Origin of the sequence: Streptomyces sp. NPDC042638 (assembly GCF_040647235.1) — a bacterium.
In the GTDB taxonomy this organism is placed as follows: domain Bacteria; phylum Actinomycetota; class Actinomycetes; order Streptomycetales; family Streptomycetaceae; genus Streptomyces; species Streptomyces rameus.
The window spans coordinates 1-54,533 of record NZ_JBEZBT010000008.1 but is presented as its reverse complement, the minus strand read 5'-3'; the positions used below and the strand labels follow the sequence as shown (position 1 = coordinate 54,533).

The 54,533-nt window shown below is 71.6% G+C and carries 59 protein-coding genes and 1 rRNA gene (1 of these 60 running past the window's edge); 34 read left to right on the top strand and 26 right to left on the bottom strand.

Annotated features, from left to right (window positions below; translation table 11 throughout):
* The 4 genes from AB0B40_RS09575 to AB0B40_RS09560 form a co-directional block, all read right to left on the bottom strand.
* Positions 1-26 carry the start of an AAA family ATPase gene (locus tag AB0B40_RS09575; RefSeq protein ID WP_345058735.1) on the bottom strand. The gene continues 2,005 nt to the left of window position 1, outside the view, so 26 of the gene's 2,031 nt are visible here — the first part of the coding sequence; the start codon lies at positions 24-26; the stop codon falls past the left edge of the window.
* 67 nt (positions 27-93) lie between these two features.
* Positions 94-708: a TetR family transcriptional regulator gene (locus tag AB0B40_RS09570; protein WP_345058737.1), complete on the bottom strand. Its 615-nt coding sequence runs from the start codon at positions 706-708 to the stop codon at positions 94-96.
* A 48-nt stretch (positions 709-756) separates the two neighbouring features.
* Positions 757-1,647, bottom strand: coding sequence for a winged helix-turn-helix domain-containing protein (locus AB0B40_RS09565; protein ID WP_345058739.1), 891 nt, complete (start codon positions 1,645-1,647; stop codon positions 757-759).
* A gap of 377 nt (positions 1,648-2,024) precedes the next feature.
* On the bottom strand, positions 2,025-2,627 hold the full coding sequence (locus AB0B40_RS09560) for an aerial mycelium formation protein (protein ID WP_345058741.1): 603 nt from the start codon (positions 2,625-2,627) through the stop codon (positions 2,025-2,027).
* A gap of 161 nt (positions 2,628-2,788) precedes the next feature.
* Here AB0B40_RS09560 and dtd point away from each other — a divergent pair, with 161 nt between their 5' ends.
* A complete protein-coding gene (gene dtd, locus AB0B40_RS09555; RefSeq protein ID WP_345058743.1) occupies positions 2,789-3,214 on the top strand; it encodes a D-aminoacyl-tRNA deacylase in 426 nt (141 codons plus the stop codon).
* An 11-nt stretch (positions 3,215-3,225) separates the two neighbouring features.
* On the opposite strand, the gene AB0B40_RS09550 is transcribed toward dtd, so the two are convergent.
* The 3 genes from AB0B40_RS09550 to AB0B40_RS09540 are packed head-to-tail and all read right to left on the bottom strand — an operon-like array spanning position 3,226 to position 5,230.
* Positions 3,226-4,191 carry a folate-binding protein gene (locus tag AB0B40_RS09550; RefSeq protein ID WP_345058746.1) on the bottom strand — a complete coding sequence of 322 codons (966 nt, stop codon included), beginning with the start codon at positions 4,189-4,191 and terminating at the stop codon, positions 3,226-3,228.
* 9 nt (positions 4,192-4,200) lie between these two features.
* The gene (locus AB0B40_RS09545) at positions 4,201-4,638 is read right to left on the bottom strand and encodes a transcriptional repressor (RefSeq protein ID WP_345058748.1); all 438 of its coding nucleotides are present in this window, start codon (positions 4,636-4,638) and stop codon (positions 4,201-4,203) included.
* 16 nt (positions 4,639-4,654) lie between these two features.
* Positions 4,655-5,230, bottom strand: a complete 576-nt coding sequence (locus AB0B40_RS09540) for an FABP family protein (protein ID WP_345058750.1) — start codon at positions 5,228-5,230, stop codon at positions 4,655-4,657.
* A gap of 321 nt (positions 5,231-5,551) precedes the next feature.
* Between AB0B40_RS09540 and AB0B40_RS09535 the strand changes: the two genes are divergently transcribed.
* On the top strand, positions 5,552-5,914 hold the full coding sequence (locus tag AB0B40_RS09535; RefSeq protein ID WP_345058752.1) for a DsrE family protein: 363 nt from the start codon (positions 5,552-5,554) through the stop codon (positions 5,912-5,914).
* 60 nt (positions 5,915-5,974) lie between these two features.
* Here AB0B40_RS09535 and AB0B40_RS09530 read toward each other — a convergent pair whose 3' ends face one another.
* A complete protein-coding gene (locus AB0B40_RS09530; RefSeq protein ID WP_345058754.1) occupies positions 5,975-6,238 on the bottom strand; it encodes a DUF3099 domain-containing protein in 264 nt (87 codons plus the stop codon).
* Between the two features lie 130 nt (positions 6,239-6,368).
* Here AB0B40_RS09530 and AB0B40_RS09525 point away from each other — a divergent pair, with 130 nt between their 5' ends.
* The 3 genes from AB0B40_RS09525 (at position 6,369) to AB0B40_RS09515 (ending at position 8,737) form a co-directional block, all read left to right on the top strand.
* Positions 6,369-7,112 (top strand): DUF2993 domain-containing protein, encoded by a 744-nt coding sequence (locus AB0B40_RS09525; RefSeq protein WP_362263634.1) that lies wholly within the window; start codon positions 6,369-6,371, stop codon positions 7,110-7,112.
* Positions 7,113-7,549: 437 nt separating this feature from the next.
* Complete coding sequence (locus AB0B40_RS09520) at positions 7,550-8,395, top strand: sulfurtransferase (RefSeq protein WP_345058758.1); 846 nt, start codon at positions 7,550-7,552, stop codon at positions 8,393-8,395.
* 54 nt (positions 8,396-8,449) lie between these two features.
* Entirely contained in the window at positions 8,450-8,737 is a 288-nt protein-coding gene (locus AB0B40_RS09515) for a DUF1416 domain-containing protein (RefSeq protein WP_004986406.1), read from the top strand.
* Positions 8,738-8,832: 95 nt separating this feature from the next.
* Here the strand turns inward: AB0B40_RS09515 and AB0B40_RS09510 are convergent, their stop codons facing one another.
* Together AB0B40_RS09510 and AB0B40_RS09505 are read right to left on the bottom strand one after the other, a co-directional pair.
* A complete protein-coding gene (locus AB0B40_RS09510) occupies positions 8,833-9,135 on the bottom strand; it encodes a hypothetical protein (RefSeq protein ID WP_362263633.1) in 303 nt (100 codons plus the stop codon).
* On the bottom strand, positions 9,132-9,533 hold the full coding sequence (locus AB0B40_RS09505) for a hypothetical protein (protein ID WP_345058763.1): 402 nt from the start codon (positions 9,531-9,533) through the stop codon (positions 9,132-9,134). Before AB0B40_RS09505 ends, AB0B40_RS09510 begins: the two co-directional genes overlap by 4 nt.
* A 171-nt stretch (positions 9,534-9,704) precedes the next feature.
* Between AB0B40_RS09505 and AB0B40_RS09500 the strand changes: the two genes are divergently transcribed.
* The gene (locus AB0B40_RS09500) at positions 9,705-10,547 is read left to right on the top strand and encodes a helix-turn-helix transcriptional regulator (RefSeq protein WP_362263632.1); all 843 of its coding nucleotides are present in this window, start codon (positions 9,705-9,707) and stop codon (positions 10,545-10,547) included.
* Positions 10,529-10,729 carry a DUF397 domain-containing protein gene (locus tag AB0B40_RS09495; RefSeq protein ID WP_345058765.1) on the top strand — a complete coding sequence of 67 codons (201 nt, stop codon included), beginning with the start codon at positions 10,529-10,531 and terminating at the stop codon, positions 10,727-10,729. The genes AB0B40_RS09500 and AB0B40_RS09495 overlap by 19 nt, the downstream gene beginning before the upstream one ends.
* On the opposite strand, the gene AB0B40_RS09490 is transcribed toward AB0B40_RS09495, so the two are convergent.
* The 3 genes from AB0B40_RS09490 to AB0B40_RS09480 are packed head-to-tail and all read right to left on the bottom strand — an operon-like array spanning position 10,730 to position 13,087.
* Positions 10,730-11,920 carry a hypothetical protein gene (locus AB0B40_RS09490; protein WP_362263631.1) on the bottom strand — a complete coding sequence of 397 codons (1,191 nt, stop codon included), beginning with the start codon at positions 11,918-11,920 and terminating at the stop codon, positions 10,730-10,732.
* A 3-nt stretch (positions 11,921-11,923) separates the two neighbouring features.
* A complete protein-coding gene (locus tag AB0B40_RS09485) occupies positions 11,924-12,178 on the bottom strand; it encodes a MoaD/ThiS family protein (protein WP_345059041.1) in 255 nt (84 codons plus the stop codon).
* 48 nt (positions 12,179-12,226) lie between these two features.
* Positions 12,227-13,087: an alpha/beta fold hydrolase gene (locus AB0B40_RS09480; RefSeq protein ID WP_362263630.1), complete on the bottom strand. Its 861-nt coding sequence runs from the start codon at positions 13,085-13,087 to the stop codon at positions 12,227-12,229.
* Between the two features lie 180 nt (positions 13,088-13,267).
* Between AB0B40_RS09480 and AB0B40_RS09475 the strand changes: the two genes are divergently transcribed.
* From AB0B40_RS09475 to AB0B40_RS09440, 8 genes are all read left to right on the top strand, one after another.
* The gene (locus AB0B40_RS09475) at positions 13,268-14,056 is read left to right on the top strand and encodes a response regulator transcription factor (protein WP_345059045.1); all 789 of its coding nucleotides are present in this window, start codon (positions 13,268-13,270) and stop codon (positions 14,054-14,056) included.
* 97 nt (positions 14,057-14,153) lie between these two features.
* Positions 14,154-15,179, top strand: a complete 1,026-nt coding sequence (locus AB0B40_RS09470; protein ID WP_362263629.1) for a LacI family DNA-binding transcriptional regulator — start codon at positions 14,154-14,156, stop codon at positions 15,177-15,179.
* Positions 15,180-15,272: 93 nt separating this feature from the next.
* Positions 15,273-16,271, top strand: coding sequence for a trypsin-like peptidase domain-containing protein (locus AB0B40_RS09465; protein WP_345059049.1), 999 nt, complete (start codon positions 15,273-15,275; stop codon positions 16,269-16,271).
* A gap of 47 nt (positions 16,272-16,318) precedes the next feature.
* Entirely contained in the window at positions 16,319-16,537 is a 219-nt protein-coding gene (locus tag AB0B40_RS09460) for a hypothetical protein (RefSeq protein WP_362263628.1), read from the top strand.
* 89 nt (positions 16,538-16,626) lie between these two features.
* Positions 16,627-17,361, top strand: coding sequence for a response regulator transcription factor (locus AB0B40_RS09455; protein WP_345059053.1), 735 nt, complete (start codon positions 16,627-16,629; stop codon positions 17,359-17,361).
* Positions 17,358-18,809 carry a HAMP domain-containing sensor histidine kinase gene (locus AB0B40_RS09450; protein ID WP_345059055.1) on the top strand — a complete coding sequence of 484 codons (1,452 nt, stop codon included), beginning with the start codon at positions 17,358-17,360 and terminating at the stop codon, positions 18,807-18,809. Before AB0B40_RS09455 ends, AB0B40_RS09450 begins: the two co-directional genes overlap by 4 nt.
* 160 nt (positions 18,810-18,969) lie before the next feature.
* The gene (locus tag AB0B40_RS09445) at positions 18,970-20,265 is read left to right on the top strand and encodes an ATP-binding protein (RefSeq protein WP_362263627.1); all 1,296 of its coding nucleotides are present in this window, start codon (positions 18,970-18,972) and stop codon (positions 20,263-20,265) included.
* Positions 20,262-21,386 carry a tetratricopeptide repeat protein gene (locus AB0B40_RS09440; RefSeq protein WP_345059059.1) on the top strand — a complete coding sequence of 375 codons (1,125 nt, stop codon included), beginning with the start codon at positions 20,262-20,264 and terminating at the stop codon, positions 21,384-21,386. Before AB0B40_RS09445 ends, AB0B40_RS09440 begins: the two co-directional genes overlap by 4 nt.
* 145 nt (positions 21,387-21,531) lie before the next feature.
* Here AB0B40_RS09440 and AB0B40_RS09435 read toward each other — a convergent pair whose 3' ends face one another.
* Positions 21,532-23,322, bottom strand: coding sequence for a bifunctional metallophosphatase/5'-nucleotidase (locus AB0B40_RS09435; protein ID WP_345059061.1), 1,791 nt, complete (start codon positions 23,320-23,322; stop codon positions 21,532-21,534).
* Positions 23,323-23,483: 161 nt separating this feature from the next.
* Between AB0B40_RS09435 and mshD the strand changes: the two genes are divergently transcribed.
* The 8 genes from mshD (at position 23,484) to AB0B40_RS09395 (ending at position 31,613) form a co-directional block, all read left to right on the top strand.
* Complete coding sequence (gene mshD, locus AB0B40_RS09430; RefSeq protein WP_345059063.1) at positions 23,484-24,410, top strand: mycothiol synthase; 927 nt, start codon at positions 23,484-23,486, stop codon at positions 24,408-24,410.
* A 92-nt stretch (positions 24,411-24,502) separates the two neighbouring features.
* Complete coding sequence (locus tag AB0B40_RS09425) at positions 24,503-24,889, top strand: GntR family transcriptional regulator (protein WP_345059065.1); 387 nt, start codon at positions 24,503-24,505, stop codon at positions 24,887-24,889.
* Complete coding sequence (locus AB0B40_RS09420) at positions 24,886-25,767, top strand: ABC transporter ATP-binding protein (RefSeq protein WP_362263626.1); 882 nt, start codon at positions 24,886-24,888, stop codon at positions 25,765-25,767. Before AB0B40_RS09425 ends, AB0B40_RS09420 begins: the two co-directional genes overlap by 4 nt.
* Positions 25,764-26,768, top strand: coding sequence for an ABC transporter permease (locus tag AB0B40_RS09415; protein WP_362263625.1), 1,005 nt, complete (start codon positions 25,764-25,766; stop codon positions 26,766-26,768). The genes AB0B40_RS09420 and AB0B40_RS09415 overlap by 4 nt, the downstream gene beginning before the upstream one ends.
* Entirely contained in the window at positions 26,765-27,517 is a 753-nt protein-coding gene (locus AB0B40_RS09410; RefSeq protein ID WP_362263624.1) for a hypothetical protein, read from the top strand. The genes AB0B40_RS09415 and AB0B40_RS09410 overlap by 4 nt, the downstream gene beginning before the upstream one ends.
* A 161-nt stretch (positions 27,518-27,678) precedes the next feature.
* A complete protein-coding gene (locus AB0B40_RS09405; RefSeq protein ID WP_362263623.1) occupies positions 27,679-30,042 on the top strand; it encodes an RNA degradosome polyphosphate kinase in 2,364 nt (787 codons plus the stop codon).
* On the top strand, positions 30,023-31,159 hold the full coding sequence (locus AB0B40_RS09400; RefSeq protein WP_345059075.1) for a CHAD domain-containing protein: 1,137 nt from the start codon (positions 30,023-30,025) through the stop codon (positions 31,157-31,159). Before AB0B40_RS09405 ends, AB0B40_RS09400 begins: the two co-directional genes overlap by 20 nt.
* 28 nt (positions 31,160-31,187) lie before the next feature.
* The gene (locus AB0B40_RS09395) at positions 31,188-31,613 is read left to right on the top strand and encodes an NUDIX hydrolase (protein WP_362263622.1); all 426 of its coding nucleotides are present in this window, start codon (positions 31,188-31,190) and stop codon (positions 31,611-31,613) included.
* Positions 31,614-31,672: 59 nt separating this feature from the next.
* Here the strand turns inward: AB0B40_RS09395 and AB0B40_RS09390 are convergent, their stop codons facing one another.
* Positions 31,673-31,858 carry a hypothetical protein gene (locus tag AB0B40_RS09390; RefSeq protein WP_345059079.1) on the bottom strand — a complete coding sequence of 62 codons (186 nt, stop codon included), beginning with the start codon at positions 31,856-31,858 and terminating at the stop codon, positions 31,673-31,675.
* Between the two features lie 141 nt (positions 31,859-31,999).
* On the opposite strand from AB0B40_RS09390, the gene AB0B40_RS09385 reads away from it, so the two are divergent.
* Both AB0B40_RS09385 and AB0B40_RS09380 read left to right on the top strand, forming a co-directional pair.
* Positions 32,000-32,884, top strand: a complete 885-nt coding sequence (locus tag AB0B40_RS09385; RefSeq protein ID WP_345059081.1) for a hypothetical protein — start codon at positions 32,000-32,002, stop codon at positions 32,882-32,884.
* Between the two features lie 115 nt (positions 32,885-32,999).
* The gene (locus AB0B40_RS09380; protein WP_345059083.1) at positions 33,000-33,161 is read left to right on the top strand and encodes a hypothetical protein; all 162 of its coding nucleotides are present in this window, start codon (positions 33,000-33,002) and stop codon (positions 33,159-33,161) included.
* A gap of 12 nt (positions 33,162-33,173) precedes the next feature.
* On the opposite strand, the gene AB0B40_RS09375 is transcribed toward AB0B40_RS09380, so the two are convergent.
* Entirely contained in the window at positions 33,174-33,479 is a 306-nt protein-coding gene (locus AB0B40_RS09375) for a metal-sensitive transcriptional regulator (RefSeq protein ID WP_345059085.1), read from the bottom strand.
* A gap of 215 nt (positions 33,480-33,694) precedes the next feature.
* Here AB0B40_RS09375 and AB0B40_RS09370 point away from each other — a divergent pair, with 215 nt between their 5' ends.
* Both AB0B40_RS09370 and AB0B40_RS09365 read left to right on the top strand, forming a co-directional pair.
* Complete coding sequence (locus AB0B40_RS09370; RefSeq protein WP_116150267.1) at positions 33,695-34,315, top strand: DUF47 family protein; 621 nt, start codon at positions 33,695-33,697, stop codon at positions 34,313-34,315.
* A 7-nt stretch (positions 34,316-34,322) separates the two neighbouring features.
* A complete protein-coding gene (locus tag AB0B40_RS09365) occupies positions 34,323-35,321 on the top strand; it encodes an inorganic phosphate transporter (RefSeq protein ID WP_345059091.1) in 999 nt (332 codons plus the stop codon).
* A 1,188-nt stretch (positions 35,322-36,509) separates the two neighbouring features.
* Here the strand turns inward: AB0B40_RS09365 and pstB are convergent.
* From pstB to pstS, 4 genes are all read right to left on the bottom strand, one after another.
* On the bottom strand, positions 36,510-37,286 hold the full coding sequence (gene pstB / locus AB0B40_RS09360) for a phosphate ABC transporter ATP-binding protein PstB (RefSeq protein ID WP_345059093.1): 777 nt from the start codon (positions 37,284-37,286) through the stop codon (positions 36,510-36,512).
* 72 nt (positions 37,287-37,358) lie between these two features.
* On the bottom strand, positions 37,359-38,420 hold the full coding sequence (gene pstA / locus AB0B40_RS09355) for a phosphate ABC transporter permease PstA (protein WP_345059095.1): 1,062 nt from the start codon (positions 38,418-38,420) through the stop codon (positions 37,359-37,361).
* The gene (pstC, locus tag AB0B40_RS09350) at positions 38,417-39,424 is read right to left on the bottom strand and encodes a phosphate ABC transporter permease subunit PstC (protein ID WP_345059097.1); all 1,008 of its coding nucleotides are present in this window, start codon (positions 39,422-39,424) and stop codon (positions 38,417-38,419) included. The genes pstA and pstC overlap by 4 nt, the downstream gene beginning before the upstream one ends.
* Positions 39,425-39,537: 113 nt before the next feature.
* Positions 39,538-40,665, bottom strand: coding sequence for a phosphate ABC transporter substrate-binding protein PstS (gene pstS, locus AB0B40_RS09345; RefSeq protein ID WP_345059099.1), 1,128 nt, complete (start codon positions 40,663-40,665; stop codon positions 39,538-39,540).
* Positions 40,666-40,988: 323 nt separating this feature from the next.
* Here pstS and AB0B40_RS09340 point away from each other — a divergent pair, with 323 nt between their 5' ends.
* Complete coding sequence (locus tag AB0B40_RS09340) at positions 40,989-42,560, top strand: FAD-binding oxidoreductase (RefSeq protein WP_345059101.1); 1,572 nt, start codon at positions 40,989-40,991, stop codon at positions 42,558-42,560.
* A gap of 31 nt (positions 42,561-42,591) precedes the next feature.
* Here AB0B40_RS09340 and AB0B40_RS09335 read toward each other — a convergent pair whose 3' ends face one another.
* The 4 genes from AB0B40_RS09335 to AB0B40_RS09320 form a co-directional block, all read right to left on the bottom strand.
* Positions 42,592-43,110, bottom strand: a complete 519-nt coding sequence (locus AB0B40_RS09335; protein WP_345059103.1) for a hypothetical protein — start codon at positions 43,108-43,110, stop codon at positions 42,592-42,594.
* 16 nt (positions 43,111-43,126) lie between these two features.
* Positions 43,127-43,831 carry a phosphatase PAP2 family protein gene (locus AB0B40_RS09330; RefSeq protein ID WP_362263621.1) on the bottom strand — a complete coding sequence of 235 codons (705 nt, stop codon included), beginning with the start codon at positions 43,829-43,831 and terminating at the stop codon, positions 43,127-43,129.
* 230 nt (positions 43,832-44,061) lie between these two features.
* Positions 44,062-45,063: a bifunctional lytic transglycosylase/C40 family peptidase gene (locus AB0B40_RS09325; protein WP_345059108.1), complete on the bottom strand. Its 1,002-nt coding sequence runs from the start codon at positions 45,061-45,063 to the stop codon at positions 44,062-44,064.
* Positions 45,064-45,204: 141 nt separating this feature from the next.
* Positions 45,205-45,969, bottom strand: coding sequence for a trypsin-like peptidase domain-containing protein (locus AB0B40_RS09320; protein ID WP_345059110.1), 765 nt, complete (start codon positions 45,967-45,969; stop codon positions 45,205-45,207).
* A gap of 401 nt (positions 45,970-46,370) precedes the next feature.
* On the opposite strand from AB0B40_RS09320, the gene AB0B40_RS09315 reads away from it, so the two are divergent.
* The 6 genes from AB0B40_RS09315 to AB0B40_RS09290 all read left to right on the top strand — a co-directional run bounded on the left by AB0B40_RS09315 (position 46,371) and on the right by AB0B40_RS09290 (position 53,636).
* Positions 46,371-46,679: a hypothetical protein gene (locus tag AB0B40_RS09315; protein WP_014673544.1), complete on the top strand. Its 309-nt coding sequence runs from the start codon at positions 46,371-46,373 to the stop codon at positions 46,677-46,679.
* 171 nt (positions 46,680-46,850) lie between these two features.
* On the top strand, positions 46,851-47,678 hold the full coding sequence (locus tag AB0B40_RS09310; RefSeq protein ID WP_362263620.1) for a hypothetical protein: 828 nt from the start codon (positions 46,851-46,853) through the stop codon (positions 47,676-47,678).
* A complete protein-coding gene (locus AB0B40_RS09305; protein ID WP_362263619.1) occupies positions 47,668-49,017 on the top strand; it encodes a hypothetical protein in 1,350 nt (449 codons plus the stop codon). Before AB0B40_RS09310 ends, AB0B40_RS09305 begins: the two co-directional genes overlap by 11 nt.
* Entirely contained in the window at positions 49,014-50,570 is a 1,557-nt protein-coding gene (locus AB0B40_RS09300; RefSeq protein WP_345059116.1) for an SCO6880 family protein, read from the top strand. Before AB0B40_RS09305 ends, AB0B40_RS09300 begins: the two co-directional genes overlap by 4 nt.
* Before the next feature lie 14 nt (positions 50,571-50,584).
* Positions 50,585-51,997 carry an ATP-binding protein gene (locus AB0B40_RS09295; RefSeq protein WP_345059118.1) on the top strand — a complete coding sequence of 471 codons (1,413 nt, stop codon included), beginning with the start codon at positions 50,585-50,587 and terminating at the stop codon, positions 51,995-51,997.
* A 10-nt stretch (positions 51,998-52,007) separates the two neighbouring features.
* Positions 52,008-53,636: a type VI secretion protein gene (locus AB0B40_RS09290; protein WP_362263618.1), complete on the top strand. Its 1,629-nt coding sequence runs from the start codon at positions 52,008-52,010 to the stop codon at positions 53,634-53,636.
* Here the strand turns inward: AB0B40_RS09290 and AB0B40_RS09285 are convergent.
* Complete coding sequence (locus AB0B40_RS09285) at positions 53,633-54,199, bottom strand: GNAT family N-acetyltransferase (protein WP_345059123.1); 567 nt, start codon at positions 54,197-54,199, stop codon at positions 53,633-53,635. The two genes, AB0B40_RS09290 and AB0B40_RS09285, sit on opposite strands and share 4 nt — an antisense overlap.
* Before the next feature lie 73 nt (positions 54,200-54,272).
* A 5S ribosomal RNA gene (gene rrf / locus AB0B40_RS09280) occupies positions 54,273-54,389 on the bottom strand.
* Between the last annotated feature and the right edge of the window lie 144 nt (positions 54,390-54,533).

Below are 54,533 nucleotides of genomic sequence, written 5' to 3'. Positions count from 1 at the left end.
GGGAGGGCGGGGTCGGGTGACGTCATGACGCCAGCGTACCGCCATAACGTTACCGAGTTACATTTTTAACCAAGTCTCATGAGCGCGGCTGCCTCATCGCCGCGGCCTCAGCTCGGGCAGCCCCTCGGCCAGCCGACGGAACGCCCGCTCCGCCGCCCGGACAGCGTCCGGAGCCACCTCCTCCACCGGCTCCCCGGCCGCGATCCGCCGCCAGTTCTCCTGGGCGAGGATGCGCTGGACGGCGATGATCTGCCCGGCGGCCAGCCGCCCGTCCAGCCCGCCGCCGAGCACCTCCGCGAGCGCCGCCTCCGACCGCTCCAGATGGGCGTACGCCCGCGCCACCAGGGACGGAGTGCCGTACAGCAGGGCGTGGAAGGCGAGCACGGCGGGGTGGCCGTTCAGCCCGGTGACCGGATCGCGCCGCTCCAGCCCCGCGAGGAAGTTCCGGCGCAGCGCGTCCACCGGGTCGGCCGCCCCGGCGGCCACCCGCGCGGCCTCCGTCTCGTGATCGGCGATCCGGTGCAGGACCAGGTCCTCCTTGGCCGGGAAGTACCGGAACAGGGTCGGCTTGGAGATCCCGGCCGCGGCGGCGACCTCCGCCACGGACACCGCGTCGAAACCCCGCTCCAGGAACAGCCGCACGGCGATGTCCGACACGTCCTGGTACATCTGCCGCTTCTTGCGCTCACGCAGGCCCATCTCACCCATGAGGGGAGCCTACGCAGCCGGGCGCCGGGCCGGTCCGCCCGCCGGACGTCACCGGGAGAGCGTCAGGTCCGTGGTGATGGTCTCCCAGAGCGCGTCGAACCACTTCTGCGACTCCTCCACGAACGCCGCGTCCCGCTGCCCGGTCCGCCGGTCGAAGGAGAAGAGGAGGGATTCGGAACCGAGCGCGTCGTAGATCTCCAGCGTTCCGCTCTCGGTGGGCTCCTCACGGCGCGTGATCATGTAGTACGCGTGCAGCGCCTCCGCGCCGTTGAGCAGGTAAAGCTTCACCGGCGGGGTGAACGGCAAGGCCCTGAAGGTGACGTGGACGTCGATGTCGTGGGTGCGGCGCAGGGCCTGGAGGTTGTGCCGGAGCACCTGGCCCTGGGCGTTGCGCATCACCAGCCAGCGCTGGTGGACGGCGTCGTCGTCATGGCCGGCGTCGACCGAGACCGGGAAGGCGAGGTGGATGTCCCGGGACGGCAGCAGGATCCGGACGTCGATCCGCTCGGGGCGGACGCGTCCCTCGTGGATCAGGCGCAGCGGCTCGCCGAGAGCGGGAATGAGGCTCTGCGCGGTCAGGCAGACGGCGTCGATCCGGACGTGGGGCACGGAGAACGCCTCGGTCAGCCGGGGGGCGAGGGCCACCATGGTCGGCCGCGGTTCCCCGTGCGCGGGAGCCGGCCCGGCGACCCGGGGCGGGCTGCCCTTGCTGACGTCGCTGAGCAGGCCGTCCTCGTGCAGCGTCCGCAACGCCTGCCGTACGACGCCCCGCTCCACGCCGAACTCGCCGGCCAGCCTGGCCTGCGTGGGCATGCGCTCACCCGGCCGCAGCACCCCGGACCTGATCCGGCTGCGCAGTTCGTCGGCTATCTCGCGGTGCGACGCGCGGGGCCGCTGTGACCTCGTCCGTCCACTGGCGGAGACGTGCTCCGGGTCCACGAGCGCACCCTACAACTTCCCGCCAGGTTCCTACAGTTGTGCGTCAGATGGTTACCGGACACTTCCAAGTCGACGCCAAGTTGCATAAGTTGGTGACCAAGTTCTCCCATATGGTCGAAGTCGGCGACGGTTGGCCGGGGCCCCCTCCGGAGGGGAGCCGGGTGCCCGGCACGGCACAGCCACAACTGAAGACGGGCACCATCGCACAGCCACAACTGAACAGCTCACTACGGATACACCGTCAGGGTCGCCGGAGGGGAGACTGCGGCGAAGGCCCGGGCAGCACAGCCGCCCGGACGAGCGCACCGGGGCGTCGGCCTCTTCGGAGGCGGCGCCCTCCGCGCGCCGCGCCGCGCCCGCTCCCTGGGCCGGCCGCGTCATGTCAGCAGGTCGTCCACCTGCGCCTCGCCGACCCGGTAGCGCCGCGCGATCTCCCCGCTGCAGCCGTCGGCCGTGCGCTGCAGCCGCTGCCGGCGCCGCGAGACCTCCTGCTCGTAGCGCACCAGTCTCCCCATGGCCGCGGTCAGTTCGGGATCGGTCCGCGCCGTCAGGTCGGACAGCTCGACCTCACCCAGCATCTCGGCGGCCAGCAGCCGGTACTCCTCGTTGTGCGGGGTGCCGAGCGTGACATGGCGGGCCGAGGAGCGCTGTCTGGCCGGGGCGTCCTGGAGGATCTCCGGGAGCCGGTCGACCACGGAGCCGTCCGTCGGCGCCGGCAGGGACGTCCGGCCGCGCCGGCCCAGCTCCGCGCGCAGGATGTCGATCCGGCCCTGCAACAGGCGCCGCACATAGCTGAGATCCGCCTCGTCACGCTGGGCGTCGCGGAGCAGGGCACGCAGCTCGGGCAGGCTCAGCCGGGGCAGGTCGTGCTCGAGCGGCTCGACGGGCAGCGCCGGGCCCGCGGTGCCGTCCGCGCGCGGCGCGGGCGGCCGGCGCGTCCCCTGCTTCCCCAGCCGCCCGCTGGTACTCGGTGTGCTCATCTAGTGGTGACCGTCCCCTCGACCGGCGCGTGTGGAAGCATGGTGCCACCCCAACCGACCGCAATGTGACCGAGTCCCCCCGAACGGCCCTAGATGGTGGGTAACGGATCCAAATTGGGCCCCCTGCGGACGAGCGCGGAACACCGGGCATGATGGTCCGCATGCGTGCGGTGGTGCAGAGGGTGGACGGCGCGAGCGTCGTCGTGGACGGCGAGACGGTGGGCGCGATCGAGGGCGAGGGACTGTGCGTCCTCGTCGGCGTGACCCATGAGGACACCAAGGAGAAGGCGGCCCAGCTGGCCCGCAAGCTGTGGACGATCCGCATGCTCGGCGACGAGAGGTCGTGCAGCGACACCGCCGCACCGCTGCTGGTGATCAGCCAGTTCACCCTCTACGGCGACGCCCGCAAGGGCCGCCGCCCGACCTGGAACGCGGCGGCCCCCGCAGACGTCGCCGAGCCGCTGGTCGACGAGGTGGTGGCCCGGCTGCGCGAGCTGGGCGCGACCGTGGCGACGGGCCGGTTCGGCGCACAGATGAGGGTGTCCCTGACGAACGACGGCCCGTTCACCGTACTGCTGGAGATCTAGGCACTGCGGGGCTAGGGCTCTACGACGACTTCCTGGGCGGCGGCCGTGTCCCCGGCGATCAGCCGCGCGTCGAGCGGCACGTTCCGCTTGACCAGCGCCAGCGCCACCGGGCCCAGCTCGTGGTGCCGTACCGAGGTCGTCACGAAGCCGATCCTGCGGCCCTCCGGGCCCTCGTCGGCGAGCCGGATCTCGGTGCCCGCCACCGGCAGGTGGACGTCGCTGCCGTCCAGGTGCAGGAAGACCAGCCGGCGCGGCGGCTTGCCCAGGTTCTGGACGCGGGCGACCGTCTCCTGACCCCGGTAGCAGCCCTTCTGCAGGTGCACGGCCGTGCCGATCCAGCCCAGCTCGTGCGGGATGGTGCGGTGGTCGGTCTCGAAGCCGAGGCGGGGGCGGTGGTGCTCCACCCGCAGCGCCTCGTACGCGAGGAGTCCGGCCGCGGGACCGTGGGCCGCGGCGAAGGACTCCAGGCCGGCGCGCGGCAGGAACAGGTCACGGCCGTACGCCGTCTCGCGTACGACGGCGTCCCCGGGCACCTCGGCGATGGACCCGGCGGGCAGGTGGACGACCGCGTACTCGGCGGTCCGGTCGGCCACCTCCACCCGGTAGAAGAACTTCATCGACTCCAGGTAGGCGATCAGCGCGTCCTGGGTGCCGGGTTCCACATGCGCCCAGGCGGTCGTACCGTCGTCGACGAGGTACAGCGCGTGCTCGATGTGCCCGTGCGCGGAGAGGATCAGGGCCTCGGTGGCCTCTCCGGCGGGCAGGTCGCTGACGTGCTGGGTGAGCAGCAGATGCAGCCAGCTCAGCCGGTCCTCGCCGGTGACGGTGACGACACCGCGGTGCGAGAGGTCGACGAAACCGGTCCCGTCGGCGAGTGCGCGCTGCTCACGGAACAAGTCGCCGTAATGGGCGGCGACACCTTCGTCCACGCCCTCGGCTGGGACGGCACCGGGCAGGGACAGCAGGGGGCTCTTCATACGGCAAGCCTACGACGTGGTACTTGAACCCTTCAGGGAACAGTCCTGGCACCGGCCGAAGATCGCGAAGTGCTTCATGTCGGTGTCGAACCCGAACTGCGTGCGCAGCTTGGCCGTGAACTCGGCGGCCACGTCCACGTCCGCCTCGATGACGTTCTCGCACTCCCGGCACACCAGGTGCAGGTGGTGGTGGCGGTCGGCGAGGTGGTAGGTGGGCGCACCGTGCCCGAGGTGGGCGTGGCTGACCAGGCCCAGTTCCTCCAGCAGCTCCAGCGTCCGGTAGACGGTGGAGATGTTGACCCCCGACGCCGTCTTCCTCACTTCCACGAGGATGTCGTCGGGGGTCGCGTGTTCAAGGGTGTCGACGGCTTCGAGGACAAGCTGTCGCTGCGGCGTCAGCCGGTAGCCGCGCTGCCTGAGGTCGCTCTTCCAGTCGGTGCTCACCACACCGACGAGTCTAGGACTACTTGAAGAAGGCGATGCCGTCGTCCGGCATGTCGTCCGGCAGGGCCTTGGCCCAGCGCTCGACGTCCTCCGGGGTGACGACCTTCTTCAGCTGGGCCGACATGTAGGGGCGCAGCGGGACCTCGGGGGTCTGCTTCTCACCGACCCACATCAGGTCGCTCTTCACGTACCCGTACAGCCGCTTGCCGCCGCTGTAGGGCTGCGAGGCGGCGGTGCGGGCGACGGCGTCCGTCGCCAGGTCGATCTGGGGCTTCTTGTCGGCCATCTCGCCGTACCAGATCTCGATGACACCGTCGTCGCGGGTCATCGTGACCTCGACCTTGCGGTCGGCGTCGATCCGCCAGAAGCCGGACTCCGACTCCAGGGGGCGGACCTTGTCGCCGTCCTTGTCCAGCACCCAGGTGTGGGAGTGGTACTCCAGGAAGTCCCGGCCGTCGTGGGCGAAGGTGACCTCCTGTCCGAAGTTGCACTTCTCCGAGCCGGGGAAGTCGTGCACGCCCGCGCCGGCCCATGTGCCGAGCAGAAAGGCGAGGGGGACGAGGTCCTTGTGCAGGTCGGACGGGATCTCGATCATGAGCGGAAGCTTTCCTGGATGGGGGTCAGCGCTGGCCCTGGTACAGCTTCTTCACGGTCAGGAACGCGAAGGCGAGCACGCCGACGCAGACCAGGACCAGCAGGGTTTCGAAGAAGATCTCCACGGGTGCTCCTTGAGCGAGGGTGGTCATACGACAGAGCCGCAGCCCAGCTTACGCGGCTGGATCCCGGCCCTCCTGACGAGGGCGGCCCAGCCGGGCGGCTCGCTCCGGAGGGCGGCGGTCCGCGGGAACGGCACGGCACCCGCGCCGCCCTTCCGTGCATGCGCATGGAGTTGTGGCGAGCGGATTACGCTTCGGTCATGGCGAAGAAGCTCGTGATCAAGGTGACGGCCGGGGCGGACGCCCCCGAGCGCTGCTCGCAGGCGTTCACGGTGGCGGCGGTGGCGGTGGCCAGCGGGGTGGAGGTCTCCCTGTGGCTGACCGGGGAGTCGTCCTGGTTCGCACTGCCGGGGCGGGCCGCGGAGTTCGAGCTGCCGCACGCCGCTCCGCTGCCGGACCTGATCGGCTCGATCCTCGCCGCCGGGCGGATCACGCTGTGCACGCAGTGCGCCGCCCGCCGGGAGATCACGGAGAAGGACGTCATCGAGGGCGTACGGATCGCGGGCGCCCAGGTCTTCGTGCAGGAGGCCCTGGCGGACGGGGCGCAGGCGCTCGTCTACTGATACCGCTGACGAGGAAGCAGCGGGCGGGCGGCGGCCCGGCGGCCACCCCTCGGCGGCGGTCTACCGGGGAGGACGCTTCTTGCCGTCCAGCTCGTCCCACCAGTCGTCCGACTGCGGGTCACCGGAGGGGTCGTCCCACCAGCGGTCCTCCGGGCCCCGCCGGTTGGCGACCATCGCGGCGACCGGCGGGATGAGCATGGCCACGACGCACAGGCCCACGGCGGCCGGGACGGACCAGATGCGCACGACCGCCCAGGCCAGGACGAAGAGGCCGATACAGGTCCCCATCATGGCGAAGTAGATGTGCCGGCGCCGGGCGTACATGGTTCCAGGGTAGGTCCGGCGCCACCTGTCACAACTGATCCACAAATTCCCCGCCGCCGGGCGCCACGGGGTTACCGTGGCGTATCCGTTCCGGATGCCGAATCCGCCACCGACCCGGGGGAACCACCACATGCGAGGCCTGCGAATACTGCTGATCGTCGTCGTGATCCTGGGCGCGCTGTTCGTCGTCGTGGACCGGGTCGCGGTGCACTTCGCGGAGGGCAAGGCCGCGGACAAGCTGAAGGCGAACGAGCACCTGGCCTCCTCCCCGGACGTGAGCATCAAGGGCTTCCCCTTCCTCACCCAGGTCGCGGGCGGCTCCCTGGACGACGTCGAGGTCGGCATCAAGTCCTACGACGCGGCCACCGGCAAGGCCGGCCAGACCGTCCGGGTCGACGACCTGAAGGCCGACATGAAGGACGTCGAGTTCTCGAGCGACTACAGCTCCGCCACCGCGGCCACCGCGACCGGCACCGCGACGGTCTCCTACGCCGAGCTGCTGAAGACCGCGAAGCCCGAGCCGACCGAGGTCATCCCCGGCGTGACGGCCAAGGTCGTCGCCCTGTCCGACGGCGGCAACGGCAAGATCAAGGTGGCCGCCAAGGTGACCGGCACGCTCGGCCCCCTGCCGATCGACCAGACGGTGTCCGTGCTCAGCTCGGTGAGCGTGGTGAACGACAAGGTCGAGGTCCACGCGGACTCGCTGCCCCGCCTGGGCGCCGCCGCGATCGCCGAGGACCGCATGCGCGCGATCACCGACTTCCAGCAGGCCATCGACCAGCTGCCCGGCGGCATCAAGCTGGACAAGGTGCAGGCCGCGCCGGACGGTGTGGAGATCAGCGTGAAGGGTTCGGGCGTCAGGCTGGCGGGGTAGGGACCGGGAACGCGCACGGGAGCCGGTTGTCCGGCTGGCGAGACGGCCCCGTCCGCACCGTAGATGCGACGGAGGCATCCGAGCGCCCGGAGGTCCGCGAGGACCTCCGGGCGCTTTCTTCATCCCAGCATACGGACGATCGGATCTCGCCATATGACACGGCGGTGGCACGCCCGCCCGGACATCCCTACGATCGGGCCCATGCGGTATTCGACGAGCGTCCTCCAGCCGCGGGGACAGGCGGTTCTCACGAAGCGGCGGGCAGTTGACCTGTGCCGCGTCGCCGCCATGCTCTGTCGCCCCTTCTGAGCGGAAGCCCCGCGCTCCCGCGCCTCACCCCGCCCTGCCCTCAGGGCACCCGTGCGCCGCTCGCGCATCGAGCGCGCACTCTTTCGCCACTCGCACGCCCCGCCGTAACTGCCCCGGAGGAGAAGAGCATGAGCCGCACCGACGTCCTGGTCGACGCCGACTGGCTGGAGCAGCACCTGGACGACCCGGCCATCGCCATCGTCGAGGTGGACGAGGACACGTCCGCCTACGAGAAGAACCACATCAAGAACGCGATCCGCATCGACTGGACCAAGGACCTCCAGGACCCGGTCCGCCGTGACTTCATCGACCAGGAGGGCTTCGAGAAGCTCCTGTCGAAGAAGGGCATCGCCAACGACACCCTGGTGGTCCTCTACGGCGGCAACAACAACTGGTTCGCGTCCTACGCCTACTGGTACTTCAAGCTGTACGGCCACGAGAACGTCAAGCTCCTCGACGGCGGCCGCAAGAAGTGGGAACTGGACGCCCGCGAGCTGGTCGACGGCACCGAGGTGCCCGAGCGTGCCGCGACCGACTACAAGGCCAAGCCGCAGGACGCCTCCATCCGCGCCTTCCGCGACGACGTCGTGGCCGCGATCGGCTCCCAGAACCTGGTGGACGTCCGCTCGCCCGACGAGTTCTCCGGCAAGCTGCTCGCCCCGGCCCACCTCCCGCAGGAGCAGTCGCAGCGTCCGGGCCACGTCCCGTCCGCCCGCAACATCCCGTGGTCGAAGAACGCCAACGACGACGGCACCTTCAAGTCGGACGAGGAGCTGAAGGCCCTCTACGAGGAGGAGAACGTCGACCTCGCCAAGGACACGATCGCCTACTGCCGCATCGGTGAGCGCTCGGCCCTGACCTGGTTCGTGCTGCACGAGCTGCTCGGCGTGGACAACGTCAAGAACTACGACGGCTCCTGGACCGAGTACGGCTCCCTCGTCGGCGTACCGATCGAGCTCGGCGCCAACAAGTAAGTCCCGTAACCCATCCCGACCGACCTCCCGGTCAGACCCCTCTGGAGAAACAGCATGTGCGGAGCGAAGGCCGGCGGCCCGGACGCCTCGACGATCAAGCCCGGTGAGACCACGATCCAGGGTCAGGTGACCCGCGACGGCGAGCCGGTGACGGGCTACGTCCGTCTCCTGGACTCGACCGGCGAGTTCACGGCGGAGGTCCCCACCTCCGCGACCGGCCAGTTCCGTTTCTACGCGGCCGAAGGCACGTGGACCGTCCGCGCCCTGGTGCCGGGCGGGACCGCGGACCGCACGGTGGTCGCCCAGCAGGGCGGGCTCGCCGAGGTCGCGATCGCGGTCTGAGCGGGCCGAAGAGGGCTCGGTGACGAGCCGAAGGGCCGTATCCCCTGGGTTGGACGCCAGTGGGGATGCGGCCCTTCGGCTGTCCGCCGGGCCCGTCAGCAGCGCCCCCGGGCGCCCGCGAGCACGACCGCCGCGAGCAGCGCGCCGACACACAGGGCGATGAGCATCCCGCTCATCGCCGCCCCGTCCCGCCGGCGCCCGGAGCGGCGCACGGGACGCGGACCGCGCCGGGGCGCGGGCCGGGCGACCGCCGTCCCACGCGCCTCACGCCCGCCGTACGCGCCGGGGTGGAACGGCGGAAGCGCGTAGGCGGGCCACTGGTCCGTCCGGCCTCCCGGCCGCGTGTGCTCCCGCTGCGCCCGCCGGCACGCCTCGTACGGCAGGCCCCCGGCCGTCACGCGAGGTGCTCCTTGCGCTGGTGCTGGCGCAGCAGCACGTTCGCGTCACTCTCGGCGCTGCGGTCGTGCGCCTCCCGGGCGGCCTCCCGCCGCTCCGCCAGCTCCAGACAGGAGGCGCAGCCGGGGACCGGACGCGGCGGCCTGCTCGCGTCGTCCAGGGGCGCGGGCAGCGACGGCAGTGTCCGGGCCCGGTGGTTGACGGCCCGGACGGTCGCACCGATCCGCTCCCGGTCCGTGGCCGGCCGCACCGCCCCCGGATCGGCCTGCCACTCCACTCCCCCGCCGACGGGCCGCAGCAGCACGTAGGGACCGGCCCGGTCCCGGTACTCGCCGACCTTGTCGGTGACCGGGTCGTAGAGGAGGCGTCCGGGCTCGTAGGGCTCCGACGTCGTTGCCATCACTGGCCAGCTCCTTTCCATGAAGACCTGAACGCAGCGCGCACGTGGAGCTACGCTGCGTGTTCAGTACCCACGAGCATAGCGCATCAAAATGGCGTTTGGGCTGGTGAGGGGCCCAAATTCAACGCGGGGCTCATCAAATTCCACAAATTCCACAGCAGGGAGGGTGCGGTGCCGCAGAGGAGGGCGATCACGGGGAGGAGCCATGAACCCAGGCTGCGGTTCGCGGAGGAACTCCGGTCACTGAGGGCCGCGAAGGGCGGAAGTCTGCGGGAACTCGCCGATCAACTGGGCTGGGACGCCTCGACCTTCGGGAAGATGGAAAGCGGTCGGAGTCTGGGCAGCCCGGAGATCGTGGAGGCGCTGGACCAGCACTACGGCACACCCGGACTGCTGCTGGCACTGTGGGAGCTGGCGGTCGGGGACCCGACGCAGTTCAAGGAGCAGTATCGGCGATACATGATCCTTGAAGCCGAGGCGATCAGCCTGTGGCACTACGCGGTGAGCGCGCCACCGGGTCTTCTCCAGACCGCTGGGTACGCGCGCGAAGCCCTCGGGGCAGGCTGGCTCAAGGGCCCGGAACTGGACCAGCAGGTCGAAGCCCGCCTGGGACGAAGGCAATTGCTGGAGGGCGACGACCCGCCGCCCTTTCGCGTCATCCTCTCCGAGGCAGTCTTGCGCACGACACTGCACGACCGAGGGGCATGGCAGGAGCAACTGGACTACTTGGCGGAAGCCGCCGAACGCCCGAACATCACGCTTCAGGTGCTGCCGTTCTGCACCGGTCTCCACGGGTTGATGAACACTGCCGTGAAGTTCCTGCGACTGCTGAACGGCCATACGGTCGCATACACGGAGAACGATCTCCGTGGCGAACTCATTGAAGATATCGCCACAGTTGAGCTGCTACAGCGTAGGTACGATGCGATGCGCGACCTGGCGCTGTCGCCTGCCGAGTCGCGCAAGTTCATCCTGCGAATGTTGGAGGAGACGCGGTGCGAGCCATCGACCTGAGCGGCGTGACCTGGCGCAAGAGCAGCTACAGCAACACAAGCGGCGGCGACTGCCTCGAAGTCTCCGACGGCTTCCCCTCCCTCGTTCCCGTCCGGGACAGCAAGGCCCCCGCGCGCGGAGCGCTCGTCTTCCAGGCCGCCGCCTGGGCGGCCTTCGTCGACGGCGTCAAGCGCGGAGGCTGACTAACCCAGCGCCCGCCCCAGTACCCACACCACCGGTGCCGCCGCGGACAGGGGCAGCGAGACGCCCGCCGTGAAGTGGACGAAGCGGGACGGGTAGTCGTAGCTCGCCGCGCGGTGGCCGATCAGCGCGCACGCCCCGGCGGCGCCGCCCAGCAGCGCGCCCTTCGTGCCGAAACCGGTCATGTCGCCCACGGCGATGCCCGCGCCCGCCGCCGCCAGCAGGGCGACCACGACCGACGCGGGGGTCGGCAGGGGCAGGGCGCGGGCCAGTACGGCCACCGCCACCGCCGCCGCGCCCACCGACACCGCGTGCGGGTCGGCGGCCAGGAAGCCCGTCGCCAGGACCGCGAGCGCGGCCGAGGCGACCGTCGCCATCAGGCCGTACATCCGCTCGTCCGGCGAGGCGTGCGAGCGCAGCTGGAGGACGAGGGAGAGCAGGACCCACAGGCCGAGCGAGCCCAGGATGGCCACCAGGGCGTTCGCACGGCCGGTGGCCAGGACCGCCACGTCGGCTGTCAGCGCGCCGGCGAACGCCAGCGCGATGCCCTGCCGGGCGGGCCACATGCCGTTCAGCCGGAACCAGCCCGCCGCCGTCACGGCCTGGAGCAGCACCAGCGGTACGACGAGGGCGTACGAGGCGACGGGGGCCGCCGCGGCGAGCAGCAGGCCCAGGCCGGCGGTGAGCAGCGCCGGCTGCATGCCGGGCTCGATGATGGGCGAGCGGCCCTCCAGGCGCGCCCGCTGGGCGTCGGTGATCCGCGCGTTGCCGGCGACGGTGGCGGGGCCGTAGGCGGGCCCGGCGGCGGGCCCGGCGGCGGCCCCGGCGGGTTCGGCCGGAGCCTCGGCCGCCGGTGCGGGCGCCGGTTCGGTCACCGCCGGGGCCGGAGCGGGCGCGTAGCTCTGGTGCGCGTACGGGTCCTGCGCGTACGCCTCCGGGAACTGCTGCGCCTGCTGGTACTGGGGCTCCTGGTACGGCTGCTGCTGGTAGGGCTGCTGCTCCTGTCGCGGCAGGTACGCGGCCTGCACCGGCGCGTGCGTCTGCGTCTCCCAGGTCTGGCCCTGCCACTGCTGGGTGAGTTCCGGGTCGTGGCCGGGCTGCTGCCCGTACTGCGGCTCCTGGCCGGGCCAGTGCTGCTGCTGGTAGGGGTCGTAGCCCTCGTGGGGCCCGTCCTGGTACGGCTGGTTGGTCATCGCTCACCCTCCTGCGAACGGCGGGAGCACCTCGACCGTGCCGCCCTCGGCCAGCCGTACCGTCTCATGCGCGCGGGTCCCGACGGGGTCACCGTCGATGAGGAAGGAGCAGCGCCGCAGCACCCGCGTGAGTTCACCGGGGTGGCGCGTGCGCACGGCGTCCAGCGCGCCGGCCAGCGTGTCCGCCTCGTACGGCTCCTCGGCGACCTGGGCCGCGGCCTTGGCGGCGGCCCAGTAGCGCACGGTGACCTTGGGCATCTCGATCCTCAATCGACGGCTGGGAAAGAAAGTCTGTGCGGGGCCAGGCTAGCCCGCCGCCGACGCCGCCCAGTCCCCGATCCGGGCCACCAGGGCGTCGTCCGCCGCGTGCTCCGCGTGGCCCATGCCCGGTTCGACCCAGAGTTCCCCGTGGTCGCCGGCCGCCTCGGCGAGCATCCGGGGGTGGTCGAGCGGGAAGTAGCCGTCGCGGTCGCCGTGGACGACGAGCAGCGGCGTCGGGGCCAGCCGGGAGACCGCGTCCACCGGGGCCAGCGGCACCGGGTCCCAGTCGCGGTGGTGGATGCGCGTGCGCAGTCCGTAGCGGCCGACCAGGCGGCCTTCGGGGCGAGTGACCAGCCAGTGCAGGCGGCGCATGGGGGCCGTGCCCCGGTAGTACCAGCGGGCCGGCGCGCTCACCGCGACCACCGCGTCGACCGTGCCGGGGTGCAGGGCCGCGTGCCGCAGGACCACCGAGCCGCCCATGGAGAAGCCGACGGTCACCACCCGCGCGTGCCCGAAGCCGCGGGCCCACTCCACGGCGGCGGCGAGGTCCAGCACCTCCTTGTCGCCGACCGTGGACCGGCCGCCGGAGCGTCCGTGGCCGCGGAAGGAGAAGGTGACGACGGCGCCGTGACCGCGCAGGACGCCGGCCACCCGTCGAACGTGCGGCCGGTCCACGTCCCCGGTGAAGCCGTGCGCGACCACGAACACCAGGTCACGGGAGGGCGAAGAGGAGGCTTCCGGCGCGTGCGGGAACGCTTCGTATACGGCCGCGCCCGGGTCGTATACGGAATCGACCGCAATCCCGTCGGGCGTGCGCAGAAACGTCCGGATAGGGCCCCGTCTGCCCGTCTCGCGATTCGGACGAACGGTGGAACGTGCCGCATGACCTGCCGGACGGTTGCTCATGTGGGCTATTCTGCTGGCAGAGGACTCGGGCAGCGTAGCCCCCGGGTCCTTTTGTGCTTTCGGAAGCGTTGTATACACAGCGGGAAACCTCAGGTGACCGCCGGTGTACGGAGCCCCGGGATCGCAGAGCAGTGCCCGTCCGCACAGCGTCCTCGCAGGGACCGAGGAGGAACCAGACGTATGAGTTCTCTGCTGCTCCTGACCAACGCCCTCCAGCCGTCGACGGAGGTGCTCCCGGCCCTCGGCCTGCTCCTGCACAACGTGCGGGTGGCTCCGGCGGAGGGCCCCGCCCTCGTCGACACACCCGGCGCCGACGTCATCCTGGTCGACGGCCGGCGCGACCTCCCCCAGGTGCGCAGCCTGTGCCAGCTGCTGCGGTCCACCGGTCCCGGCTGTCCGCTGGTCCTCGTCGTCACCGAGGGCGGTCTCGCCGCCGTCACCGCCGACTGGGGCATCGACGACGTCCTCCTCGACACCGCCGGTCCCGCCGAGGTGGAGGCCCGGCTGCGGCTCGCGATGGGCCGGCAGCAGATCGTCAACGACGACTCGCCGATGGAGATCCGCAACGGCGATCTGTCGGTGGACGAGGCCACCTACAGCGCGAAGCTCAAGGGGCGGGTCCTGGACCTGACCTTCAAGGAGTTCGAACTGCTCAAGTACCTCGCGCAGCACCCCGGCCGGGTCTTCACCCGCGCCCAGCTGCTCCAGGAGGTGTGGGGCTACGACTACTTCGGCGGCACCCGGACGGTCGACGTGCACGTACGGCGGCTGCGGGCCAAGCTCGGCCCGGAGCACGAGTCGCTGATCGGCACCGTCCGGAACGTCGGTTATCGATTCGTTACGCCCGAGAAGGCCGACCGGTCCGCCGAGGACGCCAAGGGTGCCAAGGGCACGTCCGGCCGGGCAAAGCGGGAAGATGTGGACGCATCCGCCCTCCTCGGTGGCGTGGAGGCCCACATCGAGGCGTAGGCCCCGTACGACAGGCGTCCGCAGGGGCCTTCCCCCTCACCCGGCCGCCATGCGAAACGCCCTGCCCAGAGTGGGTCAATCCGCGTAGACTCCGCGCGTGGCCAAGGTGACTCGGGATGACGTGGCGCGGCTGGCGGGGACCTCGACCGCCGTCGTCAGCTATGTCATCAACAACGGACCCCGGCCGGTCGCCCCGGCCACGCGCGAGCGTGTCCTCGCCGCGATCAAGGAGCTGGGGTACCGCCCCGACCGGGTCGCCCAGGCGATGGCCTCCCGGCGCACCGACCTGATAGGTCTGATCATCCCGGACGCCCGGCAGCCCTTCTTCGGCGAGATGGCGCACGCGGTCGAACAGGCCGCCTCCGAGCGCGGCAAGATGGTCCTCGTCGGCAACACCGACTACATCGGCGAACGCGAGGTCCACTACCTGCGCGCCTTCCTCGGCATGCGCGTCTCGGGCCTGATCCTCGTCTCGCACGCCCTGAACGACCTGGCCGCGGCCGAGATCGACGCCTGGGACGCCCGGGTGGTGCTGCTGCACGAGCGTCCGGAGGCCATCGACGACGTGGCCGTGGTGACGGACGACCTGGGCGGCGCCCAGCTCGCCGTGCGCCACCTGTTGGAGCACGGCTACGACTACGTCGCCTGTATGGGCGGCACGGCGCAGACGCCGGCCGTCGGCGACCCGGTCTCCGACCACGTCGAGGGCTGGCGGCGGGCCATGGCCGAGGCGGGGCTGTCCACCGAGGGCCGGCTGTTCGAGGCGCCGTACAACCGCTACGACGCCTACCGCGTGGCCCTGGACCTCCTCGCCGGGCCGAACCGGCCGCCCGCGGTCTTCTGCTCCACCGACGACCAGGCGATCGGCGTGCTGCGGGCCGCGCGCGAGCTGCGCATCGACGTCCCGGGGCAGCTGGCGGTGGCCGGCTTCGACGACATCAAGGAGGCCGCGCTCGCCGACCCGCCGCTGACCACGGTCGCCTCGGACCGCTCGGCCATGGCCCGCGCGGCCGTCGACCTGGTGCTGGACGACGGCCTGCGGGTCGCCGGGTCGCGGCGCGAGCGGCTGAAGACGTTCCCGTCGCGGCTCGTGGTGCGCACGAGCTGCGGCTGCGCGAGCTGACCCCGGACGTCCTCATATCGGGCAAACGAGGTTCTGCCGGGCTTCTCAGGGTGCCCTAAGGAAGCTCTCATGGTCACGGGGGACTCTTGTGTCATGACCGAGAGCCAGGGCACCCACGAGCCGCCGTACACCTACTCCGCGCCGGTGAACCCCGGGAACCCGGAGTGGCCGCCCCCGCCCCCGCACCGGCCGGCGGTGGACCCCGCGCCGCACGGGAGGAAGCGCTCCCGTGGCCCCGTCGCCCTCCTCGCGGCGGTCGCCATTGTGGCGGCGGCGGTCGGCGGCGGCACGGCGTACACCTTCCAGGAGCTGGCCGGCAAGGACACCGTCGCCACCACCGGCGGCAGCACCACCGTGGTGCCGACCGCCAAGAGGGGTGACGTCGCCGCGATAGCCGCCGCGGTCAGCCCCAGCGTCGTCGAGGTCAACGCGACGCTCCCGGGCGGCTCCTCCACCGGCTCCGGGGTGGTCGTCACCCCGGACGGCGAGATCGTCACCAACAACCACGTCGTCTCCGGCGCCACCTCGGTCAAGGTGCGCACCAGCGACGGCAAGAGCTACACCGCCGAGGTGGTCGGCACCGACAGCTCCAAGGACCTCGCGCTGATCAAGCTCCGGGGTGCCTCGGGACTGAAGGCGGCGGCGCTCGGCGACTCCGGCAGCGTCCAGGTCGGCGACTCGGTCGTGGCGATCGGCTCCCCCGAGGGGCTGACCGGCACGGTCACCAGCGGCATCGTCTCCGCCCTCGACCGGGACGTCACCGTGTCCACCGACGAGGGCCGGAGCCAGGGGCAGGGCGGCGACGGACAGTGGCCGTTCCAGTTCGGCGGCCGTGAGTTCAACGGCGACACCGGCTCCTCCACGACCACGTACAAGGCCATCCAGACCGACGCCTCCCTCAACCCCGGCAACTCCGGCGGTGCGCTCATCGACTCGAGCGGCCGGGTGATCGGCATCAACTCCGCCATGTACTCGTCGAGTTCGCAGGCGTCCTCGTCCTCGGACGCGGGCAGCATCGGCCTCGGCTTCGCCATCCCCGTCAACACCGTCAAGTCCGACCTGGCGGCACTGCGGGCGGGCTCCGGCAGCTAGCACCACACAGCGCGACAGACCGCGCGAGAGACAGCAAGGAGCAGGTCATGATCAAGCACGTTCCCCACCACTGGGCCGAACGCGGTCCGGCCGGCCTCACCCTGGCCCTGTCCGTCGTGTCCCAGCTGCACGTGCCCGTTCCGCCGCCCCGGGCCCCGGAGGTCACCGTGAACCCGGTCCCCCAGATGATGGGCCTGCGCACCTCCGCCGCCCGCCCGCACCGCCGCAAGGTGCCGCTGCACCGCCTGAGCACGGTCCGGGCCTGACCGGCCCGCGTGCCGCTCACCGGCCCGCGGGACGTGGCACGCTGAGAGGCAGCCCCACCCGACCACCGCACCCCGAGGAACCGCGAGCGATGAGCCCCGCCGAAGGCGACCGTGACCCCCAGCGCATCCTGATCGTCGACGACGAGCCGGCCGTACGCGAGGCACTGCAGCGCAGCCTCGCCTTCGAGGGGTACGACACGGAGGTCGCCGTCGACGGCGCGGACGCCCTGGACAAGGCCGCCGCCTACCGTCCGGACCTGGTCGTGCTGGACATCCAGATGCCGCGCATGGACGGTCTGACGGCGGCCCGTCGCATCCGGGGTGCGGGGGACACCACCCCGATCCTGATGCTCACGGCCCGCGACACGGTCGGCGACCGGGTGACCGGGCTGGACGCGGGCGCCGACGACTACCTGGTCAAGCCCTTCGAACTGGACGAGCTGTTCGCCCGCATCCGCGCGCTGCTGCGCCGCATCTCGTACGCGACGACGGTGTCCGCCGAGGCGCAGGAGGACGAGGCGCTCACCTTCGGCGACCTGCGCATGGACCTCGCGACCCGGGAGGTCACGCGCGGCGGCCGGCAGGTCGAGCTGACCCGCACGGAGTTCACCCTGCTGGAGATGTTCATGGCACACCCGCGCCAGGTCCTCACCCGTGAGCAGATCCTGAAATCGGTGTGGGGCTTCGACTTCGAGCCCTCGTCCAACTCCCTCGACGTCTACGTGATGTACCTGCGCCGCAAGACCGAGGCAGGCGGCGAGCCGCGGCTGGTCCACACCGTGCGCGGAGTGGGCTACGTCCTGAGGCAGGGCGGCGCCGAGTGAAGCACCTGGCGCGCCGGTACCGTGCGCTGCCGATCCGGGCCCGCCTGGCCATGCTGGTCGCGGCGGCGGTGGCGTTCGCGGTGGCGGCGGTGTCGGTGACGTGCTGGTTCATCGTGGAGCGGAAGCTGTACGAGCAGCTCGACAGGGACCTGCAGAAGTCCCTGCGCAACACCACGGAGCCGGACCAGCTGCTGCCCGCCCTCGGCCACTGCACGGACACTCCGTCCGGTGACACCTTCTTCGGGGACAGGTACTCCCAGGTGGTCACGGAGGACGGCAAGGTCTGCCTCTTCGGCGGCGCCTCGGGCAGGATCAAGGTCACCGAGGTGGACAAGACGGAGATCAGGAACCTGGACGTCAACACGGCCTACCTCCGCAACGGCACCGACACCGAGGGCAACGAGCTGCGGGTGCTCACCAAGCCCGTCCTCGCCACCACGACCCCGGAGGGCCGGCGGGGGCCGAACGTCGGCGTGCTCGTCGCCGCACCGCTGAAGAGCACCCAGAAGAACCTCAACGACCTCGCCCTGATCCTGCTCCTCGTGTCCGCCATCGGGGTCGTCGGCGCCGGTGCCGCGGGTCTCGCGGTCGCCCGGGTCGGGCTGCGGCCGGTCGACGAGCTGACCGAGGCCGTCGAGCACGTGGCCCGCACCGAGGACCTGAGCGTCCGGATCCCCGTGGCCGACGACAGTGAGGACGAGGTCGCCCGGCTGTCGCGGTCCTTCAACTCGATGACCGCCTCGCTGGCCAGCTCCCGCGACCTCCAGCAGCAGCTGATCGCCGACGCCGGGCACGAACTCCGCACGCCCCTGACGTCGTTGCGTACGAACATCGAACTGCTCACCCGCAGCGAGGAGACGGGCCGCCCGATCCCGCCGGAGGACCGCAAGGCGCTGCTCGCCTCGGTGAAGGCGCAGATGACCGAACTGGCCGCGCTCATCGGTGACCTGCAGGAGCTGTCCCGCTCGGAGGGGCAGCGTGGTGAGCGGGTGCAGGTGGTCGCCTTCCAGGACACCGTCGAGGCGGCCCTGCGCCGGGCCCGGCTGCGCGGTCCGGAGCTGTCGATCACGGCGGACCTGGAGCCCTGGTTCGTCCGGGCGGAGCCCTCGGCGCTGGAGCGCGCGGTCGTCAACATCCTCGACAACGCGGTGAAGTTCAGCCCCGGCAGCGGCACGGTCGAGGTGCGGCTGAACGAGGGGGTGCTGACCGTCCGCGACCACGGCCCCGGCATCCCCGAGGACGAACTCCCTTACGTCTTCGACCGCTTCTGGCGCTCCCCCAGCGCGCGGGCCCTCCCGGGCTCCGGCCTCGGCCTGTCCATCGTGGCCCGTACGGTCCAGCAGGCGGGCGGCGAGGTCGCCCTGGCCCGCGCGGAGGGCGGCGGCTCGGTGGCGACGGTACGGCTGCCGGGGGCGGCGACCCCGCCGCCGGAGACACCCGTCGGCTGACCCGGCCCCTCCGTCGGGCCCGGGCATGGGACGCAGACGTGCGATCCGGGTCCGGCCGAGGCCGTGCGCCCGGCGCATGTGCCGGGTGATACCGGCGACCGGACGGGGGACCGGACGCCTGCCGCGTCCTGCCCCGGGCCGGTTCCGTAGGGTGAGCGCCATGCCGGAAGACTCACCGCTGATACACAGTCTGCGTACGGCGGTTGCCGCCGCGCCCGCCGACGTGCCACTCCGACTGCACCTGGCCGAACTGCTCCTGAACACCGGTCGGCCCGAGGCGGCCGTCGCCGAGGTGGCCGTCGCCCTGCAGCACGCGCCCGGGGACGAGCAGGCCCGGCAGCTCATGGTCCGGGCCATGGGGGTGCCCCCGCAGACACCGGTCCAGGACGTTCGGCAGGCGCCGGTCCCGGAGAGCCGTCAGGTGCCCGACGAGCCGCGGGCGACGGTGTCCGGTGGCCGGCCCCGGTTCGACTGGCAGGCCGCGGAGGATCAGGTCGGGGACGTCGTACCGCCCCGGTTCGTCGAGGTCCCGATGCGGGCCGACGGGGAGGGAGACCCCGGGGACGCCGGTGCGTGGGACGTCGACAAGCCCGGTGCCGTGCGGCTCGCCGACGTCGGCGGGATGCGGGAGGTCAAGGAGCGGCTGGAGGCCGCCTTTCTCGCACCGCTGCGCAATCCCGAGTTGCGGAAGCTGTACGGGAAGAGCCTGCGGGGCGGGCTGCTGCTGTACGGACCGCCCGGATGCGGCAAGACGTTCATCGCGCGGGCCGTCGCCGGGGAACTCGGCGCCTCCTTCCTGTCCGTGTCGGTCAACGACGTGCTCGACATGTGGATCGGCAACTCCGAGCGCAACATGCACGAGATCTTCCAGACCGCCCGCCGGCAGGCACCCTGCGTGGTCTTCCTGGACGAGCTGGACGCGCTCGGCGCCAAGCGCAGCCGTACCGCGCACAGCGGGATGCGCAACACCGTCAACCAGCTCCTGACCGAGCTGGACGGCATCGACTCCGCCGCCAACGAAGGGGTGTTCGTCCTCGCCGCCACCAACGTTCCCTGGGACGTGGACAACGCCCTGCGGCGGCCCGGGCGGCTGGACCGCACCCTGCTCGTGCTGCCGCCCGACGCACCGGCCCGCGAGGCGATCCTCCGGTACCACCTGCGCGACCGGCCCATCGAGAACATCGACCTGCCCAGGCTCGCCAAGGCCACCGACGGGCTCTCCGGGGCCGACCTGGCCCATGTCTGCGAGGCCGCCGCCGAGCGTGCCCTCCTCGACTCCGCCCGGACCGGCACGGTGCGCCTGATCACCATGAAGGACCTGCTGGCCGCCGCGAAAGAGGTCGTACCGTCGGCCGAGCCGTGGTTCGCCGCCGCCCGGAACGTGGCGATGTTCGCCAACGAGGGCGGGACGTACGACGACCTGATCACCTACCTGAAGAAGCGGCGGAAACTGTGAGCACCGGACTGCCCCCCGCCCTGGAGCGGGCAGACGCCCTGTACGCACTGGGCCGGTACGACGAGGCGAAGACGCTGCTCGCGCAGCGGCTCGCCGAGGCCCCGGAGGACGTCCGCGCCTGGGTCCGGCTCGCCCGCTGCCATCTGCGGGTGGAGGGCGAGGCGGACCGGGCGCTGGAGGCGACGGACCGGGCGCTCGCGCTCGCTCCGCACGACACGGACGCCCTCATGCAGCGTGCCTTCGCCCTGCAGGCCACCGGCCGGCTCGTGGACACCGAGGAGATCCTGCGGGAGGTCATCCGGCTGGACCCCGACAACTGGGCCGGGTACGCGCAGCTCGGCTCCTGGCTGTACCGCATCCGGGCGCTGCGCTTCGGGCAGGCGAACGGTGGCGAGGTCACCCGGGAGGCCATGGTCTCCTTCCTCCGGGAGTCGGACGAACTGGCCCGCGAGGCCGTCCGGCTGGCGCCCGAGGAGGTGTTCCCGTACGAGGTGCGCTGGAGCATCGCCTCCCTGTCGGGTGACCGGGCCGTCGCCGCCGAGATGGACGAGGCCATCCTGCGGCTCGACCCGAACCACCCGCAGGCCCTGGCCCGGCGCACCCGGGAGGCCGCCGCCGCACCGGGCGTGAAGGCCGCCGAGTCCGCCACGCTGTACGCCGACGCCCTCGCCGTCACCCCGGACTCGGCACAGCTGCGGCAGGGCCTGGACGACGCCTCGTACCGGCTGCTGCGCGGGGTGCGCTGGCTCGCCCTGCTGTGCGTGGCGCTCGCCGGGGTCATGCTCGATCTCTTCGCCACCGACGGCCACGCCCAGCGCGACCTGCCGGTGCCCGTCGGCCAACGGCTGTGGACGCTGGCCCCGTTCGCCGCCCTCTGGGCGGTGGGCGCGCTGCTGCGCTTCCGGCGGCTGCGCAAGGGCGTCCAGTACAACATCCGCTCCCTGATCCGGCGCCGCCGCTGGCCCCGGATCGTGCTCGGTCAGGCCGCCTGGGCCATGCTCTGCGCGCTGCTCCTCACCCAGCTGCCGTGGACGGACCGGACGGTTCCGCAGATCGTCTTCTGGGCGGGGCTGGCCCCGACGGCCGCCACCATCTGGTTCGACCGGCACAAGAAAGGCTGAGGCCGCCGGCGGCGCAGGGTCATCGTGTCCTCGCGTGCCGGCACCGGGGCCCGGGGCCGACGGCCTGCCGGGATACCCCTGAGAGGAGTTCTCAGGGGTATCCCGGGACCGCGGAGGTGTTCACACCGGTTCTGCTGCCGGTCTTCTACCGCACGACGGTGATCCGGTCGGCCTTCGGCGGGGCGATCGGGTTCGTGGCCGACGAGTTCGCCGTCAGGTACTTCTCCAGGGCCGTCAGGTCGTCCGCGCCGACCAGGTCGTTCGTGCCCCGGCCCAGCGTCGGGAAGCCGTCGCCGCCGCCCGCGAGGAAGCTGTTGGTGGCGACCCGGTAGGTGGCCGCCGGGTCGATCGGGGCGCCGTTCAGCCGGATGGAGCCGGTGACCACGCGGTCCGCACCGGACTGGGTGAGGTCCAGGGTGTAGGTGAGCCCGGCGGACGGCTGGAGGATCTTCGGCGCCGCCGCGTTGGCACCGCTGACCTGCTCCTTGAGCACCTGGACCAGCTCGGCGCCGGTGAAGTCCTGGAGGTTCACGGTGTTGGCGAACGGCTGGACCGTGAAGCCCTCGGCGTAGGTGACCACGCCGTCGCCCTCGGCGCCCTTGGCCGCGTAGGTCAGGCCGGCCCGGACCCCGCCCGGGTTCATCAGGGCCAGGCTGGTCCTCGGGTCCAGTTCCCGGCCGTGGGCGAGCTGGGCGTCGGCGATCAGGTCGCCCATCGGGGACTCGGTGCCGGTGTTGTTGACGTCGGCGGAGATGTAGCCGATGGCGCGGTTGCCGATCGGGGCGGCCAGGGTGTTCCACCTGGCGATCAGGTCGGTCATGTCCGGCGCCTTCGGGACGTCCCGGGTGACCACGCGGTTCGCGGACTTCACGGCCGTCCGGGCGATGTCGCCGGTGTAGCGGTCGTAGGTCAGCGTGGTGTCGGTGTACAGCCGGCCGAAGGAGGCCGCCGAGGTGACCATGCGGGGCCGGCCGGAGGGGTCCGGGACCGTGCAGACGTACGCGTTGTGGGTGTGGCCGGTGACCAGGGCGTCCACCGCGGGCGTGACGTTCCTGGCGATGTCCACGATCGGGCCGGAGATGCCGCTGCCCGCGCCCGCGGAGTCACAGTCGTAGTTGTAGGAGCCGGAGGCCGGGTAGCCGCCCTCGTGGATCAGGGCCACGATCGACTGCACGCCCTGGCGCTGGAGCACCTTGGCGTACTTGTTGATGGTCTCGGCCTCGTCCTTGAAGGTCAGGCCCTTGACTCCGTCGGCGGAGACGATGCCCGGGGTGCCCTCGAGCGTGACGCCGATGAAGCCGATCCTGACGCCGTCCTTCCTCCAGACCCAGTACGGCTTCAGGATCGGCTTCTTCGTCTTCTCGTCCAGGACGTTCGCCGCGAGGTACGGGAAGTCGGCGCCCTTGAACCTCTTGCCCGCGTAGCAGCCGTCCGTCGGGTGGCAGCCGCCGTTCTGCAGACGGGCCAGCTCCCGGGCGCCCTCGTCGAACTCGTGGTTGCCGACCGAGGTGACGTCCAGGTCCAGCTTGTTGAGCGCCTCGACGGTGGGCTCGTCGTGGAACAGACCCGACAGCAGCGGGGAGGCGCCGACCATGTCGCCGCCGGCCGCGGTGATCGAGTACGGGTGGCCCTCGCGGGCCCGGCGGAGGTGGGTGGCCAGGTACTCGACACCGCCCGCGTCGATCGTCTTCGTCGTGCCGTCCGGCTGGAGCTCGGTGACCCGGCCGGAAGAGCCGGACGGCGGCTCCAGGTTGCCGTGCAGGTCGTTGAAGGAGAGCAGCTGGACGTCCTGGTAGCGGCCCGGACGGTGCCCGTGGTCGCTCTCGTGCGCGTCCGCCGGGAGGGCGGCGGTCAGCGCCGCCGCCGTGGCGAGGCCGGCTGCGGCAGCGAGGAGGCCATGGGTACGGCGTCTGGTGCGCCGGGGCGCGGCTGGCATGGAGAACCCCCCTGTGGGTCGGCTGTGTGGCTCGGCGCAGCCTAGGGTCAACGCGCGTAGCGCGACAGGGGGTTCAGGGTTACATCATGGTTTCCCTTTGGCGATTCCTTTGCGGCCGGTATGCCGGGACTTCACCCCGGCCGCCCCGTACCCTCGTACGCATGAGCAGCGACGACACCGTACGGGGCTTCCCCGCCCGCTCCATCGAGACCCACTCCGCGCTCACCCCGGACCAGGCCGAGGCCGTCCTGCGCCTGCTCGGCGAGGCCGCCCGGATCGACGGGCAGCAACCGGTGTCCGAGCAGGGCCGGCTGCAACTGCGCGGCGGATCCCGCGAGGGCGTCTCGCACCTGCTGCTGACGGTCGAGGACGAACTCGCCGGGTACGCCCAGCTGGAGGACACCGACCCGGTCGAGGCACCGGCCGCGGAGCTGGTCGTGCACCCCGCGCAGCGCGGACACGGGCACGGCCGGGCGCTCGGCTCGGCCCTGCTCGCCGCCTCCGGCAAGCGGCTGCGGGTGTGGGCGCACGGCGGACATCCGGCCGCCCGGCATCTCGCCCAGGTGCTCGGTCTGACCCTGTTCCGCGAACTGCGCCAGATGCGGCGGCCGTTGGCGGACCTGGAGCTGCCCGAGCCGGTGCTGCCGGAGGGCGTGAGCGTGCGCGCCTTCGTGCCCGGCAAGGACGACGCCGCCTGGCTCGCGGTGAACGCCGCCGCCTTCGCCCACCACCCGGAGCAGGGCTCGCTCACCCAGCGGGACCTGGACGACCGCAAGGCCGAGGCGTGGTTCGACCCGGCCGGGTTCTTCCTCGCCGAGCGGCGCGGGGAGCTGATCGGCTTCCACTGGACCAAGGTGCACGCCGAGGAGGGCCTCGGCGAGGTGTACGTCCTCGGCGTGCGGCCCGGCGAGCAGGGCGGCGGGCTCGGCAAGGCGCTCACCACCATCGGGCTGCGCCACCTGGCCGCCCAGCAGCTGCCGACCGCGATGCTCTACGTCGACGCCGACAACAAGGCGGCGGTGGCGGTGTACGAGCGGCTGGGCTTCAGCGTCCACGAGACGGACCTGATGTACCGCACCGAAACCTGACATACCCGGACGTGAGGGGCGGCCGTGTTGACGGCCGCCTCTCTTTTGCACCACCCTTTCACTACTCAATTAGTGAAAGGGTGGTTGTACCGATGGTCGAGTACCGCATCGACCGGCACAGCGGCGTGGCCACCTATGTGCAGATCGTCCAGCAGACCAAACAGGCCCTCCGGCTCGGCCTGCTGGAGCCGGGTGACCGGCTGCCCACGGCGCGCGAGGTGGTGGAGGCGACCGCCATCAACCCCAACACCGTGCTGAAGGCGTACCGCGAGCTGGAGCGCGAGGGCCTGGTGGAGGCGCGGCGCGGACTCGGCACCTTCGTCCGCCGGTCCCTGGGCGCCACCCCCGCCGACTCCCCGCTGCGCACGGAACTGGAGGAGTGGGCGCTGCGCGCCCGCGCCGCCGGTCTGGAGCGGGACGACGTGTCCGCACTCTTCACTGCCGTACTCGACAAGCACTTCCAGGGAGACCCGTCATGAGCAGCGACACGGCGTTGAGGGCCGACGCTCTGGGGAAACGGTTCGGCCGCCGTGGGGGATGGGCACTGCGGGACTGCTCGTTCCGGCTGCCCGCCGGACGCGTGTGCGCCGTCGTCGGCCCCAACGGCGCCGGCAAGTCCACCCTGCTGGCCCTGGCCGCCGGGCTCACCTCGCCCACCGAGGGCAGCCTGACCGTCCTCGGCACCACCCCGGCCGCGGCCCGCCCCCGGGTCGGCTTCGTCGCCCAGGACAAGCCGCTGTACCCGCAGCTCACCATCGCCGAGACACTGCGCATGGGGGCCGACCTGAACCCCGGCCACTGGGACCCGGCCGTCGCGGAGCAGGTCGTCGCGGGCGGCGGCCTGGACGGCAAGGCCCGCGTCCGCTCCCTCTCCGGGGGCCAGCGCACCCGGGTCGCGCTCGCCCTCGCCCTCGGCAAACGGCCCGGCCTGCTGCTCCTGGACGAGCCGATGGCCGACCTCGACCCGCTGGCCCGGCACGAGCTGATGGGCACGCTGATGGCGCAGGCCGCCCAGTACGGCACCACCATCATGATGTCCTCGCACGTCGTCGCCGAGCTGGAGGACTCCTGCGACCACCTGCTGCTGGTCGGCGGCGGCCGGATCCGGCTGGCCGGCGAGATAGACGAGCTGCTCGCCGCCCACCTGCGGGTGGCCGGCGCCGCCGACTCCGCCGACCTCGGCGCGCACACGGTGGTGGAGTCCCGGATCACCGGCCGCCAGCTCACCGCGCTGGTCCGCCCGGCCGGACCGCTCCCCGGCGGCCTGCGCACCGCGGCGCCCTCCCTGGAGGAGCTGGTCCTCGCCCACCTGCGCAACCCCGGCGCGCCCGCCCTGACCGAGGAGAGTGCCGCGTGACCGCCGCCCTGACCGGCACCGCCGTCCCCCGGGCCGCCGGCACACCCCGGCTGACCCGGTGGGTGCTGCGCCTGCACCGGCCCGCGCTGTACGCCTGGACGGGCCTGGTGCTCGCGCTGGCCGCCCTGCTGCTCGGCCTGCGCGGCCCGCTCGCCGACGCCGCCGCCGAGGGCTGGCGGCAGTACCACGCCTGCGCGGGCCCGGCCAGGTGCTCCTACGACCAGGCGGCCATCCTCCGGTACAAGGACTACGCCAACTACGCCACCACGGCCCTGAACGCGCTGCCCATGCTGGTGGCCGGCTGGGCGGGCGCCGCGCTCGTCGGCCGGGAACTGGAGTCCGGCACCGCCCGGCTCGCCTGGACGCAGGGCACCTCACCGGCGCGCTGGCTGGCGGTCCGGCTGGCCGTGCCGGCGGTCGCCGTTGTGGCGGGGTCCGCCGCGCTGTTCTGGCTGCACCGCCTCGCCTGGCGCGCGGGCGAGGGCCGCATCGACAGCGCCAAGGACTGGTACGACCGGTTCACCTTCTACGCCAACGGCCCCACCACCGTCGCCCTGGCCCTCGCCGGACTCGCGCTCGGCGCGCTCGCGGGCCTGGTGCTGCGCCGTACGCTGCCCGCCCTCGTCGTCGCCATGGTGGTCATCACGTGCCTGCGGGCCGCGCTCGAGTTCGCCCTGCCGCACCTGTGGCCCGCGGTCACCCACGTCTCCACGACGGACCAGGGCCTTGGGGGTGACGGCCTCGGCGTCGCCCAGGGCGTGGTGACCCGCTCCGGCGCCCGCGTACCGGTCCCGGCCTGCGGCAGCGAAGCCGCGTGCCGGGCCGCGTACGCCGACATCACCGGCCGCTGGATCACCTACCACCCCTCCTCCCACTACTGGCCGCTCCAGCTCACCACCTGCGCGCTGATCGTGGCCGTCACCGGGCTGCTGGTGTTCGGCTCCTTCCTGGCGCTGCGCCGCGCCACGGGCGCCGTCCGGGCCGTGGAGGCCGCCGTATGACCGTCCTCGCCCCCGACCGCCCGGCCACCCGCCGCACCCTGCTGCGGCTGCACCGCCCGGCCCTGCTGGCCTGGACCGCCTTCGTCCTCCTCACGGCCGGTGAACTGCTCCGGGTCCACTACTCCGCCGCGCCCCGGGACCGGGCCTGCCGGCGGCCCGGCGGCTGGTGCACCTACACCGCGTTCACCGACACCGACAACGTCATGAACTTCCTCGGCGAGGTCCTCTGCTACGCCCCCTGCGCGGTGGCCGCCTGGGCCGGCGCCGCGCTGATCGGCCGCGAACTGGAGTCCGGAACCGCGTCGCTGGTCTGGACGCAGGCCGTCACACCGGTGCGCTGGCTGACCGCGAAACTGGTCGCCGCCGCGCTGCCGCTGCTCACCGGCGCCTCGGTGCTCGCCCTGGCCTTCGGCCTGACCTGGACCGCCGACCAGGACGTCCTGGTCACCAACTGGACCTGGGACCGCGTCTTCGTCCCGCGCGGCCCGCTGCTGCCCGCGCTCGTGCTGTTCGCCCTGGCCGCGGGCGCCCTGGCCGGCCTGGTCCTGCGCCGGTCGCTCCCCGCGCTCGCCGTCGCCTGCGCGGCCACCGTGGTCCTGCGGCTGTACCTGCGCGAGTTGTGGCAGCCGCTGCGCGGCCCGCTGACCGGTTTCTGGCCCCTGCACCTGGCCGCCACCGGCATGGTCCTGGTCCTCACCGGGGCCGCCGTGGCCGCCGCGTACGGCGTCCTGCGCCGCCTGACCGCCTGAACACCGGGGCCGACACCGGCCCGGTACGTCCCCCGACAGGGGGGAGGGACGTACCGGGCCGGTGTTTTTCGCACCCGGGAACCCCGTCGAGCCGCTCCCCGCTATCCCACACGTCATGTCGCCGTAACCATTGATTCAGGCAGGCTTGCGACGCTCGGCCAATGAAGCCCGCCGTGCCAGAGCCTTCGCCGCCCCCCGAGGGGCCCGCCGCGGGGAACGGGACCATGAAGCTCCCACCCGCACGTTCCGACGCGCCCATGGCGCCCGTCGCGCGGAAGAATGGGTTCATGAGTCAGCAAGACACCCAGGCAGCAGAGGCCCAGCACCCGCAGCCCTCCGTGGGCTCCATCGCCGCGCACCGGCAGCACGCCGTCGCCGCCACCGTCTCCGACCTGGAACCCGACCTCGACGCGGACCTCGACACGTTCGAGGAGACCCAGGCCGAGGGCGCCCTGCCACAGGGCCGCTTCCTCGACCGGGAGCGCAGCTGGCTCGCCTTCAACGAGCGGGTCCTGGAACTGGCCGAGGACCCGAACACGCCCCTGCTGGAGCGCGCGAACTTCCTCGCGATCTTCGCCAGCAACCTGGACGAGTTCTTCATGGTCCGGGTGGCCGGCCTGAAGCGCCGTATCGCCACCGGTGTCGCCACCCGCTCCGCCTCCGGCCTGCAGCCCCGCGAGGTGCTGGAGATGATCTGGGCCCGCTCCCGCGAGCTGATGGCCCGGCACGCCGCCTGCTACCACGAGGACGTCGCCCCCGCCCTCGCGGAGGAGGGCATCCACCTGGTCCGCTGGAGCGAGCTGACCGACAAGGAGCAGGCACGGCTCTTCACGCTCTTCCGGCACCAGATCTTCCCGGTGCTCACCCCGCTGGCCGTCGACCCGGCCCACCCCTTCCCGTACATCTCCGGCCTCTCGCTGAACCTGGCCGTCGTCGTACGCAACCCGGTCAGCGGCCACAAGCACTTCGCGCGGGTGAAGGTGCCGCCGCTGCTGACCCGCTTCCTGGAGGCCTCCCCGGGCCGCTACGTCCCCATCGAGGACGTCATCGCGGCCCCCAACCACCTGGAAGAGCTGTTCCCGGGCATGGAGATCCTGGAGCACCACGCCTTCCGGATCACCCGCAACGAGGACCTGGAGGTCGAGGAGGACGACGCCGAGAACCTCCTCCAGGCCCTGGAGAAGGAGCTGATGCGGCGCCGCTTCGGGCCGCCGGTGCGCCTGGAGGTCGAGGAGTCCATCGACCGCGAGGTGCTGGACCTGCTGGTCCGCGAGCTGAAGATCTCGGAGGCCGAGGTCTACCCGCTGCCCGGCCCGCTGGACCTCACCGGTCTCTTCCGCATCCACGGCCTCGACCGGCCGGAGCTGAAGTACCCGAAGTTCATCGCCGGCACCCACCGCGACCTCGCCGAGGTCGAGTCGGCGTCCGCGCCCGACATCTTCGCGGCCCTGCGCGCCCGTGACGTGCTCCTGCACCACCCGTACGACAGCTTCTCCACCTCCGTGCAGGCGTTCCTGGAGCAGGCGGCGGCCGACCCGGACGTCCTCGCGATCAAGCAGACCCTCTACCGCACCTCGGGCGACTCCCCGATCGTCGACGCGCTCATCGACGCCGCCGAGTCCGGCAAGCAGGTCCTCGTCCTGGTCGAGATCAAGGCCCGCTTCGACGAGCACGCCAACATCAAGTGGGCGCGCAAGCTGGAGGAGGCCGGCTGTCACGTCGTCTACGGCCTGGTCGGGCTGAAGACGCACTGCAAGCTGTCCCTGGTGGTCCGCCAGGAGGGCGAGACCCTGCGCCGCTACAGCCACGTCGGCACCGGCAACTACCACCCGAAGACGGCCCGGCTGTACGAGGACCTCGGCCTGCTCACCGCGGACCCGCAGGTCGGCGCGGACCTCTCCGACCTCTTCAACCGGCTGTCCGGCTATTCGCGCCGGGAGACCTACCGCCGGCTCCTCGTCGCCCCCAAGTCCCTGCGGGACGGGCTGATAGCCAGGATCGACAAGGAGGTCCAGCACCACCGTGCGGGGCGTCCGGCCTTCGTCCGCATCAAGGTCAACTCGATGGTCGACGAAGCGGTCATCGACGCCCTCTACCGGGCCTCCCAGGCGGGCGTGCCGGTCGACATCTGGGTGCGCGGCATCTGCGCCGTCCGCCCCGGTGTCGCCGGCCTGTCGGAGAACATCCGGGTCCGCTCGATCCTCGGCCGCTTCCTCGAACACTCGCGGGTGTTCGCCTTCGGCAACGGCGGCGAACCCGAGGTGTGGATCGGCAGCGCCGACATGATGCACCGCAACCTCGACCGCCGGATAGAGGCCCTGGTCCGGGTCGTCGACCCAGGCCACCGCGCAGCCCTCAACCGGCTGCTGGACACCGGCATGTCCGACACCACAGCCTCCTGGCACCTCGGCCCGGACGGCGAGTGGACGCGGCACGCGACCGACGCGGACGGCCAACCCCTGCGCAACATCCAGGAGATGCTCATAGACGCCCGGAGGCGCCGGCGTGGCACAGCAACACCTTGACCCGACGGACCCCACGGCCGAGGCGGTGACGGGAGACGCCCTCGCGGGCTACCTGCGCGCCCAGGCCACGGAGTTCCTGCGCGCCCTGCGCCTGCACCGGGAGAGGGGCGGCAACGGCACGGGCGGCCCCGCACGCGGCTACGCGGCGGCGGTCGGCGCGGAGGAGTCCGTCGACGCGGCGCGCGCCCTGCGCCGCTCGGCCCGCCGCATCAGCGGCAGCCTGCACACGTTCCGCCCCCTCCTCGACCCCGGCTGGTCGGAGGAGATGCGCCCCGAACTGGCCTGGCTGTCAGGCACCTTGGGACTTGAGCACGCCTACGAGGCGCGCCTGGAACGGCTGTTGCTGGCACTGCACAGGCTGTCGGGGGCCTCGGCGCTCCCGGCCCAGACGGTCGACGCCCTGACCGCGGGCGGCCGGACCGCCGGGGCGAGCGCCGTGACAGCGGCGCCGGAGCACACCGGCGGCCCCGCCGGCCCGGCCCCCGCGGAGCGCGGCAGCCTCACCGTGGGCGCGGCGAAGGCCGGCGCCCTGCTGGAGCGGCAGCTGACCCTGGCCCGGACGCGGGCCCACTCCACGGCGCTGCAGGCCCTCGGCTCCTCCCGCTTCCACGCCGTGGCCGACCGGGTCGCCGTACTCGCCAGCGAGGTCGCCCTCACCCCCGCCGCTCCCGCGACCGGCCTGCACCCCTTCGCCGCCGCGGCCGAGGAACGCCTCACCGATGCCGTCGCCGCGCTCCCGCTGATCACCGCCGGCCACCCCTACAACGCGGAGGCGCTGGTCCACGGCCTGTCCCCGGACCCGTCCCCGCACCCGCAGGACGGCCCCTGGCACCAGGTCCGCCTGCTGCTGCGCCTGCACCGGTACGCCCGTGAGGTGCTGCACGGCGGCGAGGCCCCGCTGGACGTACGGCTGCTGTCGGCGGGGCAGGCGCTGAACCGGCACCGGGACGCCTCGGAGGCGGCAGCGGCGGCGGCCCAGGCGGCCCGTACCCCCCGGATCACCCCGGCCACCGCGTACGCGCTCGGCGTGCTCCACGCCGACCAGCGGCACGAGGTCGAGGCGGCCCGGTTCGCGTTCCAGCAGGCGTGGCAGAGGCAGCCCGTCGACGTGCCCTGACGCGCCCCGAACCCCACGAGGAGGCGGTGTGAACGACACCGTGGTCCAGGCGGCCGGCTGTGTGCTGTGGCGCCGCTCCCCCGTCTCCGGTGACCTGGAGATCTGCCTGGTCCACCGGCCCAAGTACGACGACTGGTCCCACCCCAAGGGCAAGCTCAAGCGGGGTGAGGACCCTCTCGCCGGCGCCCTGCGCGAGGTCACGGAGGAGACCGGGTACACGGCCGAGCCCGACGGCGAGCTGCCCACCGTGCACTATGCGGCGGCCGGGCGGCCGAAGCGGGTGCGCTACTGGGCCGCGGAGGCGGTTTCCGGCCACTTCACGCCGAACGCCGAGGTGGACCGCATCCTGTGGCTCTCCCCGGCCGCGGCCCGGTCCCGGCTCACCCAGCCCCGCGACCGGGACCTGGTGGACGCCCTCGGCCGGCCGTCGGGCCTGCGGGAACGGCAGGGCTGAGCCCTCGCGACCGGGCCCGGCGCGGTCCGTTCACCGGCCGGCTCCCGGACCGGGTGCCGTCACAGGCCCGTCATGTGCCCCTCCGCGTCCGTACGGGCCTGACTGCGGGCCCGGCGGGCCGGACCGCGCCAGCCGCAGCTGCACCGGGCCACGCAGAAGCGGCCCTGTTCGTCGGTTCTCGTTAGGTGTTCCGGCCCTGAGCGGGTGTGTTCCGGCCCGTCGTGCTGCGCGGAGGTGACTGCCACCCTGGCAACGTTACCCAGCCCGCGGGAAAAGGTTCCCTGCGGCTTCCGCCCTCCCCGGCGGCGCGTGACGGGGCCCCCTACCCGTCGTTAACCGGACAACGAGGGCCCGTGACGGACACACCGGCTGGGGGTAGACAGGCGATGGATCGGCGGCAGCACAGACGCGCGGGCAGCACGGTCGCCGCGGTGGGCATCCTCCTCGGCCTCGGGACGGCCGCCACGGGCTGTACCGGCACCGGGGCCGCCGCCGAGGACGTCAAGGGCGGGGGCGACCCCGTCACCGTCCTGCACCGGGCCGGCGACGCGCTGCGGGACGCGGGCAGCTCCAAGGCCACCACCTCGATGGAGATGGCCACCGGCGGCACCCGGGTCACCATCCGCGGCAGGGGCGTCTACGACTACCGGCACCGCCTCGGCCGGCTCACCGTGATGCTGCCCGAGGACCCGGCGGGCACCGCCGGGCACCGGCCCATCACCGAACTCCTCGCCCCGGGCGCCCTCTTCATGAAGAACCGGGGCGCGGGCGTGCCCGCCGACAAGTGGGTGCGGGTGGAGACCGCCACGCTGTCCGACGGCAACCTGGTCACCGGCGGCGCGACCGACCCGTACGCGGCGGCGGAGATGCTGCGCGGGACGCGGGAGGCGGCCTTCGTCGGCCGGACCGAGGTCGCCGGGACGCCGGTGCGGCACTACCGGGGCACCGCCGACCTGGGACGTGCGGCCCGGTACGCGTCGGCCGGGAACAGGGCGTCGCTGGCCGCGGCGGCGAAGGGGTTCGCCACGGCCGTCGTGCCGTTCGACGCCTACCTGGACGACCAGGGCCGCATCCGCAAGCTCCGGCAGCGCTTCAGCTTCGTCAACGGACGGCAGCGGGCGAGCGTGGCGGTCGCCTCGACCCTGCTGCTCTACGCCTTCGGCACGCCCGTGGACGTCCGGCTGCCGGACCCGGCGGACATCTACGCGGGCCGGATCGCGGAGGACGGCCCCGCGGACGGTGCGACGACGAGACCCGGGGACGGCGCCTGAATCCGGCCAACTAGTCCGGGACGCCCTCCCGTAAGTAGCCCGTCCGTGCCATGCGCGGTGTGTGGGCCGCTGCCTACCCTAGGAAGCGGGCGGCGGCAGAGAAGAGGTGAGGCGGGTGGCTCCGGTCGGCGGCACGGCGGTTCAGGACCACGTGGCCCTCGCCGAGATCGAGCTGTGCGGAGAGCTGATCATCGCGGCCTCGGCCGCGGAGGACCGGCTCAGCCTGGAGAGCATCGACGCGGTACTGCGGGTCGCCGAGGAGCGGAACCGGGACTGAGGCGCGCTCCGCTCAGGTGCGCAGCAGCCGGCCGATCGCCTTCGTCGCCTCGTCCACCTTCGCGTCGATCTCGTCACCGCCCTTGACGGCCGCGTCCGCGACGCAGTGCCGCAGGTGCTCCTCCAGCAGCTGGAGCGCGAAGGACTGCAGGGCCTTGGTGGAGGCGGAGACCTGCGTGAGTATGTCGATGCAGTAGGTGTCCTCGTCCACCATCCGCTGCAGCCCGCGGATCTGCCCCTCGATGCGGCGCAGCCGCTTGAGGTGCTCGTCCTTCTGCTTGTGGTAGCCGTGCGTGGCGCCGGCCTCGGTCGTCGTCATCGCGGGCCTCCGTCTCGGGACGAGCCTCGGACAAGAGATGTCCATACCCCTACAGGGTATATGGTAACCGACTTCGCGGGGTAAGGAGCCCTTGGTACGCCCCCGTGCTGATCACTCTGCCCGATGGGCGACACTGGGATGCGGCCCATTAGCCGTGGCCGGATGATGCGCCTAGCATCAGCCTGACCGAAACCGAAGCACCCCGAGGACCCCACGTGCGCTTTCGTCTGACCCCCAGGGAGACGAGCTTCTACGACATGTTCGCCGCGTCCGCGGACAACATCGTCACCGGCTCGAAACTCCTGATGGAACTGCTCGGGGCGGACGCGTCTGCCCGGGCCGAGATCGCAGAGCGTATGCGGGCCGCGGAACACGCGGGTGACGACGCCACGCACGCGATCTTCCACCAGCTGAACTCCTCGTTCATCACGCCGTTCGACCGGGAGGACATCTACACCCTCGCCGGCTCCCTGGACGACATCATGGACTTCATGGAGGAGGCCGTCGACCTGGTCGTCCTCTACAACGTCGAGGAACTGCCCAAGGGGGTCGAGCAGCAGATCGAGGTCCTGGCCCGGGCTGCCGAGCTGACGGCGGAGGCCATGCCGAACCTCCGCACCCTGGACAACCTCACCGAGTACTGGATCGAGGTCAACCGGCTGGAGAACCAGGCCGACCAGATCCACCGCAAGCTGCTCGCCCACCTCTTCAACGGCAAGTACGACGCGATCGAGGTGCTGAAGCTCAAGCAGATCGTGGACGTCCTGGAAGAGGCGGCGGACGCGTTCGAGCACGTGGCGAACACGGTGGAGACCATCGCCGTCAAGGAGTCCTGAGGCGTCGATGGACACCTTCGCCCTGATCCTGACCATCGCGGTCGCGCTTTTCTTCACCTACACCAACGGTTTCCACGACTCGGCGAACGCGATCGCGACGTCGGTGTCGACGCGGGCGCTGACCCCGCGGGCGGCCCTCGCCATGGCCGCCGTGATGAACCTGGCCGGTGCCTTCCTGGGCTCCGGTGTCGCCAAGACCGTCAGCGAGGGACTGATCGAGACGCCGAAGGGCTCCACGGGACTGGGGATCCTCTTCGCGGCGCTGATCGGCGCGATCGTCTGGAACCTCGCCACCTGGTACTTCGGTCTGCCGTCCTCCTCCTCCCACGCCCTGTTCGGCGGCATGGTCGGCGCGGCTCTGGCGGGCGGTACGGACGTGCTCTGGAACGGCGTCCTGGACAAGATCGTCATCCCGATGTTCCTGTCGCCGCTCGTCGGCCTGGTCGTCGGCTACCTGGTCATGACGGCGATCATGTGGATGTTCCGCCGGTCCAACCCGCACAAGGCCAAGCGCGGCTTCCGGATCGCCCAGACCGTCTCGGCGGCGGGCATGGCCCTGGGCCACGGCCTGCAGGACGCCCAGAAGACGATGGGTGTCGTGGTGCTGGCACTGGTCATTTCCGGCCACGAGACGTTCGGCGACCCGATCCCGGTCTGGGTCAAGATCGTCTGTGCGGTGATGCTGTCGCTGGGCACGTACGCCGGTGGCTGGCGGATCATGCGGACGCTGGGCCGCAAGATCATCGAGCTGGACCCGCCGCAGGGGTTCGCGGCGGAGGCGACGGGCGCGTCGATCATGTTCACGACCGCGTTCATCTTCAAGGCGCCGATCTCCACGACCCATGTCATCACCTCGGCGATCATGGGCGTGGGCGCGACGAAGCGGGTCAACGCCGTCCGCTGGGGCGTGGCCAAGAACATCGTGCTGGGCTGGTTCATCACGATGCCGGCGGCAGCGCTGGTCGCCGCGCTGGCCTTCGGCGTGGTCAAACTCGTGGCCCTGTAAAACGGCCCCGCCCCACCCGCCCACCCTCCAGCCCGGCCGGCCAGAGGGTGGGCGCACGTTTCACACCCTCCGCCGACGGCACCAGGCCCGCCACCGGCCCCCCGGCCAACGCCCCCGTCTCCCCCCACCCCAGCCGACCGGCCCACCGGCCCATCCGCCCCGGCCCAACCCACCCAGCCCGGCCGACCTGCACATCCGCCCCAGCCCACCAGGCCCATCAGCCCCGGCCCGGCCGGCCCAGCCTGGGTGCCTCGCCGGAGCGGGCAGGGCGGGCGGCTTCGGCGGGGGCATCGGCTCGGGCCACCCAGCCGGGTCGACCGACCCACCGGCCCCTTCCGCCCCGCCCCGGCCGGGCCCATCGGCCCGCCGGGCCTTTCCCCCCGGCCTGACCCACCCGGCCAACCCCGCCGACCCGGCCACTGACCCGACCGACCGACCTGGCCCAGCCCGCCAGGCCTTCCACTCAGCCCGACCGACCAGCCGACCCGGCACATCCGGCCCGGCTCACCAGGCCCCCCGGCCCGGCCGCCCCAGCCGGCCCGCCCAGCCCGGCCGCCCCGCCGGAGCGGGCAGGGCGGGCGGCTTCGGCGGGGGCATCGGCTCGGGCCACCCAGCCGGGTCGACCGACCCACCGGCCCCTTCCGCCCCGCCCCGGCCGGGCCCATCGGCCCATCGGCCCGCCGGTCCACCGGGCCTTTCCCCCCGGCCTGGCAACCCGGCCAACCCCGCCGACCCGGCCCAGCCCACCAGGCCTTCCGCCTCAGCCCGACCGACCAGCCGACCCGGCACATCCGCCCCGGCTCACCAGCCCCCCCGGCCCGGCCGCCCCAGCCTGGCCCGCCCCAGGGGGTGGGCCGGTGGGAGGCGGGGTGCCCAGGGCCAGGGGCGAAGCCCCGCCGCGCCGGAGCTGGCGCCCCAAGCCGAAGCCGAACGCAGTGGAGCCGCCCCGGAGGGGCGAAGCCGCACCGTGCCGGAACCGGCGCCGAAGCCGAGACCGAGGCCGAAGCCGAAGCCGAAGCCGAAGCCGAAGCCGAACGCAGTGGGGCCGCCCCGGGAAGGGCGAAGCCCCGTCGTGCCGAGGCCCGAAGCCGAACGCAGTGGGCCCGCCCCCGGTAGTCGGGGGCGGGCCCTTTGCGTCCTCGCGGTGGCACCGCCATGCAGCACCGCGAGGGGTTCAGAGGAGCCGGCTCAGCCGAAGCGGCCGGAGATGTAGTCCTCCGTGGCCTGGACCGAGGGGTTCGAGAAGATCCGCTCGGTGTCGTCGATCTCGATCAGGCGGCCCGGCTGACCCACGGCGGACAGGTTGAAGAACGCCGTACGGTCCGAGACACGCGCCGCCTGCTGCATGTTGTGCGTCACGATGACGATCGTGAAACGCTCCTTCAGCTCACCGATCAGATCCTCGATGGCGAGGGTGGAGATCGGGTCCAGAGCGGAGCAGGGCTCGTCCATGAGCAGGACCTTCGGCTCGACCGCGATGGCGCGGGCGATGCACAGTCGCTGCTGCTGACCACCGGAGAGACCGGAGCCCGGCTTGTTCAGGCGGTCCTTCACCTCGTTCCAGAGGTTCGCGCCCTTGAGCGACTTCTCGACGATCTCGCTCAGCTCGCTCTTGCGGTAGTTGCCGTTCAGGCGCAGGCCCGCCGCGACGTTGTCGAAGATCGACATCGTGGGGAACGGGTTCGGGCGCTGGAAGACCATGCCGATCTCACGGCGCACGGACACCGGGTCGACACCGGCGCCGTAGAGGTCCTCGTCGTCCAGGAGCACCTTGCCCTCGACGCGGCCGCCGGGGGTGACCTCGTGCATGCGGTTCAGCGTGCGCAGGAACGTCGACTTGCCGCAGCCGGAGGGGCCGATGAACGCCGTCACAGAGCGCGGCTCGACGGTCATCGAGATGTCTTCGATCGCCTTGTGGGAGCCGTAGTAGGCGGTGAGTCCGCTTACGTCGATTCGCTTGGCCATGTCTACTTCACTTCCAGAATTTCAAGCTCGGTCGCTGTGTGGCCCCGCCCGGCGGAGCCGGAATCAGTCGCCTCAGCGACCGGACTTCGGGGCCTTCCAGCGGGCGATGCCGCGGGCCACCAGGTTGAGGATCATCACGAAGGCGATCAGCGTGAGGGAGGCCGCCCACGCGCGGTCGTACGCCGCGCCCGAGCCCGCGCTGTTGGCGAACTGCTGGTAGATGTACAGCGGCAGCGACGCCTGCGCGCCCTCGAAGGGGTTGTTGTTGATGAACGGGTTGCCGAACACCAGCAGCAGCACCGGCGCGGTCTCACCGGCGATACGGGCGACCGCCAGCATGATGCCGGTGGTGATGCCGCCGATGGAGGTCGGCAGGACCACCTTCAGAATGGTGCGCCACTTCGGCACACCGAGCGCCAGGGACGCCTCACGCAGCTCGTTCGGGACGAGCTTGAGCATCTCCTCGGTGGAGCGGACGACGACGGGCATCATCAGGATGGCCAGAGCCAGCGACCCCGCGAAGCCGAACGGCTGCATCTTGAAGATCAGCATCAGGCTGAGGATGAACAGGCCCGCGACGATCGACGGGATACCGGTCATCACGTCGACGAAGAACGTGACGGCCTTGGCGAGCCGGCCGCGGCCGTACTCGACCAGGTAGATCGCGGTGAGCACGCCGATCGGGGCACCGATGACGGTGGCCAGGCCGACCTGCTCCAGGCTGCCGATGATGGCGTGGTAGATGCCACCGCCGGGCTCGGTGTCGGCGACGACACCCATCGAGTGGGACAGGAAGTAGAAGTCGAGGACCTTCACACCGCGCGCGACGGTCACCCAGATCAGGGAGACCAGCGGGATCACGGCGACCACGAAGGCGACCCAGACGAGGCTGGTCGCGACCCGGTCCTTGGCCTGCCGGCGGCCCTCGACGCGCGCGGCGATGCCGTAGGTGCCGAAGACGAACAGGAGGGCGGCGATCAGGCCCCACTGGATCTTGCTGTCCAGGCCGGCGGCTGCGCTGATGCCGATGCCCAGGGCGATGGAGCCCGCGGCGATCGCCCACGGCGTCCACTTGGGCAGGCTGGCGGCGCGCAGGGTACTGGGGCGCTTGTCGGTGACGGCTGCGGTGCTCATGCGTTGGCCCCCGAGTACTCCGCGCGACGGGCGATGATCAGCCGGGCCGCGCCGTTGACCACCAGGGTGATGACGAACAGGACCAGACCGGAGGCGATGAGCGCGTCACGGCCGAACTCGTCCGCCTCACTGAACTTGCTGGCGATGTTCTGGGCGAAGGTGCCGCCGCCCGGGTTGAGCAGGCTGGCCTGGATGTCGAAGGTCGGGGAGAGAACGGTGGCCACCGCCATCGTCTCGCCGAGGGCGCGGCCGAGGCCGAGCATGGAGGCGGAGATCACGCCGGAGCGGCCGAAGGGCAGCACCGACATGCGGATGACCTCCCAGCGCGTGGCGCCGAGGGCCAGGGCCGCCTCCTCGTGCATCTGCGGGACCTGGCGGAAGACCTCACGGCTCACGTTGGTGATGATCGGCAGGATCATGATCGCGAGCAGGATTCCGACGGTCAGCACCGAGCGCGGCGCGCCCTGGTCCCAGGAGAAGATCCCGGTCCAGCCGAAGAAGTCGTTGAGCCAGCCGAACAGGCCGTTCATGTGCGGCACGAGGACGAGTGCGCCCCAGAGGCCGTACACGATGGACGGCACCGCGGCGAGCAGGTCGATCACATAGGCGACCGGGCTGGACATGCGGCGCGGGGCGTAGTGCGTGATGAACAGCGCGATCGCGACCGCGACCGGGACCGCGATGGCCATGGCGATGACCGAGGAGACGATCGTGCCGAAGGCCAGCACCGCGATGCCGAAGGTCGGCGGCTGGATGTTGGTGTTCCACTCGAAGGTGGTCAGGAAGTTGCCGTGGTCCTTGCTGATGGCGAGGGCGGCGCGGTAGGTGAGGAACCCCGCGATCGCGGCCATGATCACCAGCAGCAGGATCCCCGAGCCGCGGGACAGGCCGAGGAAGATGCGGTCGCCGGGGCGGGTCGCGCCGCGGGCGTTGCGCTTGCGTTCGGCCACCTCGGGCTGGGGCGGCGTCGGGGGAGGAGCGTCTGTTGTCGTCGATATGTCCATCGAGTTCTCCGGTCTGCGGAGCCGTACGCCCGAAAGGGGCCCGGCTCGTGGCGGCGGTGCACCGGACGGTGCGGCCCGGGTCGTGGAGAACCGGGCCGCACTCACGGATCAGGTCAGCTCAGGCCGTCGATGGTCGTGCGGACCTTGGCGATGATCTCGGCGGGCACGGGCGCGTAGCCGATGCTCGGGAGGATCTTCTGGCCGTCCTCGCTGGCGATGTAGCGCAGGAAGGCCTTGGTGGCGGGCAGGGTGTCCGCCTTGTTGCCCTTGTCACACGCGATCTCGTAGGTGACCAGGGTGATCGGGTAGGCGCCCTCGGCCTTGGTCTTGTAGTCCAGCTTGAGGGAGAGGTCCTTGCCGGTGCCGATGACCTTCGCGGCGGCGATGTCGGCGGTGGCGCTCTCGGAGCTGGGGGCGACCGGCTTGCTGGCACCGGTGTCGATGGACACGGCCTTGATGCCGTCCTTGACGTAGGACAGCTCGAAGTAGCCGATGGCGCCGGAGGTCTGCTTGACCTGCTGGGCCACACCGGCGGACTGCGGAGCGGACTGGCCGCCCTTGGCCTGCCAGGCCTTGCCGCCGTCGTACTTCCAGTTGGCCGGGGCGGTGGCGATCAGGTACTTGGTGAAGTTGTCCGTGGTGCCGGACTCGTCCGAGCGGTGGAAGGCCTGGATCTTCAGGTCGGGGAGCTTCACGCCCTTGTTCAGCGCGGCGATCGCCGGGTCGTTCCACTTGGTGATCTTGCTGTCGAAGATCTTGGCGAGCGTCGGGGCGTCCAGGACCAGGTTGTCGACACCCGGGACGTTGTAACCGATGGCGATGGGGCCGCCAACCATCGGCAGGTCGATGCCCTGGCCGCCGTTGCAGACCTTCTTGGAGGCCGTGACCTCTTCGGGCTTCAGCGCCGAGTCGGAGCCGGCGAAGGCGACCTGGCCCTGCGTGAACGCGGTGACACCGGCGCCGGAGCCGCCGCCCTTGTAGTTGATCTGCACCTTGCACGCCTGGGAGAACTGCTTGACCCAGGCGTCGATCGCGTTCTTCTGCGCGGAGGAGCCGTCTGCGAGGAGCTGACCCTTGGCGTCGTCGCACTTGATCGACCCGGCGTCGGTGGACGCGGACGAGTTGCCCGTCTTACCGCCACCGTTGTCGTCGGAGCCGCACGCCGTCAGGGCAAGGGCGCCGGTGACGGCGACAGCACCGAGGGAAAGGGCACGCAGCCGGTTCTTGCGCTGAAGCATCACTTTTCGGAAGTTCCTTCCAGGAGCCGCCGCTGTCGGCGGCGCGCGAGGGTAAGTGGGTGCGGGAGCGCATCCGTAACCGCGCTTCACACCGTGTAGGGCCGAAATTAGGCAGATCAGGTGAAGCCGCCAATGGCCAGAAGTAAACGGAGGGTGAACCCCTGCCGTCGGCCTGGTTAGGTCACGGAATGCTCACGGGGAGGGCACGCGAAGGTTCCGGCGATCGGGTTACACGGACATGTATTCGACGCTCCTCACCCGATCGGGGGAACCCCACGACGCGGGCCGTCGTCTCGTTCCAGGGAAGCCGAGGAAAGGCGACGGACATGGAACGGCGTACGTTCATCTCGGGCGGCGCGGCCGCCCTGGCGACGACCGCACTCACCGCGTGCGGTGCGGGCGGAGGTTCCTCCGCCCCTGCGGCGGCCCACACCGCTACGCCGTCGCGTCCATCCTCTCTGACGTCGCTGAAGACCACCAGCGCGAGCGCCGCGGCGAACTGGACCGCCCTCGCCCGTGACCTGGACGGCACCCTGCTGCGGCCGGGTGACGCCTCCTGGACGACCGCCCACCAGCTGTACAACACCCGCTTCGACGGCCTGAAGCCGGCCGCGGTGGCCTACGTCGCGCACGCCGCCGACATCCGTACCACCCTGGCGTACGCCCAGGCCCACCACATCAAGGTGGCGATACGCAACGGCGGCCACTCCTACGCGGGCTACTCCTCCGGCGACAACCGCCTCATCCTCGACGTCTCCCGGCTCAACCGGGTCCGGGCCGGCGGCGGCCAGGCCGTCGTCGGCGCCGGCGCCAAGCTGATCGACGTCTACCGCGGGCTGGCCGCGAAGGGCGTGACCATACCCGCCGGCTCCTGCCCCACCGTCGGCGTCTCCGGCCTCGTACTCGGCGGCGGCCACGGCGTCGCCTCCCGCGCCTACGGCCTGACCTGCGACAGCCTCACCCAGGCCACCCTGATCACAGCGGACGGCACCCAGCTCACCGCCGACGCCACCCACCACTCCGACCTCTTCTGGGCGCTGCGCGGCGCCGGCAACGGCAACTTCGGCGTCGTCACCGAGCTGCGGTTCAAGACCCATGCCGCGCCGCAGGCCGTGACCGCCTACCTGACGTGGCCGTGGTCCAAGGCCGCCAAGGTGCTCAAGGCCTGGCAGGAGTGGGGACCGGGCCAGCCCGACGAGATCTGGTCCTCGCTGCACCTGTCGTGCTCCCCGGGCCGCACCCCGGCCATCTCCGTGTCCTGCTTCTCCCTCGGCACCTACGGCGAGCTGCAGAACGCCGTGGACCGCCTGGCCCACCTGGCCGGCGCGAACGCCGCCTCGGTCTCCCTGCGCCGGCGGGGCTACGAGGAGGCGATGGAGATCTACGCCGGGTGCTCCTCCTTCTCCACCGACGCCCAGTGCCACCTGCCGGGGTCCACCCCGGGCCGCTCCGCACAGGGCAGGCTGGGCCGCGAGACGTACGCGGCCCGCTCCGACTTCTTCGACCGCTCGCTGTCCGCGGCCGGCATCCAGACCGTGCTGAAGCAGATCGCCGCCGTGCGGGGCGGCGGGGGCAGCATCGCGTTCACCGCCCTCGGCGGCGCGGTCAACCGGGTCTCCCCGACCGCGACCGCGTTCGTCCACCGCCGCTCCCGGATGCTGGCCCAGTACATCGCCTCCTGGGGCGCGGGCGCCTCCGGCGGCACCGCCCAGTCCTGGCTGACCTCCGCCCACGACGCGATGAAGCCGTACGCCTCGGGCGCCGCCTACCAGAACTACACCGACCCGACGCTGACGGACTGGAAGAAGGCGTACTACGGCGACGCGGGGGCCCGGCTGGCCAAGGTGAAGAAGGCCTACGACCCGCAGCGCTTCTTCTCCTACGGGCAGGGGCTGTAGCGCGCGGGGGCCACGGCCCGCGCCGCGGCCGTCAGCAGTGGCAGAGCACGTCGACCAGGACGGTCTCCGGGTCGAGGTGCCCCAGACGGTCGGCGGCCCACTCCCAGTAGCCCTCGGTGCCGGCGTCCCGCCAGCGGCCGTCGGGGGTGAGCAGGGCGTGCCCGGGGACGGCGCCACGCGGGTCCGCCCAGGCGGCGTGCGGCGTGTCGTGCCCCCGTACCGCCCCCCGCACCACCCGCCGGCGCATCGCGGCGAGGTCGAGCAGTCCGCGGGGGCCGCCGTAGCACTCCAGCGGGCCGAGCGGCGCGGGACCGGCCGCGCCGCCCGGGACGGTGCCGGCGGTGAGGAGCCTGCGGTCGCCGTCGTACTCGGGCCGGACGAGGTACGGGGTCTCGGGGCGGGCGTGGATGACCCACCCGTCCCACTCCCCCACCGGATTCCAGTCGTCCGTGGCGTTCATGTCGTACGGCGCCATGGCCACGGCTATCGCACCCGGCACCCGGCGGGGCGGGGTGGGCGGCAGGCACACCGTGGCGAAGAACTTGGTCATGCGGCGCAGCGTAGGGCTACGCCGCCAGGTCGCGCTCCTCGGATTCCACCGGCGTGCGGGCGCTGGGCAGCACGGTGTCCCGGCCGCTGCCGGCCGCCGGCCGGCGCCGGACGAGCCGGCCCGCCCGGGGCGAACGCTCCACCGCCCGCACCAGCGGAGTGAGGAGGGCCATGGCCGGCGGGGACAGCAGCAGGACCACCGCCGTGCCGAGGGCGAAGCCGCCGACGACGTCCGTCGGGTAGTGCACGCCCATGTAGACCCGGCAGAAGCCTTCCAGCAGGGCCAGAGCGATACCGGCGAGACCGAAGCGGCGGTCGGCGACGAAGAGCCCCACGCCGAGCGCCATCGTGATCGTCGCGTGGTCGCTGACGAAGGAGAAGTCGGTCTTGCCGCCGACGAGGACGTCCAGGCCCTCGTGGTCGACGAAGGGGCGGGGGCGCTCCACGAAACCGCGTATCGGGACGTTCACCAGGACCGCGAGGCCGGCCGCGAGCGGGGCCCACACCAGCGCCGCCACCGAGGGCGCCGCGTCCTCGCCGCCGCGGCGCCGCACGGACCACCAGCACCACAGGACCAGCAGCACCATGGCGAGCAGCAGGCCGTACTCACCGACGAACTCCATGGCCCGGTCGAACCCGCCGGGGGCGTCCTTGGCCAGGCCGTTGATGTCGAAGAGCAGGCCGACGTCGGGGTTCGATCCGGATTCGGCGAGTACAGCCATGGTGCTGCGGCCCCTTCGTCGTTCGTCCGGACGCACCGGTTGTGCGTCGCTCCTGCCCCCCGTGGCACGTAGATCCGCATCCGCTGCACTGCCGTACTGACGTCCGCTCGGCTACGTCAACAGGAACGCACAGCCACCATCAATACGTTCCACTCTCCACTGAATGATCACGCAGACGTTATCGAAGAGAGACTCGTCATCGCAGCTCAGGGGGCGGCTTCCCGCTCAGTTCACACAGTCGTGGGGAGCGCTTTCGCGCCATCCTCGGTTACCCGGGTGGCACCGAAGTAGTCGGGGGTGTCTACGGGGTCGAACCGGATCACGGCGCCGGTGCGCGGGGCGTCGATCATGTACCCGCCGCCGACGTAGATCCCCACGTGCCGGATGGCCCGGGAGTCGGTGTGGTCGTCCGAGAAGAACACCAGGTCACCCGGCAGCAACTGGTCCCGCGAGGGGTGCGGTCCCGCGTTGTACTGGTCGTTGGCCACGCGCGGCAGGCCGATCCCGACCTTCTCGTACGCGGCCTTCGTCAGGCCCGAGCAGTCGAAGCGCCCGCCCTGGTCGGCCGTGCCGTTGCCGCCCCACAGGTAGGGCGTGCCGAGCCGGCTCTGCGCGAAGGCGATCGCACCGGCGGCCTGCCGGGTGGGGTCGATCCGGGTGACCGGCGCGGCGAAGCTCTTCTCCAGGCTGCGGATCCGCTGGACGTAGTTCTGCGTCTCGCTGATGGCCGGAACCCCGCCGGACCTGATGACCCGGTAGGCACCGGCGTTGTAGGCGGCGAGCATGTTGTCGGAGACGTTGCCCGGCACGTCCTTCACGTACTTCGCCAGCTCGCAGTCGTAGGAGGCGGCCGACGGGATCGCGTCGGCCGGGTCCCAGATGTCGCGCCTGCCGTCACCGTCGCCGTCGATGCCGTGGGTGGCCCAGGTGCTGGGGATGAACTGGGCGATACCGCGGGCGTCGGCCGGGCTGACGACGGTCGGGTTCCACCCGCTCTCCTGGTAGAGCTGGGCGGCCAGCAGCGCGGGGCTGAGCGCCGGGCACAGGTTGCCCCACTGCTGCACGAGCTGCTTGTAGGCGGCGGGCACGGCCCCCTTGGCAAGCCCCCGGCTCCCCGAGGTCACCCCGTTGACCAGGTTCCCGGCCACGATGTAGACGCCGACGACGAGCAGCGTGACGAAGCTCAACCCGGCGCCCGCGAGGGCGCCACCGACGATCCACGTCCTACGCACCGTCAACCGCCCCTCAGCGTCGGCCAGTCCACCCGGAGCAGTCTAGAAGCGGACGCGTCACGGCACGAGAACATCGGCCAAGCCACACCACACGACGCCGTACGCGCGCATCCGCCCGCGCCTGCGGTGTTCGGCCACCGGTCAGTGCGCGGCGGCCTCCTCGTACAGGCGGGCCGACTCGGCCCGGAGCACCACGCTGTAGGAGATGTCGGCCGTGGCGCCGCCCCTCTCATGGCCGCCGAGGACGCCGACGACCTGGCCGTCGCCGTTGACCCAGGGGCTGCCGCTGGTGCCGCCTGCGAAGGACGGACAGTCGATGCGCTGCTGCGTACGGCTGTGCCGGGTCGGTCTGTTGCTGCACGTGATGGGCGTCTCACGGGACTCGGGGTAGCCCGTGACCGTCACCGGGGTGGCCCCGGTGGCCACCCCGGTCGTGAACCGGTTGGCCCCGACCACGCCCTCCAGCGGCGTGCCGTCCCGGTCGGCGACGGCGGCGAAGGCGACATCGCTGTCCTCGTCCTCGTCCTCGGCCCACCCGTCCGGCAGGTACCGCCGCGTCACCTGCCACACCCCGTAGGGCGCCTGGGCGTCCCGGTACCCCGGCACGAACACCAGAGCGTCGTCACCGTCCACACAGTGCGCCGCGGTGAGGATGAGATCGCCCCGCGGACTGTGCACCACCGACGCGGTACAGAAGTGTCCGCCCTCCGGCCGGCCCGCCCCGTCCGCCGCGAACAGCACACCCACGCGGGCGCTCCTGCGGTTCGCGACGGCGTCGGCGGTGACCCCGAGGGGACCCCGGCCGTCGTCGGCGGCGGCCACGGAGGCCGACGTCAGCGCGAGCAGCACCACAGCGCCGAGCAGCGCGGGCCGCGAGGTGATGGAGATGCGTTGAATGCGCTTCATCAGGCCTCACTTTGCGCCACGAAGGTGAGAATCCCCCTCCCACTTCCCTGAGATTCCCCTGTGAACACCTCGGGACCACGCCCGTCGGCTCCTCGGGCGGGCGGCCGCGCCCGGGCCCGTGAGAACATCGAGGCGGCCTCTCACCCGACCAGCCGTCAGAAACCGTGCCAGGCCGTAAGAGGGGTCAACGACGGAACCACACGACAGGTTCCGGTCGGACCTCGTTGCCCGGCGTGACCTGCCGTGATACACAGAGTGACCGTACGCGCCATTCGTACGAAACCCGCCAGTCAATGACGTCAAGTCGACATACGTGGGCGACGTTGTCGGCGACAATGAGGCCTGTCCTCTGCACACGGCAGGGGCACACGCGGAACTACCCACCAGGGGCGGTGACTTACATGCTCTTTGCGGCCGACAAGGGAGACATCAACACCATCATCGGCGGGATCGCTCCGGACTGGGGCCCCTTCGGCAGCCTGGGCAACGAGGCCAAGGTGATGATCGAGGTGGTCATGGCCGTGGCCATCCTCCTCTGCCTCGGCATCGCGGTATGGGGCGCGGCGAAGCAGCGCATCGGCGCGACGGCGCTCCGGGACACCTTCAGCGCGGAACAGGGCAAGGGCCTGATCATCGCCGGCCTCACCGGGGTCTTCATCATCGGCTCCCTCGGCACACTGTTCACCATCGTGTACGGCATGGCGGTGTAGCCCCACCCCTTCCGGGCACGCCCGGCCGCGGCTGTCCCCTCCACCCCACCCACCCGTCGTGCCCACCGGCTGAGGTTGCGTCTCCCTGATGTCGAGTCACCACACCGCGCCCGCGCGGGAACCAGCACGGCTACCGTCGTATGTCTACGAGGTGGAGGGGGCGTACGCGGCATGAGTCCCGGAGACGACCAGGGCTACAGCGACTACATGGAGACGGGCCACACCCGCACCCGCCTCCCGGAGACCGACCCCTACGGCGGCGCCCCACGCCGCCCCAACCGCTCCTCCTCCAGAAGCCTGGTGACGGTGGTCGGCGTGGTCGTCCTCCTCATCGCCGCCATCGCATTCGCCAATCGGGGGGGCGATTCGTCTTCCGACGACGCGTCCGCGAAGACCGACAAGCCGGCATCCTCCATGACATCGGCCAGCGGCACCCGCCCGGTGGACAGCAGGACCGCCGGAGTGCCGACCGGGTTCGCCCACACCGAGCAGGGAGCACAGTCCGCGGCATCGAACTACGCCGTGGCGCTGGGCTCAACGGGCATGTTCAACAAGGACAGCCGCCATACGCTCCTGCAACTCCTCTACACCCCCGAGGCAGCGGTCCGTCTTCAGAACACGATGGACCAGGCCTATTCGACCGACTTCCTCGCCACGATGGGCCTCGACGCCGCGGGCAACGCGCCGAAGGGCAACACGTTCGTCTCGCGGGTGATCCCGGTCGGTACGACGGTGCGGCAGTACTCGGCGGACAGCGCCAAGGTCGCCGTCTGGTACGTCGGTCTCATCGGAATGGCCGGCAGCACGTCGACCGACCCCGTCACCTCGTCCTGGAAGACATGGACGTTCGACCTGCGGTGGTCCGACGGCGACTGGAGGATCGACTCCGAAACGCAGCAGGACGGCCCCGCCCCGGTGCCCGGCGACGACAAGGCCGCCACCTCCGACGAGATCAGCAAGGCCATCGAAGAGTACGGAGGGTTCACGTATGCCCGGTAACCCGCAGCGTGCGCTCAGGCTCGCCGGAGTCGTGGCAGCCGTACAGACCACGGCCGTACTGCTGGCCACACGCGCCTTCGCCGCGCCCACGCCCACACCGACGCCCTCCGGCGGCGCGTCGCCCTCGCCGTCGACGGGAAAGTTCAACTGCGGTGCCATCCCGGGCGAGGCCAAGAAGTACTGCGAGCGCGGTAACAGCCCCAGCGGGTCCGGAGGCGTCACCACCCCGGACGCCTCCACCCTCGACCCCCTGTCCTCCCTCGCCAAAGGCTGTGCCGAGGCCGCCGCGTGGACGGTGGACAAGCTCAGCAAGGCCGTGAAGGAGACCGCCACCGTCGACTTCACCAATCAGGCCTTCCTGAAGCAGTACGCCGTCGTCTTCGCCGCCTCCACCATCCTCACCCTCCTGCTGTGGCTGCTCGCCGTCGCCAAGCGGGCCGTACGCGGCGTGCCGCTCACCACCGCCATCTCCGAAGCCGTCGGCTTCCTCTGGCTCACCGTGCTGGCGTCCGCCTTCACCCCGCTGATCCTCTACACCGTCGTCTCGGCGACCGACGGCGTGACGGACGTCCTCGCGAAGGCCACCGGCGACCAGGCCGACACCTTCTTCGGCACCTTCTCCGGCGCACTGAACAAGGGCACCGACATCGGCGGCGGCCCCATCATGCTGATCGTCGTCTCCCTGGTCAGCATCCTCGCCGCCGGCGTCCTGTGGCTGGAACTCGTCATCAGGGCCGCGCTCCTCTACGTCGGCGCCCTCCTCGGCACCGTCGTCTACGCCGGACTGGTCGACAAGAACCTCTGGGGACACGTCAGGCGCTGGGCCGGCATCATGATCGCCGTCATCCTCGTCAAACCCGTCATCGTCATCGTGCTCGGCCTCGCCGGCGCACTCGCCGGCGGCAACGGCCCCGACGCCTTCTCCGCCGTCGTCTCCGGCCTCGCCATCATCCTGCTGGCCATCTTCGCCAGCGCGATGATCTACCGCTTCGTCCCCGGCTTCGGCGACGAGATCGCGAGCGGCCGCAACAACCGCATCATGCAGGGTGCCGAGGGCAAGGCCGCCGCCGTCATCAGCTCCCCCGCCACCCTCGTCGCCCAGGGCATCAAGGCCCACAGCACCCGCGCCGACAGCAACGGAGGCGGGCAGGGCAGCGCCACCCCCCGCCCGGCCAACCCCGCCTCCGGCGGCGTCGCCGCCCACAGCAGCCGTACCCCCACCGGGGGCACCGGCGGAGCCGTCCCCTCCGCCACGCCCGCGCCCCGCGCGTCCAGCCCGGTCAACACCCCGCACGCCAGTAACACCCGCAACAACCGCTCGGGAGGTGAAGGGCGTTGACGACCGAGTCCCACCTGTCCCATCCGGTCACGCCCCGCCGTACGTATCTCATCGGCCGCGCCCGGCCGAACGCGATCGTCGGACGGAACCGCGAGTCCGGCGAGATCGCGCTGATCATCGCCGGCGCGTTCCTCGGCATGATGTGCGGCCTCCTCGTGCCGGTCCTGTCCCTGCGGATCCTGCTGCTGACGGGCTTCCCGCTGCTCGCGCTCGCCGCGGTCTACGTGCCGTACAAGCGCCGCACCTTCTACAAGTGGTTCGAGATCAACCGCTCGTACAAGCGGACCCTCAAGCGGGGTACCACCTACCGGTCCGGCGCCGCCGAGGCAGGCACCCGGATCGACGGCCGGGAGGTCGAGATCGGACCGCCCCCGGGCATCGGACGCATCAGCTGGCTCGCCGCGCCCTTCGGGCCCGACGAGATCGCCGTACTCCTGCACGCCGACCGGAAGACCGTCACGGCCGCCATCGAGATCGAGGGCCCCGGCGTCGGTCTGCGCGACTCCGAGGACCAGGAAGCCCTGGTCGACCGCTTCGGCACGCTGCTCAAGCACGTCGCCAACGGCGACGGCTTCGTGACCCGGCTGCAGATGCTCGCCCGCACCCTCCCCGCCGACCCGGACGCGCACGCCAAGGACGTCACCCTGCGCGGCGACCACCGCTCTCCGGACTGGCTCCGGCGGTCCTACGACCAGCTCCAGTCCATGGTGTCCACCAGCAGCGAGCAGCACCGCGCCTACCTCGTCGCCTGCATGCACTACAACCGCGAACTGGCCGCCGAGGCACACGCCATGGCCCGCGCCGCCCGCGCCCACGGCAGCAAGGTCGACCGGGACGCCGGTCTCGCCGTCGTCATGGCCCGTGAGCTGACCGACATCTGCTCGCGGCTCCAGGAGGCCGACATCCGGGTACGGCAGCCGCTCGGTCAGGGCCGGCTGTCCTCCCTCATCCACTCCATGTACGACCCCGACCACCCCATCGACCACATCCAGGCGATGACCCAGCGCAACGCCTGGCCGGCCGAGCTGGACGCCGTGGAGCCCACCTACCTCCAGGCCAAGACCCGGGAGTCCAGCACCCGCGCGCCCTGGTGCCACGCCACCGCCTGGGTGAAGGAGTGGCCCATGACCCCGGTCGGCGTCAACTTCCTCGCCCCGCTCCTCGTCCACACCCCGGACGTCATCCGCACGGTCGCCGTGACCATGGACCTCGAACCCACCGAGGTCGCCATCGAGCGCATGCTGACCGAGAAGACCAACGACGAGGCCGAGGCGTCCCGGGCCGCCAAGATGAACCGGACCGTCGACCCCCGCGACATCGCCGCCCACAACCGCCTCGACCAGCGGGGCGAGGATCTCGCCAGCGGCGCGGCGGGCGTCAACCTGGTCGGCTACATCACCGTCTCCTCCCGCTCCCCGGAGGCCCTCGCCCGCGACAAGCGCACGATAAGGGCCTCCGCCGGCAAGTCGTACCTCAAGCTGGAGTGGTGCGACCGGGAGCACCACCGCGCCTTCGTGAACACACTTCCCTTCGCCACCGGCATCCGAAGGTAGGGGCTGATTCACCGATGCGGGATCCGCTGTCCGTCCTCACCGAGGCCTTCACCTCCTTCCTCTTCGGGAAGGTGGAGACGACCCGGCTGCCGGTACGCACCTCCACCGGCCAGGCCCAGGCCGTCTACCTGCCCACGGCCGCGCCCGGCCTCGGTGACTCCGGCGTCATCATCGGCCGCGAGGTGTACTCCGGAAAGGGCTACATCTACGACCCCTTCCAGCTCTACGGCCAGCAGCTACCGGCCCCCCACTGGCTGGTCCTCGGCGAGTCCGGCAACGGCAAGTCGGCGCTGGAGAAGACGTACGTCCTGCGCCAGCTGCGATTCAAGGACCGCCAGGTCGTCGTCCTGGACGCACAGGGCGAGGACGGGGTCGGCGAGTGGAACCTCATCGCGCAGGAACTGGGGATAACGCCCATCCGGCTGGACCCCACGGCGGCCCTGAACCACGGGATCCGGCTCAATCCGCTGGACCCGGCGATCACCACCACCGGCCAGCTCGCACTGCTCCGGACGATCATCGAGGTGGCGATGGGCCACGGCCTGGACGAACGCTCCGGGTTCGCCCTGAAGGTCGCCCACTCGTACGTCAACGAGACCATCCTCGACCGCCAGCCGGTCCTGACGGACATCGTGGAGCAGCTACGGCACCCCGAGCCCGAGTCCGCCGAGGCGATGAACGTCGCCATAGACGACGTACGCGCCTGGGGCCTGGACGTCGCCCTGGTGCTGGACCGGCTCGTCGACGGTGACCTGCGCGGCATGTTCGACGGCCCGACCACGGTCGGCATCGACCTCGACGCGCCCCTCATCGTCTTCGACCTGTCCCACATCGACCGCAACTCCATCGCCATGCCCATCCTCATGGCGATCGTCGGCGTGTGGCTGGAGCACACCTGGATCCGTCCCGACCGGAAGAAGCGCATCTTCCTGGTCGAGGAGGCCTGGCACATCATCAACAGCCCGTTCGTCGCCCAGCTGTTCCAGCGGCTGCTGAAGTTCGGGCGCCGGCTGGGCCTGTCCTTCGTGGCGGTCGTCCACCACCTGTCCGACGTGGTCGACGGGGCCGCGGCGAAGGAGGCGGCGGCCATCCTGAAGATGGCGTCGACCCGGACGATCTACGCCCAGAAGGCCGACGAGGCCCGGGCGACCGGCCGGGTACTGGGCCTGCCGCGGTGGGCCGTGGAGATCATCCCGACGCTCACGCCCGGCATCGCCGTCTGGGACGTCAACGGCAACGTCCAGGTGGTCAAGCACCTGATCACGGAGACGGAACGCCCGCTGGTCTTCACCGACCGCGCGATGACCGAGTCCTCCGCCGACCTCGCGGCCGACGACGCACTGCGCGCCGCCGAGCTGGAGGCCGAACAGCGGGCCGCGGCCTTCGTGGAACAGCATCTGGGCGACTCCGAGTCGACGGTGGCGTAGGGAGCGCAGGGTGAGACCGGACGATCGCCGTGACAGCCGCCGGGAGGGCCAGGGCGGCATTCCCGACGGCCTGCTGATCGGCATCCTCGCGTTCCTCCTCGGCATGACCGTCCTGGTGTGGACCGCCACCGGCCTCGGTGCCTGGTTCGCCCGGGGCGCCTGGCCCGACGGCGTCACCTTCACCCGCACGCCCCTGGCCATGCGCCACCTCATCGGCCGGCCGCACGACCTCACCGGCGCCTGGCCCGACACCCCGCCCGCCCAGCTGTCCGGCTGGGGCCTGTTCTGGGGCCTGTTCATCGGCCAGCTGATGATCCTGGTCGTCGCCGCGGTGTTCGTCATGGGCACGATGGCACGCTGGCGCGCGGGCCGGGCCGCACGCCGGGCCACGGGCTACCCCACGGACCAGCCCGCACCGCCACAGCCACAGCCACAGCCACAGCCACAGCACGACGGATCTCAGCCGCGCCACGGCGACCGGCAGCCGCGCTACGACGGACCTCAGCCGCGCGACGGCGACCCGGAGCCGTGCTACGACGTTCCGGCGCCCCGTACCGAGCCCGGACCCCGGTACGAGATGCCGGCGCCCCGCACCGAGCCCGAGCCGCTGCCGGCGCCGCCCCCGCAGAAGACGGTTCCGCACGCACCGGCCGCCGGCGTCCAGGCCGCCGACGGCGGGCCGGCGACCGCGTGGGAGAGGGAGACCGGCCGCGCCGACCGCACCGTGCTCTACGCCCCGCCCGCGGTCCGCCGGGCGACCGCGGCGCGGGCCATCCAGGACGCGGCCGGCCCGGCCCTCGTGGTGACCTCGGACCCGGCCCTGTGGGCGGAGTCGAAGGACGCCAAGGCCAAACTCGGTCCCACCCTCCTCTACGACCCCGCGCACCTCTGCGACACCCCGGCCCGTCTCCACTGGTCCCCCACCGTCGGCTGCGCGGACCGGCAGACGGCACTGCACAGGGCGACGGCGCTGCTCGCCCCGGTTCAGCCCACCGCCAGGATCGACCAGGCGGTGGCGGACACGGCGATCACCCTCCTGCGCAGCTACCTCCACGCCGCCGCCCTGGAGAACCGCACCATCCGGCACGTCCACCGCTGGGCCCAGGGCACCCAGGTACAGGACGCGGTCCGCACCCTCCGCACGCACCCCAAGGCCGCCCCCGGCTCCGCCGGCGAGCTGGAGGCGGCGCTCACCGCGCATCCCGAACGCCGGGACATCGCCCAGGAACTGACGAGCAGGGCACTCTCGGCGCTGTTCACGGTCAACATCCGCGAGTCGTGCACACCCAACCGAAATGATGCGCTGGCCTTGGATTCCTTCGTCCACGAAGGGGGCACGCTTTATGTGGTCGGTGAATCCATCGAGGACCCGAGGAGTCATCCCGGCGCGATGCCGCTCCTGACGGCCCTCGTCTCCAGCGTGGTCGAGCACGGCCGGCACATGGCCGAACGGTCATCCTCCGGTCGGCTCGACCCACCACTGACCCTGGTCCTGGACGACATCGCGGCCGTGGCCCCGTTCCCCGAGCTGCCGGCCCTCCTCACCTCGGGAAGCGGCCAGGGCCTGCCCACACTCGCCCTGCTCCGCTCCCGCGAACAGGCCCGCGCCCGCTGGCCGCACCAGGAACTGCCGGTCTAGGACGGCCGCTCCAGGACGAACTCCAGCTCTTCCTCGGCCTCGTTCTTCGAGAACGCCACGACCCGGCCGCTCGCCTCGAAGCCGAGCTTCCGGTACGCGGCCTGGGCACGGGTGTTGTCCTTGTGCACGAACAGCCGTACCCGCTCGGCCGCTCGCTCCCACGCCCACTCCACACCGGCGTCGAACAGGGCTCCGACCAGTCCGTTCCCGCGGTGCTCGGGCCGTACGAACACGCCGACCATGTGCCCCTGCCGCAGCTCGACCGGAAAGCCGGCCCAGTCCTGCGTCCCGGCCTCCTCCACGAGGAGGGTGACCGAGCCGGCCCAGGTTCCGTCGGGTGCCTCCGCGATGAACTGCCGGGCCGTCGGGGACCCCGTGCCGGAGTGGACCGCCCGGTCCTGCCAGAAGGAGTCCGGTCGGGCCGCCGCGTCCTCGTACGTCTCCAGAAAGGCGAGATGCGCGACCGGGTCCCGCAGCGCGTCCAGCCGCAGCTGCTTCACCCGTTCCCACTCGTCGGGACGTATGGCTCGGATGACGTAGTCATTCCTGGTAAAGGTGGTCATGTGGTCACGGTAGCCCGGCCCGGAACGCAGAAAACCCCCGCATCAGCCCGATGCGGGGGTTTTCCCAAAAATTGTTCGGCGGCGTCCTACTCTCCCACAGGGTCCCCCCTGCAGTACCATCGGCGCTGTGAGGCTTAGCTTCCGGGTTCGGAATGTAACCGGGCGTTTCCCTCACGCTATGACCACCGAAACACTATGAAACTGAACGCCGCACCATGTGTGGCACATGGGGCTGTTCGTGGTTTCAGAACCAACACAGTGGACGCGAGCAACTGAGGACAAGCCCTCGGCCTATTAGTACCGGTCACCTCCACCAGTTACCTGGCTTCCAGAT

Excerpts from the sequence above, each read along its gene's own strand:
- AB0B40_RS09570 (WP_345058737.1), bottom strand. The coding sequence starts at position 708 with ATGGGTGAGATGGGCCTGCGTGAGCGCAAGAAGCGGCAGATGTACCAG.
- AB0B40_RS09560 (WP_345058741.1), bottom strand. The coding sequence starts at position 2,627 with ATGAGCACACCGAGTACCAGCGGGCGGCTGGGGAAGCAGGGGACGCGC.
- dtd (WP_345058743.1), top strand. The coding sequence starts at position 2,789 with ATGCGTGCGGTGGTGCAGAGGGTGGACGGCGCGAGCGTCGTCGTGGAC.
- AB0B40_RS09550 (WP_345058746.1), bottom strand. The coding sequence starts at position 4,191 with ATGAAGAGCCCCCTGCTGTCCCTGCCCGGTGCCGTCCCAGCCGAGGGC.
- AB0B40_RS09540 (WP_345058750.1), bottom strand. The coding sequence starts at position 5,230 with ATGATCGAGATCCCGTCCGACCTGCACAAGGACCTCGTCCCCCTCGCC.
- AB0B40_RS09535 (WP_345058752.1), top strand. The coding sequence starts at position 5,552 with ATGGCGAAGAAGCTCGTGATCAAGGTGACGGCCGGGGCGGACGCCCCC.
- AB0B40_RS09530 (WP_345058754.1), bottom strand. The coding sequence starts at position 6,238 with ATGTACGCCCGGCGCCGGCACATCTACTTCGCCATGATGGGGACCTGT.
- AB0B40_RS09525 (WP_362263634.1), top strand. The coding sequence starts at position 6,369 with ATGCGAGGCCTGCGAATACTGCTGATCGTCGTCGTGATCCTGGGCGCG.
- AB0B40_RS09520 (WP_345058758.1), top strand. The coding sequence starts at position 7,550 with ATGAGCCGCACCGACGTCCTGGTCGACGCCGACTGGCTGGAGCAGCAC.
- AB0B40_RS09515 (WP_004986406.1), top strand. The coding sequence starts at position 8,450 with ATGTGCGGAGCGAAGGCCGGCGGCCCGGACGCCTCGACGATCAAGCCC.
- AB0B40_RS09505 (WP_345058763.1), bottom strand. The coding sequence starts at position 9,533 with ATGGCAACGACGTCGGAGCCCTACGAGCCCGGACGCCTCCTCTACGAC.
- AB0B40_RS09490 (WP_362263631.1), bottom strand. The coding sequence starts at position 11,920 with ATGACCAACCAGCCGTACCAGGACGGGCCCCACGAGGGCTACGACCCC.
- AB0B40_RS09485 (WP_345059041.1), bottom strand. The coding sequence starts at position 12,178 with ATGCCCAAGGTCACCGTGCGCTACTGGGCCGCCGCCAAGGCCGCGGCC.
- AB0B40_RS09480 (WP_362263630.1), bottom strand. The coding sequence starts at position 13,087 with ATGAGCAACCGTCCGGCAGGTCATGCGGCACGTTCCACCGTTCGTCCG.
- AB0B40_RS09475 (WP_345059045.1), top strand. The coding sequence starts at position 13,268 with ATGAGTTCTCTGCTGCTCCTGACCAACGCCCTCCAGCCGTCGACGGAG.
- AB0B40_RS09465 (WP_345059049.1), top strand. The coding sequence starts at position 15,273 with ATGACCGAGAGCCAGGGCACCCACGAGCCGCCGTACACCTACTCCGCG.
- AB0B40_RS09460 (WP_362263628.1), top strand. The coding sequence starts at position 16,319 with ATGATCAAGCACGTTCCCCACCACTGGGCCGAACGCGGTCCGGCCGGC.
- AB0B40_RS09455 (WP_345059053.1), top strand. The coding sequence starts at position 16,627 with ATGAGCCCCGCCGAAGGCGACCGTGACCCCCAGCGCATCCTGATCGTC.
- AB0B40_RS09445 (WP_362263627.1), top strand. The coding sequence starts at position 18,970 with ATGCCGGAAGACTCACCGCTGATACACAGTCTGCGTACGGCGGTTGCC.
- AB0B40_RS09435 (WP_345059061.1), bottom strand. The coding sequence starts at position 23,322 with ATGCCAGCCGCGCCCCGGCGCACCAGACGCCGTACCCATGGCCTCCTC.
- mshD (WP_345059063.1), top strand. The coding sequence starts at position 23,484 with ATGAGCAGCGACGACACCGTACGGGGCTTCCCCGCCCGCTCCATCGAG.
- AB0B40_RS09425 (WP_345059065.1), top strand. The coding sequence starts at position 24,503 with ATGGTCGAGTACCGCATCGACCGGCACAGCGGCGTGGCCACCTATGTG.
- AB0B40_RS09420 (WP_362263626.1), top strand. The coding sequence starts at position 24,886 with ATGAGCAGCGACACGGCGTTGAGGGCCGACGCTCTGGGGAAACGGTTC.
- AB0B40_RS09410 (WP_362263624.1), top strand. The coding sequence starts at position 26,765 with ATGACCGTCCTCGCCCCCGACCGCCCGGCCACCCGCCGCACCCTGCTG.
- AB0B40_RS09405 (WP_362263623.1), top strand. The coding sequence starts at position 27,679 with ATGAAGCCCGCCGTGCCAGAGCCTTCGCCGCCCCCCGAGGGGCCCGCC.
- AB0B40_RS09385 (WP_345059081.1), top strand. The coding sequence starts at position 32,000 with ATGGATCGGCGGCAGCACAGACGCGCGGGCAGCACGGTCGCCGCGGTG.
- AB0B40_RS09375 (WP_345059085.1), bottom strand. The coding sequence starts at position 33,479 with ATGACGACGACCGAGGCCGGCGCCACGCACGGCTACCACAAGCAGAAG.
- AB0B40_RS09365 (WP_345059091.1), top strand. The coding sequence starts at position 34,323 with ATGGACACCTTCGCCCTGATCCTGACCATCGCGGTCGCGCTTTTCTTC.
- pstB (WP_345059093.1), bottom strand. The coding sequence starts at position 37,286 with ATGGCCAAGCGAATCGACGTAAGCGGACTCACCGCCTACTACGGCTCC.
- pstA (WP_345059095.1), bottom strand. The coding sequence starts at position 38,420 with ATGAGCACCGCAGCCGTCACCGACAAGCGCCCCAGTACCCTGCGCGCC.
- pstC (WP_345059097.1), bottom strand. The coding sequence starts at position 39,424 with ATGGACATATCGACGACAACAGACGCTCCTCCCCCGACGCCGCCCCAG.
- AB0B40_RS09340 (WP_345059101.1), top strand. The coding sequence starts at position 40,989 with ATGGAACGGCGTACGTTCATCTCGGGCGGCGCGGCCGCCCTGGCGACG.
- AB0B40_RS09335 (WP_345059103.1), bottom strand. The coding sequence starts at position 43,110 with ATGACCAAGTTCTTCGCCACGGTGTGCCTGCCGCCCACCCCGCCCCGC.
- AB0B40_RS09330 (WP_362263621.1), bottom strand. The coding sequence starts at position 43,831 with ATGGCTGTACTCGCCGAATCCGGATCGAACCCCGACGTCGGCCTGCTC.
- AB0B40_RS09320 (WP_345059110.1), bottom strand. The coding sequence starts at position 45,969 with ATGAAGCGCATTCAACGCATCTCCATCACCTCGCGGCCCGCGCTGCTC.
- AB0B40_RS09315 (WP_014673544.1), top strand. The coding sequence starts at position 46,371 with ATGCTCTTTGCGGCCGACAAGGGAGACATCAACACCATCATCGGCGGG.
- AB0B40_RS09310 (WP_362263620.1), top strand. The coding sequence starts at position 46,851 with ATGAGTCCCGGAGACGACCAGGGCTACAGCGACTACATGGAGACGGGC.
- AB0B40_RS09305 (WP_362263619.1), top strand. The coding sequence starts at position 47,668 with ATGCCCGGTAACCCGCAGCGTGCGCTCAGGCTCGCCGGAGTCGTGGCA.
- AB0B40_RS09295 (WP_345059118.1), top strand. The coding sequence starts at position 50,585 with ATGCGGGATCCGCTGTCCGTCCTCACCGAGGCCTTCACCTCCTTCCTC.
- AB0B40_RS09285 (WP_345059123.1), bottom strand. The coding sequence starts at position 54,199 with ATGACCACCTTTACCAGGAATGACTACGTCATCCGAGCCATACGTCCC.